This is a genomic window from Pseudoalteromonas luteoviolacea (assembly GCF_018100925.1).
In the GTDB taxonomy this organism is placed as follows: domain Bacteria; phylum Pseudomonadota; class Gammaproteobacteria; order Enterobacterales; family Alteromonadaceae; genus Pseudoalteromonas; species Pseudoalteromonas obscura.
Genome location: NZ_JAGJEH010000008.1, coordinates 57,672 through 115,041 on the forward strand (window position 1 = coordinate 57,672; position 57,370 = coordinate 115,041).

A 57,370-nucleotide genomic window follows, 5' to 3' on the forward strand; every position below is an offset into this window, starting at 1 on the left:
CGGTGATTTCGACAATGACCTCTTGAGGTTTTAAACGGTTAAGCTCCAAAATTAGCGCAAGCTTATCTGGGCAGCTGGTATCATTAAGTTGAATGGGTGAAAGATTAAAGGCCAATTTGAACGGGTAATTTAATTCATTTCTGATGAGTTGAAACTCGGTTGCCGCTTTTTCAAAAAGTTGAAACGTAAGCAGGTTTATCAAATCAAGATCCTCTGCAACGCCAATAAAGCGTTTTGGCAACATGACCTGACCATGCTCTTTTGACACAATACGAGCGAGTACCTCAATACTTTTAATTTGTTTGGTACCGCGGTGCACCTTGGGTTGATAAAAAGGTGTGATCTCATGCTGGCTAATTGCCTCTAACAGCTTTTCTTCAGTGATGGGCTGTTCATACTCTTCTTCTGTTCCGACAAAGCTGTCTAATTTTTTTAAGTTTCTTTCAACGTCAATAAGCTGTACAGGCTTTGCGATATTGCCAATTAAGTGTGTACAGTGTTGGCGCGCCAAATTGGCCGCTAAATCAATGATGCGATTTTCCATCTCTGAAATGATAATGATCCCACCGGGATAATGTATTTCACCTAAATGGCGAATAAACTCCATACCATCCATTTCAGGCATGTTGAGATCGGTGAAGATGGCATCGTAAGGGTAGGGGGACTGACGTATTTTTTCTAGAGCTTTCGCTGCGCTGTCTACGGCGGTGACGTGCTCAATATCGAGTTCAGATAGAATGGCTTGCATCACTACAAGGATCGCGTGAGAATCATCTACAACAAGTATACGTCGGCTACGATTGTTCATAATTTCCTGTCCCTAGGGCTGACTGTCTCTATGTGCTCGTTAAAGTTAGACTGCTCTAATCTCTTTAATATCATTTATTAAATGACAAAAACATTTCAAAGAGGTCGAAAGACTCGGCTGAATTCGACATCCTAAGCGTAGTACAACTTGGTAAGAATTCACTCATTGTCTCTTCAATAGAGACTATGAATTGAGGATAATAGTGAAAATTTCGCAAAGTAGTGAATACGATGACAAGAATTGAGCTTCCTATCGGTGGCATGGCTATATCGATTATGGTAAGTCAGCATACGGTGGTACAGGTGTACAAAGAGCAGCAGTCAGTCCCCATTGAGGAGCACAGTGAACATCAGTTTAGTGTGGACTTAGGGACACATGTTTTGATGTTGGATACTACACAGTTACACACTAATGCGCTGGCGGTATCAATTGATCAATCACCGTGGCAATGGATTGAAGTACCTCATGCCATAGAAGAGCGACGGGGCAACTGGTTGGGCTTAGCGGCACTGGGTTTTAAGTTATTTAAAAGTGCCAAAGTAGTCAAAGCGGCATTGATTGGCGCATCTGTAGCCGGGTATGCGTGGCTTTTTTCTTGGCAATTTGCTTTGATGTTGGTGGCTTGTCTTGTGGTACATGAATATGGGCATGTGCGCGCTATGAAATACTTTGGATTGAAAACCAAAGGCTTTTATCTGATCCCTTTCGTTGGTGGCCTAGCTATGAGCGAAGATAAGATGACCACTCGTTGGCAGGATGTCATTATTTCTCTGATGGGACCCGCATTTGGTTTGTTTACATCGGTGCTGGGCGTGGTGCTCTATTATGCGACCGGTGCTGAAATATTCGCAGGTGTTGCGGTACTCAGTGCACTGTTAAATTTGTTTAACTTACTACCTATTTTGCCGCTGGATGGCGGGCATGTACTTAAAAGTATTAGTTTTTCAATGCGTTCTTGGGTAGGCTTGCTCGCTTGCCTTGCAGGGTTAGGGCTTGGGCTCTGGATCAGCTTCAGCTTTGGTTTGATGTTGTTGGCATTTTTCATCTTTATTGGCAGCATTGAAATTTTATTGGAGTGGCGTACTCGCCATCAAACCCATTTGCTGCCCTTAGACCGTTATGGACAGATTGTCTCCGCTGCATTGTATGCGCTTGTCGCTGTCGGGCATATTGCCGTGATGTGGCATTTTGCAGACTCAGACAATGTGATCCTGAGCCTGCCTGTGAAAATTTTGTCTAGCTAAACAAAGGTTAAGATAGCCGCAATGATAATGCCTGTTACTAGAAGTTGTAGCAGGCAAAATCCCATAATATCTCGTGCTTTTAGCCCTGCAATTGCGAGCACAGGCAAGGCCCAAAATGGTTGGATAAGGTTTGTCCACGCATCTCCCCAAGCGACCGCCATGGCTACACGGGCAATATCGGCTTCTAAGGCCTGGGCCGCCGGGATCACAATTGGTGCCTGCACAGCCCACTGCCCACCTCCGGAAGGCACAAAAATATTTACTAAGCCTGCACTCAGAAAGCTCCAAAAGGGCAGGCTTTGTGCGTCACTGATTGAGACGAATCCCGCTGAAATCTGCTCTGCAAGACCTGTTTGAACCATAATTGCCATGATCCCAGCATAAAATGGAAACTGGATCACTATACCAGCCCCCCCTTTAATTGCCTCTTGCAAAGAGTTGAGAATATGGGTGGCCGAACCATGAAACAGAATTGCTAAGAACAAAAAGAGTGCAATGATGATATTGAGGTTTAGTCCACCTCCGGTAGCAATAAAATAGTAGCCTAAGTAGCAACAGCCTAGTAAGCCTATAGCCCTGCCAAGCAACGGTGTGTGCTCTAACCTTTCTGCGGGCGTTAATATATTTACCGTCTTTTCTGGCTCTGATGTTTTCAGCTTCGTTTTATCAATTAAAACTTGCTCTTTTTCAGGTGGTAACATAGCGCGATTTAGCAGCGGTAGCACCACCAACATCGCACCGAGTAAGATTAAATTAAAGTATGAAAAAATGGTTTGTCCGGTGCTTAAAATACCAATTTGTGATTCGGCAAAGTGACCGTCTGATGCAATGGTTAGAGGCACTGAACCGGCAAGTCCTCCATGCCATACAATAAAGCCAGAATATGCGCTGGCGACCAGTACGCGGTAGTCTACATTGATGTGTCTTGCTAGAGCTTTGGCAAAGAGTGCGCCGACCACTAGGCCAAAGCCCCAGTTTAACCAGCTTGCGATCATCGAGATCAATGTGACTAATAAAATGGCTTGCTTTGGAGATTTGGCACAGCGTGCAAGTTTATTGAGCAGCTTGCCACAAAAGGGTGTATTTGCCAGCATAAAGCCTGCAATCAAAACAAGTAACATCTGCATCGCAAATGTCAGTAAATTCCACAATCCACTTCCCCAGATTTGTACGGTTTCAATTGGGGTGGTTGGTGTGAATAGGGTTGCCATAAACATAACAAACAAGGTTAGTATAATGACAAAAACAAAGGGATCTGGCAGATAGCGCTCGACAAGTCGACTCAGTGGCCGTGTAATGGTGTTTAGCATGGATAAAGTCCTGTTGTTATTATGTAGGCCTGCATGGCTTTTTGTCACATAGTGAAGTGTATATGAAACAATGTGCTAAACAATAGTGGTGATATTGAACAATATAACTAATAAAAGGACTAATAGTTAGTTAATTAGACTAATCTCAATTCTTTAATTTGAACTCTTTGTTTTTAACTTGTTGATACTTAACAATTTAAATGTTGGCATATATTGTGATTAGTATTAAATATAGTGAATGAAGCAAGGAGCTTCTGTACACTCTGTCAAAATTTGATGTTTTTGGAATAGACATACAACAAAGAGAGGTATTTATGGCAGGACAAGGTTCTGGCGGTAATGTTATTGCGGCAATATGTAATGTATTTTTTCCTGGTTTAGGGCAGTTAGTTCAAGGCCGTTTGTTGGCAGCCATTATATTTGCCATTATTACGGTTGGTGGTTATGCACTGTGGTTTTTAGTTGTGCCCGCTATCATTGCTGCCGTCGTACACCTTTGGGCAATCATTGACGCAGCAAAGTACTCTTCACGGGATTAGCCAGTATAGCCAGAGACTCATAGTAATAGGACTTAGTAGCGTGGACATCACCACGCTACTGGCCAGCGTAGCTTGAGCACATTGTTGCTGTCTCGCGACGAGGTATGCGTTTACGCCCAGTGGAGACGCCGCCATTAAAGTCAATACGGCGGTATGTTCTGCGGGCAACTCCATCCAATTTGCAAATCCCCATACCATTATCGGTAAAAGCACTAATTTCGCTGCGCTAAGGAGCAGAGCACTTTGCCATGCTTGTTTGATGGAATACTGGACTAAGCTGACCCCTAGCACAAAAAGTGCACCTGCAATGGCGGGTTTTGCCAACCAGTCTAATCCAGACTGCATTAAGGTAGGAATAGAAAGCTCAACAGCGTTGAAGACCAACCCTAAGCTGATACTTAGCACAATGGGGTTGATAAATAAGGGTTTCAGTGTAGTTATTAGAGATTGTTGCGCTGTACTTGAGAACAAAAAGCTCAACGCAAACAGCAATGCACTGTGAAAGGTAATAATCATAAATACCATTGCGCCTGCATCGTTGCCAAGGGCTGCGATGATCACCGGAAGGCCAACCAAAACCGTATTAGAATAGGTTCCGCCAAGTCCCCACATAGCTGCATCATTCAAAGCTTCTCGGTGAACGAGCCACTTTGTTGCAAGGATCAAAAAGTAGCATGTAGCTACGGGTAAATAGAAAGCTAGCATAATCTCAGTTGAAGCAACCTGAGACAGATCTGCACGGTACATGTTTAAGAACAAAAATACAGGAATAGCGAGATAAAAAATAAAGCGCCTAAGCCCTTCCAATTGATTGGTTGCAATAAAACCACTCTTACCGCACACAAACCCGGTGAGTACTAAAAAGATCAAAGGAAAAAGAATTTCAACGGGTGTCATAAGCTTACTGTTTGCGTGTTCAGGAGCAGTATTATACGAATTACACAAATATTTTCACGGGATTGATGAAGCTTATATTATCAACCGGATTACCCTTTTATAGTGAGTTAAGGATATAATTAGGGACTATCCAGAAGAAATGAAAGTAGTATGGAATATCAGTTTATTAGAGATCCGATCACAGGCTATCGTGTGCGTATGTCACAAGAGCATGCGCTGGTAGGTCGTTGGTTGAACGAAGAACTGGCAATTGCCGATGTGGAACAGTTTGTGCAACAAATGGATATGTTAGGCCAAGATCAGGAAGAAATACGCTTAGAAGGCAAAGAAGTACGTCTTACGCTATCAAAAGATGAAGCGTTATTCGAAGCGCACACGCTGTACCAGAACGAGGTTGACCTATCTCGCTATGAAGATGATTTTTTAGAATTAGATGAAGATGGTTTAATGGCAGTGTGTGGGTTTGAAGATTTTCGAGCCCTGATGCTCGACTGGCAAGCATTTACTCAGGGCCGCAGGTAATCATCGTTTAAGCGGTTGCCTGTTGAGGCGGTGCGCCGTATAAACGCTCGGCTCTTTGAAATAGCACCCAAGAGGTGAGAATATATTTATCATTAGAGCGCGGCATGTTGCCTCTGTGAGTATGGGTGAAATAACTTGGGGCGATCACCATACTGCCCTGCTTTGGTGCTAGCTTTTTGTTTTGATAGAAAAACTCAGTTTCTCCGCCTTCTTCAACATCATTGAGGTAAAACATAAATAACAACACGCGGTGTAGCGCTTCATTGTGATGAAGTTGAGGGTATACCTCACTGTGCCAGTAAGGATAGCCGCCTTTATTTACTGGATACTTTTGCGCTTGAATGGGGCCGAGTCTAAACAATTGCTGAGTTAATACGTGAAGTTGGGGCTTACCTACTTCTTCAAAGTTTTCTACAGTTAGGTTTACTGGTTCACCTGTTTGCGGATGGTAGACATTGAGACCAAACGCCCCTAGCATCATAAAAAAGTGCTCTTCGATGTATTGAAATAGATACTTTGATGTGGCTTGTTCAATTTCTCGCAATTGATTCTTGTATTCAGGATGATTGTTGAGATATAAATCTTGGCTGACTTTTTTGCTAAGATCGACGCCACCAGAAGTTTGCCCTTGAGCTAAATGTGGACTTTTATCAAAGGTTTGCATAAATTTGTTGCAAAACTCTGCACTGAGTGCATTGTCATAAACGCGAATAAAATCAGTCATCTCAATCCTCAAAGGTTGTTAGAATTATTATGCTTACAGAAAAAATCATGCCACGTTTTAGTGAAACTGACGTGCTAGGCCATATAAACAATACCGTACTCCCCGTTTGGTTTGAAGCGGCAAGGGCACCTATTTTCAAAATTTTTACACCAGATTTAAATCCACGCAACTGGAAATTGATTGTCGCTAAGGTGGAAGTCACTTTTAAAGGAGAACTGTTTTACGGTCAGGAAGTGGAACTCAAGACCATGATTGAAAAAGTGGGCAATAGCTCCTTTGTTATTTTACAGCAAGCCTGGCAGCACGCAGAGTGCTGCGCTGAGGGGCGAACTACCATGGTACGTTATGACTTTGCAGCGAAAGCATCGCAATCTCTTGATGAACGTGAGCGAACTGCATTGTCAGAGTATCTCGTAAAGTAGCAATAAAGCGCTGTATATACAGCGCCATCTAGTATTGGTTATTTGGTCATTACCCGAGTCTTAAATTGATGGCCAAGCGCTGCGGATATGCAGGGAAGCACATCGTATTTATAGCTCGATAAGGTATTGGAGTCATCGAGTTTGGTGATTTGTAAAATCTCATAATCATTCAATTCAATCACTCGTGTTCCTTGTGCATGTTCGCAACGAGAGCGTGAGTCAGCTTCATACTCATAAATAAAATGTGCCAATATGCGTTTTAAGTGGGTTTCGTACTTAACCGTATTTTCGCTGACTGTAGAAATTCTCATTTTAAAGTCTTCAAAGTCAGGATCTTGCTCTGTCGATACCGTTTGTTGATCTGCGGGCTCAAGTTTTAATACATTCACTGTGCTAGTTTGCGGTCCTTCATTATTTGCAGTTGTCACATTGATAGGTTGATTGGCGATAATCTCAAACCACCCTTTGAAAAACTGATTCACGCCACCAGACAAGCCTGTGTGCGATAACAGATTGGCTACTTGTACCAGAATAAATAAGCTAAAGATAAAACGTAACAGCCCAGTGGTCACTGGGAATTTGTAATCTATGGGTTGCCAAATACGGTGTAAGCCAAATGGCCTAAGTAATATCAGCATTAATAAATATAACGGCTGAATGATTTGTAAGAGCAGCAACAGCACAATGGTGGTAAGAAAAAACCAAGTTGGCAGCGATAGAAGTACGCTGAGGTTATGGCTATATGGTAAAGGATCTGAACTGACACCTGTAATGTCATTGATCATGCCTGCGGCTTGTACCAATGCATAGTTAGCGATAAAGGCATAAAAGAGTAAAATAATTGCTTTACCGGGCAAACTTTCCCAAAACACTAGAAATTTTGGCCAAAATTCATAGGTCATGGCACACAGAACAAGTACTGCAACCAAATTCACCCAGCCGGTACTGTCTTGATTTGCAAATACTATTGCGTAGATGCTAATAAAAAAAGCTGAAAAGTAAAGTCGTTGTGGTGTGTTGAGTGAATGCCAAAAGCGTTCGAATGGTGCGCTTACTTTTATCGCGGCCTGCTTCATTGTAACCCAAGCGGGGTGGTTCATTGTTATTATCATCCCTACTGTTAAAACCAAGTTGCAGCGGCGAGTACGCGCCGCTGCACCTCAGTATTTATAACATAGGCTTAAGGTAACGACCAGTATGGGATTGAGGGTGCTCTGCGACTTCTTCAGGTGTACCAGACACCAAAATCTGGCCACCGCCTGAGCCTCCTTCTGGACCAAGGTCGACAATCCAATCGGCGGTTTTAATGACATCCAAATTGTGCTCGATAACGACAACGGTGTTGCCATGATCTCGCAGTCGATGCAGTACTATTAGTAGCTGTTGGATATCGTGGAAGTGTAGGCCTGTGGTTGGTTCATCCAAAATGTAGAGTGTTTTACCTGTATCTCGTTTGGATAACTCACGTGCTAATTTGACTCGTTGTGCCTCCCCCCCAGAGAGTGTTGTAGCAGCTTGGCCGAGTCGGATATATGACAAACCAACGTCCATAAGTGTTTGTAGTTTGCGATTGATAGCAGGAATTTTATCGAAAAACTCTCTGGCATCTTCAACGGTCATCTCCAATACTTCATGGATATTCTTACCTTTGTATAAGACTTCAAGGGTTTCTCTATTATAGCGTTTACCTGTACATACATCACAGGGAACATAGACGTCAGGTAAAAAGTGCATCTCTACTTTGAGTACTCCGTCACCCTGACAAGCCTCACAGCGACCACCTTTAACGTTAAAACTAAAGCGGCCGACTTTATAACCACGAGAGCGGGCTTCTTGAGTACCTGCAAATAACTCTCGGATGGCGGTAAAGATACCTGTGTAAGTTGCGGGGTTGGAACGCGGTGTTCTGCCGATTGGACTTTGATCAATATCGATAACTTTATCAAAATGATCCAGGCCTTGAATGTCCTTATGCGGTGCAGGTTCCGAGACTGTAGCGCCGTTTAAAGCACGGTGCGCCAGCTTATATAGCGTATCGTTGATCAGGGTTGATTTACCTGAACCTGATACGCCTGTAATGCATGTCATCAAGCCAAACGGAATCTTTAAGTCGACATTTTTTAAGTTGTTGCCAGTCGCCCCAAACAACTCCAACCATTTCTCATTTGTCTGGTGTCTCTCTTTTGGTACTGCGATTTCTTTACTGCCTGCCAAATATTGCCCGGTTAGAGAATCTGGGTTTGCAATAATGTCTTCTCGGCTCCCTTCTGCCACCACATGACCACCATGAACGCCTGCCCCTGGGCCTATATCAATGATGTGATCCGCGGCGCGTATTGCGTCTTCATCATGTTCAACGACAATAACGGTATTTCCGAGATCGCGTAAATGTGTCAGCGTGCTAAGCAGTCGATCGTTATCCCTTTGGTGCAGGCCAATTGACGGTTCATCAAGTACATACATAACGCCTACCAGCCCGGCTCCAATTTGGCTGGCCAGCCTGATCCGCTGAGCTTCACCACCCGATAAAGTGTCAGCACTGCGTTCGAGTGATAAGTAGTTGAGTCCTACATTGATTAAAAATGACAGTCTATCGCGAATTTCTTTTAGTACTTTTTCAGCGATTTGCGCTTTTTGGCCCGTGAGGGTCAACGACTCAAAAAACTGACATGCTTCACCAATACTCATCGTTGTAACTACTGGTAGATTCGTGTCGCCAATAAAGACGTGTCTGGCTTCTTCTCTGAGGCGCGAACCGTTGCAGCTTGGGCATGCTTGACTGGTTTGGTATTTTGCGAGCTCCTCACGTACTGAAGTAGATTCGGTTTCGTGATAGCGGCGGTTCATATTATTTAACACGCCTTCAAACTCGTGATTTCGGGTGATCAGATCACCTCTATCATTGCGATAGTTAAAGGCAATTTTGGTTTTGCCTGAGCCCTCTAAGACGACTTTTTGCGCGGCTTTGGGCAACTCGCCAAAGGGTAGCTCTAAATCAAATTCGTAGTGCTCTGCGACAGAGCTTAGCATCTGAAAGTAATAAAAACTGCGTTTGTCCCACCCTTTAATTGCACCGCCAGCAAGACTCAGCTCAGGATTCTGTACAACTCGATTTGGATCGAAATACTGTCTTACACCTAGGCCATCACAGCTTTGGCAAGCACCAGCTGGGTTGTTAAACGAAAACAGCCGAGGCTCTAACTCAGCCATTGCGTATCCGCAAGTTGGACAGGCAAAATTGGCTGAAAAAATAATGTCTTCAGCATCTGGGTCATCCATACTGGCAATTTGTGCAATACCATCCGCCAAATCCAGTGCAGTTTCAAATGATTCAGCTAATCGTTGTTGCAAGCCATCTTTGACTTTAAACCGGTCGACCACAACCTCTATCGTATGCTTTTTGTGCAGCTCTAATGTTGGAGGGTCTGACAGATCACATACTTCTCCATCGATCCGTGCACGTATGAAGCCTTGACTTGCCAATTGCTCCAGTAACTTAACATGCTCACCTTTACGGTTTTTGACTACTGGGGCGAGTAACATGAGCTTACTGCCTTCAGGTTGAGCGAGGGCAGTATCAACCATTTGGCTAATAGTTTGTGCTTTTAGCGGGAGATCGTGAGTTGGGCAGCGGGGTTCTCCAACGCGGGCGAATAACAGCCTCAAATAATCATAGATTTCAGTAATGGTACCAACTGTTGAGCGCGGGTTATGCGATGTTGATTTTTGCTCGATAGAAATTGCAGGGGATAGCCCCTCAATATGGTCAACGTCAGGCTTCTCCATCAGAGATAAAAACTGTCTGGCATAAGCGGAAAGAGATTCTACATAGCGCCTTTGCCCTTCAGCGTACAGCGTGTCGAAAGCGAGCGATGATTTCCCTGAACCAGATAGTCCTGTAATGACGATTAATTTGTCTCTTGGGATGGTCAAAGAGATGTCTTTGAGGTTATGCGTTCGCGCACCTCTTACTTCTATTTTATCCATAGTGGCCTTTTGTGAATCTCATGTGCTTGCAACCAAATTTGGGTGTGTATATCACATTCGCTTATTTTTTAATATTTCACCGCTGCGCTGAGATATGTATACCTTATATGACACTATTTGAAGCTAAGTGATCATTCAATGGGTATGCAAACTAAATTATGGGTAGCTGTATACTCATACAGTATACATAAAAGCTGTGGTTATTCTACCTTTGCTACGTGCTAAGCGCTGTGACGGCTCACTTAAATGAGGTAGATTGCAAAACGAGTTGGATTAAGCCCTGCATGGTATCGCATTGCAAAGACAAAATTAAGCTTTTGTAAAAATAAACAACTAAACTTGTTTTTGAGTATTGGCAACAGAGTTGTGTGTGTGCGCTTTTTGCTTTTGAGTCTATTTTTTCTGTCGCCAGTGTGGGCGTGTGAGATGACGGTGCGATTTGAAAATTACGCCGCACAATCGCGCTTGGATGAAGAAAAGGGTTGGCATGGTATGGATGTAGACTTTGCTAAGGCATTACTTGATGAGGCTGGGTGTAGCTATAAATTTGTGAGTATTCCTTGGGGACGCTCTTTGAAAATGCTTGAAGCAGGTAATATTGATTTGGTGCTGAGTGTAACGCAAACAGAAGAGCGCACCAAGTTTGCCCACTTTGTCGGTCCACAACGGATGGAAACCATCGTATTTGCTATGAATGCAGAGCGTTCATTTGATGTGGAAACGATGGAAGACTTATTTTCACTTCCTGTACCAGTGGCTATTCAACAAGGGGCATTTTATGGCCCTAGCTTCACACAGCGGTATGAAAAACAGTTAAACAAAGGCACTCAATTTATTTTTGTTCCCGACAACCAAACTAAGCTAAGTTTACTAAAACATGGGCGCATTGCTGGCTTTTTGGAGGAAAAATTCAATATCATTTTTCAGTCAACCAATCACCCTGATTTTATGACCATCAAAATCGCGCCTTTAATTATCAATCAATCTCCTGTCTACTATGCATTTAGCAAAAAAAGTGTTTCTGAGAAGCAGTTAAAGCAGCTGAGCGAAGCCTTTAGCTCATTAAATAAATCGGGACGTTTAAGCGAGATATTAAAAAAATATCAGTTAGACTGAGTTTTTGCTAAACTAGCTCGCGATTTTTTACTGTTTGACTTTACATTGCTTTATGTCCAATCAATCTTTGAACCAAATTGAAAAACGCGCCGCATTTTCTTTAGCGGGTGTCTTTGCATTTCGCATGCTCGGGTTATTCATGCTCATGCCTGTGTTGGCGATTTATAGTGATTCTTTCGAAGATGTTTCACCACTTTGGATTGGTTTGGCCATAGGTGCGTATGGTTTGACCCAAGCGCTATTACAAATACCAATGGGGTGGCTATCGGATAAGTACGGGCGTAAACCTATTATTATAGGTGGGCTAGTTGTTTTTGCTGTCGGCTCCGTGATTGCGGCAACGGCTGAGTCTATATATTGGGTAACCGCAGGTAGAGCTCTTCAAGGCATGGGGGCGATTGCCAGTGCGTTACTTGCTTTGGCATCTGATTTAAGCCGTGATGAGCAGCGGCCAAAGGTGATGGCCGTGATCGGAATGTGTATCGGGTTAAGCTTTGCGGTAGCGATGTTAGTGGGTCCTATGGTAGCTGCTTCTTTCGGCATTGCTGGGGTATTTTGGTTAACTGCGATTTTAGCTTTAGTGGGCATCTTGATTGTGTTATTTGTGGTGCCAAATGCAGTGCACAAAGCACCTAAAGGCGATACGGTGGCTTCCTTGTCAGATATCAAGAACCTTATTAAACACCCACAACTGCTGCGTCTTGACCTTGGGGTGTTAATGCTACATTTAACGCTAACAACCCTATTCGTGGTGTTACCAGCCAAATTGATCGACGATGGTCTGGATGCGCAGTCTCATTGGCAAATATATATTCCAGTACTCATATTAGCTTTTGTATTGATGGCGCCAATGATGATTGTTGCGATCAAGAAGCAAAAAGAAAAGCAGGTCTTTTTAGGGGCGATTGCCATGTTAAGCATTAGTACTTTTCTGCTTATCTGGCTATCTCATTCCCTGTGGGGCATTGCACTGGCTATGACTTTGTACTTCATCGCATTTAACTTTCTAGAAGCAACAATGCCTGCATTGGTATCGAGAATATCGCCTGCCACACAAAAAGGTTCAGCTATGGGGGTATTTTCTTCCGGGCAATTCTTGGGAGCCTTTTTAGGCGGTGTACTTGGTGGGTATCTCGCGCAAAACTACGAAACGCAATCTGTATTTGCCGCTGCGGCAGGAATTGGGGTAATATGGCTGGTTATTGCATGGCGCATGCAAGTCCCTCCACGTAGTAAGGCGCTGAGCTTTGTAACGGAAATCGATAAACCTCAGCATGCACAAACACTTGCTGATAAACTGGTTACATTACCGGGCGTGTTAGAGGCGACTGTTGTCAGTGAAGAAAATCGCGCTTATCTAAAAGTGGACGAAAGTAAATTTGATTTAAACCAAGCTAAGCAAATTTTATATCCTGCGTAACGGGTACTTGGTTGCGATGAGAAGTCGAATTCGAAGCGCAATCGTTATACAATCGTGTTGTAGAATATAACTAAGCAATGCTTGTAATTGTGTGAGGAGAGGGTGCCATGGCACGCGGTGTGAATAAAGTAATCTTGGTGGGTAACTTAGGCCAAGATCCTGAAGTACGATATATGCCCAACGGTAATGGTGTGGCGAATATTAGTATTGCTACCACTGATAGTTGGAAAGACAAAAATACAGGCCAGATGCAAGAGCGTACTGAATGGCATAGAGTGGTGTTGTTTGGAAAATTAGCTGAAGTGGCTGGCGAATACTTACGCAAGGGCTCTCAGGTTTATATTGAAGGCCGTTTGCAAACACGTAAGTGGACTGATCAGAGTGGTCAAGACAAATACACCACAGAGATTGTTGTTGATATGGGTGGCCAAATGCAAATGTTAGGCGGTCGCAACGAGCAGGGTGGTCAATACCAGTCTGGTGGTAATCAAGGTGGCTATGGTCAGCAGCAAGGTGGTTTTGCGCCTCAGCAAAACAACCAACAGCAATATGGTCAGCAGCCTGCGGCTCAGCAAGGTGGCTTTGCTCCTCAGCAACAAGCACCTCAACAAAGTGCACCTCAACCACAAAATAACAACTTTGGTGGCCAGTCTCAAAGTGCACCAGCGCAAGGTGGTCAGCCTCAGGGCGGTTTTGCACCTCAGCAGCAAGGCAGTGCTTCCAATCCAATGGAGCCACCAATCGATTTTGATGACGATATTCCGTTCTAAACGCTATCTGAGATAGATTGTCGAATCAGCATAAAAAGCCTCGTTTGATACGAGGCTTTTTTGTTTTTGGCTTTTAAGGTGCAGTGTCGTTCCAAGCCACTAAAAATAATGCATGCAAGATCAGCAGCTTTTAGGATTCTTATTCAGGTCTCCTTGAGTTTTGTATTAGATTGAACAAAACTTTAATCAGAATCATTAATGGCAGCTTTATCATGTTTCACTTTGCGCTTACAGAACACTCAATTAAACGTGAGTACGTGTTTTTGGGGGCGTGGTGTGGGTTATTCATCGTATTAAACTTGGCGATAGTCCAGTTCACTGGCACTTGGATAGCAGAAGAAGCAAATCGCCTAAATGTCCAATTGGCATACTATATTGTACCAGTTCCAGCTCAAGAGTTGAGTGTGTTGGCCCAGCAATTTGGGTTTAGCATTTTCCCCAGCAATGATGCTTTAACAGCTTGGCTTTCAAGCCCTTATCATTTTAAAGTTGGTGAGCACTCAATGAGCCTCTATCCAAGTAATATGATCAACTGGGCTGTTACGTGCTGCTTGTGGCTCAATGCAGTATTAGTGAGTGCAGGTGTATTGGGGTGGATTGCTATGTCGAAGCGGGCTAAATCCCCTGATCGTAGGCGAAAACTGATTGGCGATAAAGCGTTGAGTGCCAGCCCAGATGTGATGCATGTTGCTACAGAGCAGCAAGTAACCATGTTTGCGATGTTTAAGTGGCGTTGTGAATTACCCAAACATATCGAGCCACAAAGCCACTTTAGCGTGACATTGGCCAAGTGTTTCAATAAATATAAGTACTGTTCGGCCAAGTACTTATCATCAGGTACACTCACCGTCACACTCAGCGTATTAAATAAAGATGAAGTAGAGCAAACAGTCAAACGTTTGCATGAAGTGGTTTATCAAGCTTTGCTTGCCTTCAGGGGGGATTTATCACGCAGTGCGGTAAAATGTGGCGCATGTTTTTACAGCGAAGGAGCAGATCAAACACAAGTATATCAAATTGCGAGATCGTCCCTCAGTGTCGCGCAAAATCACGTTTGGCAGCATATCCACATGTTACCGTTAAATCACACCTTAGCCGAAAGCCTGCTGGATGCTGAAATCAACATTATGGAAGATATTAGAGCCGGTCGATTTGTATTATTTTGCCAGCCCCTGTTTGATTTTAAATCACAGGATGTGATCCAAAGTGAAGCGCTTTTGCGTGTGCGACATAAAACTTTAGGGCTGATAACCGCTGGTCAATTTATCCATAAAATACATCATAATGAACATTTAATTGAACTCGATAAGGCCATAGTTGTACAGGCGTTAAAAGTGCTTGCAAAAGAGCCGAGAGGGTTTTCTGTGAGTGTAAATTTACACGTAGTAAATTGGTCCAATAGTGATTTTTTAAACTGGTTGATCGTGACGCTGAAGGCGTCGGGGCGAGCGAGCGAAGTGACTTTGGAATTAATGATTAATGATTATTACCAACACAAAGCTTATTTTGAGCAGTTTTTTAGTTCGCTGGCATCGCTGGGAACGAATGTGGTATTGGATCATGTTATTAAACCCCTAGACATAGTGCAGCTCCATACATTGCATAATGTGGTGGGGATCAAACTTGCCTTTGAGTTAATTCATGAAATTAACAGTTGTGCCAAACGCAGAGCAGTAGTCAAACAAATCGTTAATCAAGCGAAAAAGTTACAGATCCCAGTTTATGCAGTGGGGGTTGAAACACAGGATGAGTTTAATTGTATTAAGCGACTGGGTGTAGATGGAGCACAAGGCTATTTCTTCAGTGCTCCATTGTTAGAGTTGGAAAACAGTTTAAATTAATTGTCGATAACGCAGACCATCAAGCCCCTGCAAACCGCCTGTATGTATGGCTACGATGGTACTGCCTCGAGGGAAGTAATCTTGTTGAATGAGTTGCCATAGGCCATAGAACATTTTGCCGCTATAAATGGGTTCTAGAGGGAGGTGATACTGGTGATTCATGTGTTGACAAAACTGCCACAAAGCAGCTGAAAACTTGCCGTAGCCGCCATCGTGGAATTGCGAAAGTATCTGCCAGTTTGTTTTTGTTGCGGCGCAGGGGTTCAATTTAGTGACTTCTGCATTGAGATAGTGAGCGCCTTTTAGTACTGCAAATCCTAACACTTGTGTAGCTTCATCGACGCCGCTTAGCAGCCCCGCGAGAGTTCCGCCACTACCTACTGCGCAGCAAAGGTAGTCGCTTTTCGGGAGCGATTGTGCCAGCTCTTGACAACCTTGTAAGGCGAATTTGTTACTGCCACCTTCGGGAATGATATATGCCATTGGAAACTGACTCTGGAGCTGTGCTAGGTAGTCTGACTCATGACGTCGGCGATACTCGATGCGGGTGACTGGGTGCAAATTAACGCCACAGGCTTTTGCAAAGCGAAGAGTTGGGTTTTGTGGGTCTATGTGTGGACCTCTGACGATGAAATGTGCGGGAATCTGAAATAACTTACTCGCCATAGCCGTGGCATATAAATGGTTGGAAAATGCGCCACCAAATGTAACGAGCGACTGGCATTGCTGACGTTTAAGCTCTAGGAGGTTGTATTTCAGTTTTCTCCATTTGTTTCCTTGAACTGTAGGGTGAAGCAGGTCGTCTCTTTTTATAATTAAGTCGATTTTTTTCTCTACCAATAGTGGATGATTAATGGTCTGAAGAGGCGATTCAGCGTGGCTTGAGGTCAACATATGATTTTCGATTTATCTATAAATAGGCGCTTTGTGGTTATTATTTCATGAAAATGTGCTCAGAACACTGGTAAGGACGTGACTATTAGTTGTAAACTCAGATATTAATTGTGCAAGGCTTGTGTTTTACTTCGTAAGTACATAGCATTAAGCATTAAAACATTAAAAATAACAAAGACCAAAACAACTGCCGCTGTTGGGAATGGAATATATGCGAATTGCTCCTTTATCTCTTTTTGTCTCTGCCGCCTTATTGTCTGTAAGTGTTTGGGCACAAGATACTGCGACTGTGACAGCTATCGAGTCAGAGCGCTCCGAAAAACAAGCTGAGTTAGACAGATATACTCAGGTATTAGACAAACACGTGGCTGAAGAAGCCCGTTTACAATCACAACTTGAACTGTTGAGGAATAACTCGACAGAGTTGGACAAAGAAAAAAATCAGGCACTTGATGCCATGAATGACTTGTATCGTCGCCTTATCGACGATCCTTCTATCGATATTTCCTCTGCGCAGACGAGATATCAGCAATCAGTGGCTGATCATAAGTCTAACAAAGAAGATATTGCGATGCAGTTAGCGGCCATAGCATCGCACCGTAAAGATATTGAGCAAATTCGCGTTAGCAAGCACACCTTAGTTAACACGCTTGCTAGCTTAAAAGACCAGTTGAGCACAGCGCGCGTCGAGCGACTTCGTAATGAGTTCACTCGAGAAGGGACATTGGAAGTTGAGCATACTATAAACTGTAAGCGCACCGAGACGCTGGCAGCGTGTGAACAGAGGGGCCAACAGCTAGGATTGCAAAAAGCGACTAAACGCTTTATCGATCAAATCTTTGCCAATTTAACCGAGCAGCGTATTGTCGAACCCAAAAGGCATCTTGCAGGTGCACAAGTGCAGGTTGTCAGCAGCCATGTAATCGGCAGTGCATTTAGCGGTCAAGGTAATTACAGTGTTAATTTGAGTGTCACAATGCGTGGTGACGTGAATAATAGCCGCCTGTGTGGCTTATTGACGCTTGATAACCGTTTTTGTAGTGAATATGGCACGCCGCTGTCAGTTGGGTACCAAGCAAGTTATCCAACAACGTTTAGTGACAGCCAGCTAACATTCAAAGATGAATTAGATAAACCTGAAAAAAGTATTCCTAGTGTTACTACATTGCAGCCAAAGGCTGAAATCAAATCACAAATCATTCAACAATCACCACAAGACAGACAAGTTGATCTGACATTGCGTTCAAATGTCTATGATGATGAAGTTTTTATTGATGGCGTCAGCTATGGCTCGACCAAGCTAGTTGTGAGTGTACCACTTGGCTCATACGATATTGAAATTCGCAAACTCGGTTATGAGTCATATACGGCAAGAGTAGATGTTCGACGTGCTCGAACGATTAACGCAAAGCTAATAAAAAAGCCTGAGTCGATTGCTGCACCGACACCCAAAAGAGAGCAAGTTGAGCGCCAAGCAGTGGTACAAAAATCGGTGACTCCTAACTTGATAGAAAACAAAGAGGTCATTATCCCTGCGGGATCTTTCCAAATGGGAGATTTGACGGGAAATGGACTAGCTAACGAGCGCCCTGTTGTTGAAAAAGTGCTAAGCCACTCGTATGCAATGCAAAGCAATGAAGTGACGGTTGCCGAATTTCGACAGTTTGTCACCAGTTCTGGATTTCAAACCGAAGCTGAAAAAGGCGCTGGATGTGCACACTACAAAAATGGTGAGCCGATTTGGGAAAGTGAATACAACTGGAGCAACCCGGGTTTTGAGCAGGCAGATAATTTCCCTGTTGTCTGCGTGACATACGAAGATGCAAAGGCTTATGCCAATTGGTTGTCAGCAGAACAGGGGATCCAATATCGTCTACCCAATGAAGTTGAGTGGGAATATGCCGCTAGAGCCGGCACAAGTTCAGAGTATCCATGGGGAAATGAAATTGGTCGGGGCTTAGCCAACTGTGGTTGGTGTGGTAGTGAGTGGTCAAATAAAAGCCCAGCTCCTGTAGGTGAATTTTCACCAAATAACTATGGTTTATATGATACCGTTGGCAACGTGTGGGAGTGGACGCAAAAGCGAGCTTCACAAGAGGATGTAACGGTACGCGGTGGCGCATGGAATTTTGCTCCTAGCTTGGCTCGAGTGTCGACCCGCCTTGCACTAGCGCCTGATTTTAGAGCCAACTACATTGGTTTTAGATTGGTTCGAGAAAGATAACTAAAACGTGCCCTGAAATAAGGGCACGTTCAGTCAAAGTGCAGTTTGCACTTTGTAGACTTAAATATTTCAGCCTTAGCGTACAGTTGCTTTGGCTTGGTTAAAAGAATTCTTTAAGGTTACCCAGCCTCATGTTTAAAAAGCTACGTGGATTATTTTCAAATGACCTGTCTATTGATTTAGGCACGGCTAATACACTGATTTATGTAAAAGAAGAAGGTATCGTACTAAACGAGCCCTCGGTGGTGGCAATTCGTCAGGAGAGAGCTGGCGGGCCAAAAAGTGTTGCTTCAGTAGGTACTGCAGCAAAACAAATGCTAGGAAGAACACCTGGGAATATTAAAGCTATCAGACCAATGAAAGATGGCGTTATTGCCGATTTCTATGTTACTGAAAAGATGCTCCAACACTTTATAAAACAGGTTCACAATAATAACTTTATGCGCCCAAGCCCTCGCGTTTTGATTTGTGTACCATGTGGCGCAACACAAGTTGAAAAACGTGCAATACGTGAGTCTGCAATGGGGGCTGGTGCACGAGAAGTATATTTGATTGAAGAGCCTATGGCGGCGGCTATTGGAGCTGGCCTACCAGTATCTGAGGCAACAGGTTCTATGGTTGTTGACATTGGTGGTGGTACTACTGAGGTTGCAATTATCTCGCTCAATGGTGTGGTTTATTCGTCTTCAGTGCGCATAGGTGGTGATAAATTTGATGAAGCCATTATTAATTATGTCAGACGTAATTTCGGCAGCCTGATCGGTGAAGCTACTGCTGAACATATTAAGCATGAAATCGGCTCTGCATTTAAGAGCGAAACACCAATTGAAATAGAGGTACGCGGTCGTAACCTTGCTGAAGGTGTACCGCGCTCGTTTACACTGAACTCCCATGAAATCTTAGAAGCGTTACAAGAGCCTCTAATGGGTATTGTAAGTGCTGTTATGGTTGCCTTAGAGCAATCGCCACCTGAACTGGCTTCAGATATTTCTGCTCATGGTATGGTGTTAACTGGTGGTGGTGCTTTACTGAAAGATCTAGATCGTCTATTAATGGAAGAAACGGGTATCCCAGTTGTCGTTGCAGATGATCCTCTCACTTGTGTAGCGCGAGGCGGAGGTAAAGCCCTAGAGATGATAGACATGCATGGTGGCGACGTATTTAGCTACGACTGATGAATTTACTGTTTGGCCGAAGCATATCTTTACAACTGCGACTTACTGTCGCAGTTGTGCTTAGTATTGTCCTGATCATAGGCGATAGATACACCTCTGGCGGTACGTTTGTCAGAACGACGTTAAATACATTAGTAAGCCCTGTCTTATATGCGGCAAATATACCCTATGAGTTATTTAACGTCGGGGCACAGAGCTTGCATACTCGCGATAGATTACTCGATGAAAATGAAGTACTCAGGGCTAAGCAATTATTGCAAAGTGAGCAACTCCAACAGTATCAGTTCCTACTTAAAGAAAATAATGAGCTAAGGGCACTGCTAGGGGCATCTGCGCGACAATCCCATAATCGCCAAATTGCGCAAGTACTTTCTGTACGTTCCAATCGTTATAACCACCAAGTAGTCATTAATAAGGGCACTATTGATGGAGTCTCAGAAGGGCAGGCTGTTATTGATGAGTTAGGGCTAGTAGGTCAATTGACACATGTAGGCACGACAACATCTCGTGTTTTACTCATGACAGATACAACCCATGCGACACCGGTAAGAATACTGAGAAATGATGTCAGCATGGTGGTTGAAGGGATTGGTAAAATTAACCTAGTCCAATTGGCACATGTTTCCCATAGTTTGGATATTCGAATTGGTGATATTTTGGTCACTTCAGGTCTCGGTAGCCGTTTTCCTGAGGGGTATCCTGTCGCCGTCGTTACAGAAATAGATAGAGATGAGGGGCTACCTTTTGCCAAAGTTTATGCTGAACCGATTGCACAGCTAGATAGGATAAGATTGCTGGTAATTTTGGGAGAGAACTCCATAGAGGTCAGTGATGAGCCGTAGTTTTTCTTTTATTACTTTTAGTGTTTTTCTGGCACTTATCATGGCTTTAATGCCATTACCTTTCTCATTAGAACCTTTTAGGCCTGATTGGGTCTTACTGGTATTGATGTATTGGTCCATCGCGTTACCACACAGGGTGAATATAGGCTGGGCTTGGTGTACCGGACTGATCATGGATTTGGCAGTGGGCTCGCCACTGGGTATAAATTCATTGACCTATTCTGTATGTATTTATATTACGGTCAGTAATTTCCAGAAATTAAGAAATTTCTCGCTGTGGCAACAAGCTATGTTAATTGGCTTGTTTTTAGCGCTCTACCACTTACTGCAGTTTTGGTTAAATCATTTCTTATTAGATATTTATTTTAACCCTGCATATTTATGGCCAGCATTGATTGGCATGTTATGTTGGCCTTGGATATTTCTATTGCTGAGAAAATACCGTAGACACTTTAGGATCCGTTAATGGCAGTAAAATTATATTTGGCTTCGGCTTCTCCACGTCGAAAAGCACTGTTGAGCCAATTGGGGTACTCCTTTGAACAATTTTCTGTTGATGCAGATGAGAGTGCGCACCCCAACGAACAACCGCACGCCTTGGTTGAGCGCCTTGCGCGTTTGAAGGCACAAAGTGGGGTGGAGGTTGGAGATGAAGAACGTCCCGTATTAGGTAGTGATACTGTTGTTGTGGCCGATGGGAAAGCCTTGGGCAAGCCAGAAAATAAAGCCGATTTTATGTCAATGATGACTATGCTTTCAGGTAAAACTCATCAAGTGATGACTGCAATTGCGGTGGCAGATAAGCATGCTGTAATGAGCAAAACGGTGATAACTGACGTAACATTTAAAGAGCTTTCAGCAGCAGAAATCGAACAGTACTGGTCAAGCGGTGAACCTTTAGATAAAGCTGGCGGTTATGGTATTCAGGGCTTAGGTGGTCGGTTTGTAACGCAGTTGAGTGGTAGTTATTTTGCTGTAGTGGGACTACCTTTGTATGAAACAGATGAACTAATTCAATTATTTATGGCGGAACGAGATGAGTAGCGAATTATTGATCAATGTGACACCAAGCGAAAGTCGAGTCGCACTAATTGAAAATGGTGTATTGCAGGAAGTTCAAGTAGAGCGTGTTGGCAATTTAGGGATTGTCGGCAATATATATTTGGGCAAAGTGAGCCGGGTTTTACCAGGTATGCAGGCTGCTTTTGTAGATATTGGCTTAGAAAAAGCCGCATTTTTGCATGCTTCTGATATTGTCAGTAGTGCATCTATTGAAGAAGCTGTTGAAGAGCAGCCGATAAAAAAAGTACAAGATATTAGAGAACTGGTTAAGCAGGGCCAGTTTATTATGGTTCAGGTAGTCAAAGATCCTATAGGCACCAAAGGGGCGCGTTTGACCACAGACATAACCATACCATCTCGCTATCTGGTATTTATGCCCGATGCTACCCATGTCGGAGTTAGCCAAAGAATTGAAACCGAAGAAGAGCGCGACCGCTTAAAACGTATTGTCGCACAGTACAACGACGAGAACGGCGGGTTTATTGTCCGCACGGCTGCTGAAGGTGCAGCTGAAGCCGAATTGAAGCACGATGCTGAATTTTTAAAAAAGCTCTGGCAAAAAATAGTCAGCAAACGCAGAAAAACCAGCAAAGCGAGCATACTGCACGAAGATTTAACACTCGCATTTCGTACGTTACGCGATTATGTCGGTGAAGATATGGAGCGCATAAGAGTGGATTCAAAGCTCACATATCAACAGCTAAAGTCTTTTACAGAAGAGTTTGTCCCGCAACTTTCAGAAACACTTGAGTATTATCCGGGTGAGCGCCCTATCTTTGACTTGTTTGATGTAGAAGCTGAAATTCAAAAAGCATTGCATCGCAAAGTGGAGCTAAAATCTGGTGGGTACTTGATCATTGACCAGACAGAGGCAATGACAACTGTAGATGTTAATACTGGTGCGTTTGTAGGCCATAGAAACCTCGAAGAAACGATCTTTAATACCAATGTTGAAGCGACTTCCGCAATCGCCCGTCAGCTTAGGTTAAGGAACCTTGGCGGTATTATTATTATTGACTTTATCGATATGATTTCCGATGAACACAAGCGGCGTGTATTGCATTCATTAGAAGCGGCGCTGGCAAAAGATCGTGCTAAAGCGAATATTAATGGTTTATCTGCACTCGGTCTTGTGGAAATGACGCGCAAGCGCACCAGAGAAAGCTTAGAGCATATTTTATGTGATGTTTGTCCATCGTGCTCAGGCAGAGGCTCACTCAAAACTGTTGAAACAGTATGTTATGAGATATTACGTGAAATAGTGCGGGTAAATAGGGCCTATGATGCTGACAAGTTTATGGTGTATGCATCTGCGGCTGTGAGTGAGGCGCTGGTGAATGATGAGTATCATAATTTGGCGGAGCTTGAGCTGTTCATCGGAAAGCAAGTGAGTATCCAAACTGAGAACTTGTACAGCCAAGAGCAGTTTGATGTGGTAATGATGTAGGCAATTATGCACCCCAAAACAATCTGCTTTTTTTGTATCAGAAAAGCGTGGCAAATCTTTGCTGTGACTTTGGTTATGATCGCGGTATTGGTTTCGCTGTTAAAATTAAGCCTGCCGTATGCCAATGATTACAAAAATAGCATTGAATCTTTGATTTACAGGCAACTTAATGTTGAATTGAGTATCGGCTCTATCAGCGCTAGCTGGCAAGGAACAGGGCCTGCCTTACTGCTCGAAAATGTCAGTTTTGAAGACAATCTAAACGCACCTATTTCACTGCACATTGACAACACGAGTTTGCAAGTCAATGTCGTGCAATCTCTTAGGCAATGGCAGTTGGTGTCAAACTATTTCGTGTTAGATGGTTTCAAAGCTAATATTCACCTTGATAGACTTGATTTGCAGGGGGATTCTGGAGATTTTGAGCAGCAAGCACTGATTGAAGGGCTGTTTTTGGGGGAAACCGGACACTTTGCAGTACAAAATAGTGAAGTAAATTTATTTAAAGCAAACAAACCACACCACAGCGTACTTATTCAAGATATGGTGTGGCAGAACAGCGCCAGTGCACATCACGGTGAAGGCCGCTTAATATTCCCAAGCCTTTCACAGGGAAGCTTAAATACACGAGTCAAACTCACAGGGGAGACTCTGCAAAGCATCGAAGGTGATATTTACCTGCAAGCCAGTGACCTGAATGTTTTAGACTTAATCGACGAGCATTTCAATACTAACCATCGCGCGTTAAGTGCAAGTATTAACGGGCAATTGTGGGCCAGCCTAGAGTTAGGTAGATTAAAAGATATTTTGGTCCAATTTGAACCGAGTTACATCACTTGGTTATCTGATAATGAGCCCAACAAACTGGGTTTAGATAGCGGTCAATTCTATCTAGAGCCGTCAGATCAAGGTTGGTCACTTTCAAGTTCGGAATTTATATTTCGTAGCGCCGAGCAAGTATACCAGCCAGCGCACTTTCAAGGGGTATGGTCTGTCGATCAAGGCACTCTTTGGCTTCAGCAACTTAACTTAGAGCCGTTCGCGCATGCCCTTGCTCTGACCCACTACAACTGGGCTAAGGAAGTTGGTAAAAGTGACTTTCAGGGAACTTTAAGCAAAGCAAAGCTGCAATGGGAGACTCATACAGGTTTAAGTATTTGGAGCTCCTTAAAGGATGTGGGTTGGCAAGAAACTGATGCCGCACCAGGACTGGAAGGACTTAATCTGGAGTTCAATTGGCAAGCGCAGCGTGGTGTTGTAAGTGTTAGTGCGCATCAACGCCAGCTTATCACTGGCCCGCGTTTTGTTGCGCCGATTGACATCGATGAGCTCAACGGTGATATCCACTTTTGGCAGGACAGTAATGCCAAGTGGCACGTTGATTCCGATAATTTATGGCTAAGTAATTCGCAACTTGCGGTAGCGTTAGAGTTTCATACTCGGCTATTTGAGCAGCCTGAATTGGATTTATACGCAGAGGCCTACGGCAAAGACGCGTCTATTGCTGGACGATATTTTCCATTGGAACTTATGCATAGCAATTTGGTTGAATACCTTGAACAGGGCATCATTGCAGGTAAGCATGTTAATGCTCAAGTGCTTTTTTCAGGGCCTTTGACTGAGTTTCCTTTTCGTGGTCAACAGGGGCAATTTGAAGTGCTTGCGCTTATTGATGATGCTGAGTTTTTATTTGCACCTGATTGGCCTAGTGTAAAAAATGCGGGCGTAGAATTGCATTTTCACAATGAACGTATGGATATTACGGCCGACTCAGGGCAATTAGCAAATCAGTCAATCACTGGTGAAGTAGTGGTAAGTCTCCCAGATCTTGAGCAAGCCGACAATCTTTATGTCAATATAAAACAACAAACAGAGGCCGCAAGCTTACTATCATTCTTTGCTGCTACGCCAATAGCAGATCCACTCGTCAATGTATTTGAAATTGTGCAAGGCTCAGGTCAAGTATCCGGCAATATTGAACTTGATATAGATCTTAATAACCTCGATGTTATCGCTAAAGGAGTTGTTGACCTCAATGACATTGGTGTTTTCCTGAGTAAACCGGGTATGCAATTAAACAATGTGTTTGGGGAGCTAACTTTTCATGATGATGAAATAGCACTCCTTAATGCCAAAGCAACTTGGCTTAGTATGCCGATGGATTTTTCTGTGAATGGCAGTGGCGATCAAGACAGTTATGAAGTGAGTGTATCGACTAACTTATTGGCATCTAGTGAGCATTTACTTCCCTATGGGCATGGTTTAATGGATGGTTTCTTGGCAGGCGAAGCTGCATTGGAAACCCAGTTAACGCTGAATTTTGCTGAGCGAGGTTTTAACTATTTAGCGAGTTTTAGCTCCGATTTAAGTGATGTGTCTGTCATGTTACCCGCGCCCTATAGCCAAGAGGCAGGCACTAAAGGGAAGCTAATTGGCGAAGTGAGAGGCGATGATATTTCTAACCTGATCACTGCAAATGTAAATGATTTACTCTATTTCAATGGCATTTTAGATAACCAAAGTGGTCAGTTCAGCAAAGCGCATTTGATTGTGAGTGAGCAAAATCGTGGTTTAGAGCAGTCTGGGTTCAATGTAACCATCGACCATGCTCAGTTGCAACTAGATGAGTGGTTTGCCTTTTTAGACAGGATAATAGAAAAAAGCGAAAAGTCAGACAGTGATGCTGAAAGTCTGTTACCTGCACTCAATGAAATCCGAGCTAACCTCAGTGAGCTAACTATCGGAGATGTGTTGTTTAACGACTTCGAAATGGTAATGCGTCCGAATGAGCAAGGTTTGTCAATGCGCTTAAATGGCAAGGAGCTCAGGGCACAAGTACAATTTCCAACACAGCCAACTTTGCCGATAAGAGTACAGGCAGATTATTTAAGGCTCAATTCAAAACAACCCTCTCAAACAGAGCAAATAGACCAAGCTAGTTCACCACAAGATGACAGCTGGCTGGCCAATATTCCGGCAATAGAGTTTGGTTGTGATGATTGTCGTGTGAATCAGTATCAATTGGATAGAGTGACCTTGTCCATGCTTGGTAATGGTGAGCAACTAACGATCAGCAATCTTAACATTGATAAGGGCGCACATTCGTTGACAGCTAATGGCAGCTGGAGCGATGGTCGCTCACAACTAAGTGGTAATTTAAGTAGCGCTGACTTTGGTGACTTGATGGAAGAGTTTGATATCACCTCTACTGTTAAGGACTCTCAAGCAAATATTGACTTTGATTTAAACTGGCAAGCCGCACCGTATGATTTTCAGTGGGCAACATTAGGTGGAGATATTAAATGGCGATTAGGAGAGGGACATTTAACTGACATCAGTGATCAAGGTGCGCGTGTTTTTTCATTGCTTAGTCTAGATTCCTTGGTGCGCAAATTGAAACTCGACTTTAGAGATGTGTTTGCAAAAGGGTTTTTCTACAATCAAATGGAAGGCAGCTTGCAGTTGAATAACGGTATTGCTTATACCCAAGACACTAAAATGGATGGTGTACCTGCCGACCTTAGCATTTCAGGTTACGCAAATTTAAAAACGCATGAAATCAACTATGATTTGGCGATTGCGCCACAAGTTACTTCAAGCCTACCAGTTATTGTGGGGTGGATGGTTAATCCAGTGACTGGCCTTGCTGCACTGGCAATTGATAAAGTTATCCATTCTGCTCGTGTGATCTCTGAAATTAATTTTAAAGTAACCGGCACAATGCAAGAGCCCGTAGTCACCGAAGTGGACCGCAAGAGCAGAGAAGTTACTCTTCCTGGTGTAAAGCCTCCTGCTTCAACTGAGCCTGCAGTGCCGAGCGATACAAAACAGCCAGATAAGGAAAACCCAGAAGGGTCTAAAAAGGATGCTGATACTACCGCGCCTTTACAGGTTCCTGTCAAGCAACAAAACCCTTCACAAACATCCGACACGGAGCAAAAACGTAAGCAGCTTGGCAATGGAGTACCTGAAGCACCAGCATTTATGTCAGCTGACAGCGAAGTACAACAAAGTATCAAGACTGACGAGGGCCGTTTGTCGAGTGGTAAAATAAAAACACCGTACATCTTTGACTTAAAGTGATATGAATTTTATGACTGTAAATGATGCCAATGTGGTTGTGATCCCAATGTGTTCAGGCATGAATCCTGAAGAGAACTTTAGCTATGTCGCACAACAGTTAGAAGCACTCACCATAGAGGGGCGAACCTTAGTGTGTCTACCCGAAGCTTGGTTGGCATTTTGCAAAAGTGGTTCAGATACTTACGAGATCGCAAGTAACAGCGAGTATTGGATAGAGAAAATCTCGCAGCTATGTAAACGCAATAAGATATGGCTGAGTGCGGGGACTATTCCTATCTCGTGCACTTCTGAAAAATACTATGCAGCTAGCTGTCTGTTTAATGAACAAGGGGAACTTGTTGCTCAGTATAATAAAATCCATTTATTTGATGCTGATGTACGCGATAAATCGAAGCAGTATCGAGAATCTCAACACACAGAAGCTGGGAATGAAGTTGTAGTTGTAGATAGTCCCTTTGGTAGACTAGGCTTAAGTGTGTGCTATGACATGCGCTTTACAGGATTATATCAAGTTCAGCGCGAGCAGGGCGCCTCTATATTGCTGATCCCCAGCGCATTTACTACCGTGACGGGTAAAGCACATTGGTTGCCGTTATTGCAAGCTAGAGCCATCGAAACACAAAGCTTTGTTATTGCCGCAGCGCAAGTTGGGGAGCACCAAAATGGACGAGCAACATATGGTCACAGTGTCATAATTTCTCCTTGGGGAGAGATACAAGATAATAGTGAATTATCTTTGAAGCCAATACAAAGACGGTTAAATTTAGCCGAGCTGGACAATATCAGGCTGTCTATGCCTGTGTTCAAGCACAATCGATTTAAGAGCAATATTATATGAATCAAGTTGAAAAAAGCTTGTTAGCTGATAGCCAGTTAACTAGAGAGCAGCTAGAGCAAACACTCAGCTACATTCACCAGTACAATGTGGATTATTCCGATCTGTACTTTCAATCTAGCTATCATGAAACTTGGGTACTTGAAGATGGCAAGATAAAAGAGGGAAGCTATAACATTGAGCGTGGTGTCGGTGTGCGAGCAGTTAGTGGAGAGCAGACTGGGTTTAGTTATTCTGATGCCATCAATCTAGAAGCCATTAATCAAGCTGCTGAGGCGGCGAGGTCGATTGCTCAGCAAGGAAAATCGCAAAGTGTGCAAGTGTTTACTGATATCCAGGCACCTGTTCAATTTCAGCCAGTTCAACCGTTATTGAGTATGAGTGATGAAGAGAAAATATCATTGCTTAGAGAAGTCGATAGTGCAATTAGAGATTTGGCTCCGGATGCACAGCAAGTCGTTTGTTCTATCGCAGCAGTATATGAAGAAGTATTGATAGCGGCAAGTGATGGTACATTTGCCACTGATATTCGTCCTTTAGTTCGTTTAAATTGCTCTGTGTTATTGGAAAATAATGGCCGCAGAGAGCGAGGGAGTGCCGGTGGTGGTGCGCGTTTGGATTATGGTTACTTTAAAGAACTTGAAAACGGTAAACCACGTTGGATGAGTTACGTCGAAGAAGCGGTAAGACAAGCACAGGTCAACCTGACAGCTATTGATGCTCCCGCTGGTACCATGCCTGTAGTATTGGGCGCCGGTTGGCCTGGAGTGCTATTACATGAAGCTGTAGGACATGGCTTGGAAGGTGATTTTAACCGCAAAGGGGCTTCTGCCTTTAGTGGTCGAGTCGGTGAGCAAGTGGCGTCATCGCTGTGCACGGTCGTAGACGACGGTACAATGGCTAACCGACGTGGTTCTTTAAATATAGATGATGAAGGTACACCTGCAGGTTATAATATATTGATTGAAAAGGGTGTTTTGAAAGGTTACATGCAGGATAAGACCAATGCCCGATTGATGGATGCAAAGCCTACTGGTAATGCTCGCAGAGAATCATTTGCGCATTTACCTATGCCTCGAATGACAAATACTTATATGTTGCCGGGGGAGAGCACACAGCAAGACATCATCAGCTCGGTGAAAAAGGGGATTTTTGCGAGAAACTTCGGTGGAGGCCAAGTTGACATCACTTCAGGGAAGTTCGTATTTTCTGCTTCAGAAGCGTATTTGATTGAAGATGGTAAAGTAACTCAGCCGATTAAAGGCGCGACGTTGATCGGCAATGGTCCAGAAGCCATGCAGCAGATCTCCATGGTTGGAAACGATTTAGAGCTCGACAGAGGCGTAGGTGTTTGTGGTAAAGACGGTCAAAGTGTGCCAGTTGGTGTCGGCCAGCCAAGCCTTAAAATTGATCAGCTTACGGTAGGTGGTACTGCTTAACATCAGTATGAGGGGAAGAAGCTCCCCTCATAATATCAACTAGGGCAAGATGGCTTCTTTTAAGTATTGAAACAGTTCTTTGTACCCTTTCGCAGGTTTTTCTGCTTTTAGTTCCTTGTTCGCTTGACGGACGAGTTGACGCAGCTTTTGTCGCTCCATGCTTGGGTGTTGTTCAAGCAGTTCATTAATTTTGCTATCACCACGCTCGAGTACTTCATCGCGAACTCGTTCAACTTGGCCGAGTAATACTTCCGCTTGGTTGTTTTTGTTTAATAACATATCTAAGGCGGACTGAAGCTGCTCTACATTGTCAGTAGTTCTTAGTACTTTCGCGATGTAATTCATGTGGCGGCGATAGGCATCGTGTTTACCACGAATTTTGTCAGCGAGCGCCATGGCTTCAATGAGCTCGTTGCTCAGTGGCAGCTTTTCGCGTTGTTTTTTCCCCAGCTCTGCTATATCAATGCCAAGTTGTTGATATTGTTGAGCATCCCTTTTTAATTCGCTCTTGGATACATAGATGATTTCTTCATCTTCAATGTTGTGATCTGGTTTTTTTGCCATAATCTAAGGCCATAAAATATTACAATTATATTGATTATACCAAGAAGCGACAAAAAATATCGCTCATACTGCTGCCTTTAGTGATCTATCCCAGCGAAAATGCCACTCCTGTGTTAGGATTGTAATGTTTACAAGTATTTGGAAAATCAACATGAATGATAACCAAGCTGGATCTATATACCAGCAAATCGACGAAGTAAAAGATGCTGTCTCCGAAGTGCTGGAGCTTGCATCCCAGTTGGGTGCAACTTCTGCTGAAGCGGCGATGAGTCGCACTTCAGGGCTATCGGTTAGTACACGAATGGGTGAGGTCGATACGATTGAGTTTAATCAAGACGGCAGCTTGGGGATCAGTGTTTATGTTGGTAATCATAAGGGTTCTGCTTCCACTGCGGATCTAAGTAAGCAAGCATTGCGCTCTGTTGTGAAAAAAGCCATAGAAATAGCTAAGTACACGGCCGATGATGATTGCAATGGTTTAGCTGATAAGGATCTGATGGCGCGTTCTATGCCTGAATTGGACCTCTATCACCCTTGGTCTTTATCTCCGCAAGAAGCTATTGAGCACTGTATAGAAGCGGAAAAATCAGCGCTTGAATTTGATAGTCGCATTGTAAATTCTGACGGTGCGAGTATCGCTTCTCACCAAGGGTTGCGCGTGTATGGAAATAGTCATGGATTTCTCGCAGGTTTCCCTCGTACACGCCACACATTGAGCACTATGGTTATTGGTCAAGAAGGCGATGTGATGCAAAGGGATTCAGCATTCAGTATCGCGAGAAAACACGAACTGTTAAAAGCGCCCAATACAGTTGGTATCGAAGCCGCACAGTCTACAATTGCCAAACTTAATAGCCAGAAGCTATCCACGATGAAAGTGCCAGTGGTATTTCGTGCTGACATTGCAAATAGTTTATTTGGTCACTTGGTTTCTGCGATTGGCGGAGGTGCGCTGTATCGTAAATCGAGCTTTTTACTAGATACACTCGGTAAGCAAATTTTTAATCCATGCGTTTCTATTGCTGAACGACCGCATTTATTGCAAGGTCTGGCGTCAAGCTCGTTTGACAGTGAAGGGGTGTATACGCAGGATAGAGAGATAGTCGTCGACGGTACATTACAAACTTATTTAATGGCAAGCTATGCGGCAAGAAAGATGGGCATGAAGGCGACAGGGCATGCGGGTGGCATTCACAACTGGTTAATTCAAAAAACACATGATGACCTGAGCGCTGTGCTAAAAGAGATGGGCACAGGTTTGTTAGTCACAGAGCTAATGGGGCAAGGGGTTAACACGGTAACCGGTGATTACTCTCGCGGCGCTGCGGGTTTTTGGGTAGAAAATGGCGAAATTCAATACCCTGTAAGTGAAATTACCATAGCGGGTAATCTCAAAGACATGTTCCATAATATTCAAGCAATTGGTGGAGATGTCGAGTTGAGAGGTGCCGTTCAAACTGGTTCGGTGCTGATAGAAAGTATGCAAATCGCCGGAGAATAAATAGATAAAACTATACGATGTCTTGCTCTAAGTCAGGCTTAGAGCAAGAACCATGTTGCAGTGCCAAGAAACGCAAATATGCCAACAATATCTGTGACTGTGGTCAGGACTACGCTTCCAGCCAACGCTGGGTCTATCTTCATACGCTTTAATATTAAGGGGATACTCGCTCCCGCGATCCCAGCGGCAACCAAATTCATGAACATGGCAAAAGCAATCACTGCACCAAGCTTAAAGTCCCATTGCCAAAGGGCAACCACTCCTGCGATTAACAAAGACCACAGCACGCCATTGAGCGCGCCGATCGCCAGCTCTTTACCAAGTAAAAACCTTTGGTTAGTTTGATTGACATGACCTAAGGCAATACCACGGATAACCAAGGTTAAGGTCTGGCTACCTGCAACTCCCCCCATGCTGGGTACTATGCCATTGAGTACTGCTAAAATAGGTAAAATGTCGAGCGTACTTTCAAAAAAGCTGGCGACAAAGGCTGCAAGTAGTGCTGTCAGTAAATTGATCCCAAGCCAAATTGAGCGCCTTTGGCTACTTTTCATTACTGGTGCAAAGGTATCTTCTTCATCCTCTAGACCAGCCATACTCATTAAACTATGTTCGGCATCTTCTCTAATTACATCGACGATATCATCAATGGTGATCCTGCCTAATAACTGCGTTTGATCATCGACTACTGGTGCCGAAATCCAATTGTGGCGCTCAAATAGCTGTGCAACTTCACTTTCGGGCATTGTCACAGGGATCGTTTCTCTTTCCTCGTTCATCAGCTCTTGTACGAGCTTGTCAGGAGGGTTGGTCAATAAAATACCAATGGATAAAGAGCCCAAAAAGCGGTTTTCTTTGTCGACGACATAAAGATCGTCGGTACCTTGTGGTAACTCTTCTTTTAAGCGCAAATAGCGCAGCACCACATCTAAACTCACATCAGGTCGTATGGTGATGGTATCACCATTCATCAATGCACCAGCAGAGTCTTCATTGTAAGACAGTGCGAGCGTGGCCCGTGCTCTGTCTTGGCTATCCATCGCACTGATAACATCTTGATAGACAGGGACAGGCAAGCTTCGCAGAACCTCACCCAAGTCATCATCGTCCATATCTTCGGTGGCTGCCGCGATTAATTCGGGCTCCATTTTGGCGATTATGCTAAGTCGAACGTCTTCTGAGAGCTCTTCAAGTACATCCCCTTGAATATCGGGGTCAACTAACTGCCATAAGGCCGTTCTTATTTTATGAGGCGATGACTCGAGTAGTAGTGCTGTATCACATGGCGGGATCTCTGCCAATGTCTGTCTGACTTGAACAAACTGTCCACTGTTTATTGCTTTTGTTACTTGCTGTAATTGTTCCAGTGTATAGTCTTGTTCAAAAACGTCAGGCATAGGCTTCCAAATTTCAATTTAAGAATAAGTGATAGTGTGTTTTGATTAGTCATCTAGGACAACTAATGTTACCCCTTTAGGGTAATGACAGTGATTAACCTTGTGGTCAATACTGCTCTCACATTCCAAAGGCATGGCACTCAAAACAAATAGATTTGGGAGAGCCTATCTGCGTCGCGCCATATTACTGTAAAAGTGAAAATAATATAATGATTATAGCTGCTTAAATTAAAAGTATTGTATTACAGTTTATTTGCATTAACAGAGCTGTCGGGATAAAAGTAGTATCCTTATAGTTCACTTGAAGCTAGATCTTATTCAGATTCATGGAACTTATCTTCAATGAGATTTCCAATTGCAAGCAAAGCGTCTTGCGCATCGGGACCTGTGCAGGTTACTTTCACTTCTTTTCCCTGGCTGCTCTCTAGTAGCAATAGAGCCAATACGCTGTCTCCTGGCGCGCTTTTATCGCCTTGGTGTAGCGTAACTTGAGCGTTAAATTGAGTAGACAACTGTGCTAGAACTGTTGCTGCTCGAGCATGTAGACCCAGCTTATTTTTTATAAGAAAAACGCCCTCGTATTCTCGCCTCATTACTCTTGTTCTCGGTGACGAATCTTGACATTGGAGTGAGTTCTTTGAAAACGCTCTCCCAGTGTTTGAGCCAAGTATACAGAGCGGTGTTGCCCACCAGTACAGCCGATGGCGATTGTTAAATAGCTACGATTATTACGCTCTAAGTGTGGTAACCAAGTTTGCATGAAGGTTTGAATTTGCCAAACAAACTTTTGAACTATGCTATGGCTTGATAAATAATCAATTACGGGCTGATCTAAGCCTGTTAAGGGTTTTAATTCTGGTTCCCAATGCGGGTTTGGTAAAAAACGTGCGTCGAAGACGTAATCAGCCTCTTTAGGGATGCCGTGCTTAAAGCCGAATGACTCGAACGTGATAATCAGCTGCTTGTCTTTTTGCCCGAGGATTTTTTCACGTACACTCTCTGCTAACTGATGAACACTGAGATCTGTGGTATCTATGGTGACATCGGCACGGCGGATTAACACATCAAGTAAGTTGCGTTCTTGTTTTATGGCCAAGTCTAGTGGTAAGTCGTTTAAAGACAGCGGGTGTAAGCGTCGAGTTTCTGAAAAGCGCTTTACCAGAGTTTGATCATCACAATCTAAATAAAAAACACGTGGATTCGCAAACCCAGGTAAATACTCTAAGATATCATGAAATTCTTGCTGCTCTTTAGGTAAGTTTCTTACATCAATGCTTACCGCAATTTTGTTGTAGCTGTCTGAGACACTGCGAACTAGAGCTGGCAGCAGGTTAACTGGAATATTATCAGCGCAGTAATAACCTAAGTCTTCTAAAACTCTTAACGCAACAGATTTACCTGAACCAGAGCGGCCACTGATAATTATGAGTTCCACGTTTAATTCCTATTATTTATCAAACTCAACAAGGACTTGATGAAGCTCGCTATCATTACTTGCTTGCCTAAGTCGTTTACAAAAAGCTTTGTTATTTAGTTTACCAGCGATACTAGCTAAGGTCTCTAAATGTTGTTTATTTTCACCGTCTGGTACGATGAGTGCAACAAAAATGTCTACATTACGATCGTCATAGGCATCAAAAGGAATGGCTTGTTGATTTACAAGTATGATGGCAACAATATTATTTAAACCTGGCAATCTACCATGTGGGATCGCTATCCCTTTACCTATCCCTGTACTGCCAAGCTTTTCGCGGCATAAAAGTGCCTCGAGAATCTCATGTTGATTGGCACTTGGAATTTTTTGCTGCGCCAACTCACTAATATATTGAAGTATTCTTTTTTTACTATTAAAAAGGACCGCAGCTTTGCTACAGTCCTCGGAAATGAGTGTGCTAAGTTTCATGATTTAGTGTCGAGTTAGCTTCTCTTTATGTTTAATCACTTGTCGGTCTAGCTTATCAATCAAACCATCAATTGCTGCATACATATCTTTATGTTCTGTAGAAGCGAACAATTCACCTCCGTTGACATGCAATGTGGCTTCTGCTTTTTGTATGAGTTTTTCGACATCTAAGATTACATGTACGTTGTTGATGTGATCAAAATGCCTTTCTAGCTTCGCAAACTTACTCGTTACGTAGTCTCTTAATGAATCGGTAATTTCTACATGGCGACCAGTTAAATTTAGTTGCATAAGCATTTTTCCTTCTTTTGTTACGCCTAAATCAAGCTCTTACGTTGATTAGACGGTGGAATAGCCAAAGACTCTCGGTATTTGGCAATAGTACGTCTTGCCACCTTAATACCTTGATCAGCTAATACATCTGCAATTTTGCTATCACTCAAAGGTTTAGCTGAGTTTTCAGCTGCAATTAGCTTTTTGATGAGTGCTCGGATTGCTGTGGAAGAGCATTCACCACCATTCTCGGTACTAACGTGGCTCGAGAAGAAGTATTTCAATTCGTAAATGCCACGAGGCGTGTGCATGTATTTTTGCGTTGTTACTCGAGATATTGTCGACTCGTGCATGTCAACCATTTCAGCAACATCATTGAGTACCATAGGTCTCATTGCCTCAGGGCCATGTTCAAAGAATGCCTGTTGTTGCTGCACAATGCAATTAGTAACTTTCAATAAAGTTTCATTTCTGCTTTCAAGGCTTTTAATAAACCACTTTGCTTCTTGTAAATGAGAGCGAATAAATTGACTGTCACTGCTTGATTTTACAGAGCGAGACATTGCAGCGTAATGATCGTTAACTCTTATTTTAGGCATAGAGTCAGGGTTTAGCTCTACAACCCAACGCCCCTTGACCTTTTTCACTGAGACATCAGGGATCACGTAATCGGCTTCTTCTTGCACTATACTTGCCGCGGGCTTAGGGTTTAAGCTGTGGATCAACGTCATCACTTCTTTTAGCTCACCTTCTTTGAGCTTTGTTTTCTTCATGATAGTACGATAATCACGATTCGCTAATAGATCGATATGTTCATCGATAACTAACTTGGTTTGTTCAAGCCAAGGGGTGTCTGCGGCAAATTGATTGAGTTGTACGATTAAGCATTCCTGAAGACTTCGAGCGGCGATGCCTACTGGATCAAAGAGTTGGATGCGTTTTAATACAGCTTCAACTTCATCGAGTTCGACGGGATCTTGATCATTGTCTAGATTCAAGCTTTCTAAAATGTCTTCACACGATACGGTTAAAATGCCAGAATCATCGACCCCCTCTACAATTGACAGTGCGATCAGTCTATCCGTCGCGCTAAATGGCGTGAGCTCAAGCTGCCACATCAAATATTCTTGCAAGCTTTCTGTTGTTTGCCCTTGGTAAACACTTTCATCCTCAGGCATAGGTCCTGATGAACTAACCGGTGCCGCACTGATGTATTCATCCCAAGTAACATCCATCGCCATCTCATCGCTGAGTGTCTCTTTATTTAGAGCTGTGTCAGTGTCTTGCTCATAATCACTGAGCTGCGGCTCAGGGAGCTCCTCAGAACTGGACTCCGCTTTTTCGCTTGTCTGTGATTGCTCTTGCGTTTTATCTAGACCGTTGTCAAAAGACTCTTGTTCGTTTTCTTCTACTTCCAATAAAGGATTGCTGTCCAGCGCTTCTTGAATTTCTTGCTGGAGGTCTAATGTGCTCAACTGCAGCAGGCGAATCGCCTGCTGCAGTTGTGGTGTCATTGTTAATTGCTGCCCCATGCGCAGCTGTAGCGATTGCCTCATGTATCTCTAACAATCCTTTCTGTTGTTACGCTTATTCTTAACTATAGCCTGAATTGTTCGCCTAAGTAGACATCTCGGACTGTTTGATCCGCTAAAACATGTTCAGGACTACCTGAAGCAATTAATTCACCATGGGAAACAATATAGGCTTTTTCACATACATCCAATGTTTCACGCACATTGTGATCTGTGATCAACACACCGATTCCACGGTTTTTTAAATGCTCAATAATTTTCTTTATATCTAACACTGAAATGGGATCAACGCCAGCAAAAGGCTCATCTAATAGAATAAATTTTGGATCTGCGGCTAAAGCGCGAGCAATTTCGACTCGACGACGCTCTCCACCGGAAAGCGCCATTCCTAAACTAGAGCGAATATGTTGAATATTAAATTCGTCCAATAATTCGTTTAATATCGTTTCACGCTGAGCTTTATTTAGGTCTTTACGAGTTTCCAAAATAGCCATTAAATTTTGATAAACCGTCAACTTTCTGAATATCGATGACTCTTGTGGTAAATAGCCTATCCCCATACGTGCACGGCTGTGCATTGGCAGTAGGGTGATGTCTTGCTGATCAATGTGAATGCTGCCTTTGTCACTTGGCACTAAACCGACAATCATATAAAAAGTGGTGGTTTTACCTGCGCCATTAGGCCCTAGCAAACCCACAATGCTCCCAGCTTCAACACTTAGTTCGACATTTTTAACAACTTGTCTGCCTTTGTAGCTTTTGGCGAGTGCTGTGGCTTTTAGTGTGCTCACTGTTGCTCCTTGTTACCATCTTGTTTTTTGTCAACAGGGAGTAAGACTGTTCTTACGCGCTTACCTTCGTCATTGGCTTTTTGTGCGCTGATCAGCTGTTTTTCCATATCATAGAGTATTTCTTGAGCGGAAATCTTTTGGCCTGCTTGGCTGATCTCTGCGTTACCCTTGATTGTCAGCAGGCGATTTGCGACATCATAGCGCACTTCATTGGCGCTGGCTTTTAAGAGTGAGCCATCAGTTTGTCGTTCCTGAAAGATTGCGGGAGAGCCAGTCGCAACTAACAATTGTTTATTCTCGCCTAGCTCTTCTCGCCGGTGTACTTCAAGGCGATCTGCAAAGATCTTTCTCTGGCCATGAATAATTTCGACATTTTCTTCAAATACGCCGATGTTAGTCTGTAATTGTGCTTGCTGCTTGCCTGAACTGATAATGACTTGCTCTTGGTTACTATTAGCGAATACGCTATGTGGCAGTAGTCCAATAGCACAAGTAAATAGTAGGGTTGCACTTAGTTTATTGCTTATCATAAATCGTTTCGGTGTGGTTGATGAGTTCAATGACCTCAATATTGAGATCGGCGATAAGGCCTTTTCCAGTAATTGTTACACTTGGGCCTGTAATGACCACTGGCTGCTCTGAGCGCATCATCCGGTTGGTTATTTCGAGCCGGAGGTTGTCTGCGTCAATGTGCGTGATCATTGCTGTTTCATTCAAGTTGGTTGCTTTAACGTTACCTTCTAAAATTAAGGTATCGTTTTCGTATAAAGTGGCTTCGTTCGCTGCGAGTTGCCAGTTGTGCTGCCCATTATGTAAGACAAAAATAGGGGCCTCAAAATGACTAAACCCCAGCTCCTGATAGAGCTCCATTCTTTTTGCTGTAATTTGGTAGCTGAGCTGCCCATTTTCAGCAAAAGAAGTCTGTTTCAAATCAACAGCGACATAATCTGGCTTGGCAATCGTTTCTTCTTGTTGTTGAGATTGCTGCTCTGTTTGTATTAAAAAAGGATACCAAAGCCACAGCATGGTAGCGCCGAAAACTACGAGTAGTATGACTCGTAAATTAGTCATGTACTGCTCCCATTAGAGAGTAACTCGTTGCCCTGACTTAACATCAACAAGTCAGTTAGCTCCCGGACGGCGCCAAAACCTCCCGGCATCATAGTCGTGTAATGAGCTAAGTTTTTCACCAGTGGATGCGCGTCAGCAACCGCCACTGCAAAGCCAACTTGTTGCATGACTGGAATATCCGGTCCATCGTCACCAATATAGGCGATTTGCTCGTTAGTTAAATTGAGTTCGGCCTTTAACTTGTCATAAGCTTGCAGTTTGTTTTCTTGGCCTTGGAAAATATGATTAACGTTTAGGCTAGTCATTCGCTGCTTAACGATTTCTGAATGGCGACCTGTGATCACGGCTACTTCAACACCTGACTCAATGAGAGCTTTAACCCCAAAACCGTCTTTGGTATTAAATGCTTTTAGTTCTTCACCTTGATTTCCTAAGTAAATGCGACCGTCAGAAAATACGCCGTCAATATCACAAATTAGCAGTTTAACTGCTTTAGCTCTGTCATTTATTTGAGATGTGATGGGTTGATAAAGCTCACTAAACTGCATGTTATAATACTCCCGCGCGCAATAAATCTTGAGTGTTTAGTGCCCCAATAGGATGTTGGTTTTCATCGATCACAATGAGGCCATTAATTCGTTTCTTTTCCATAATATTGAGTGCTTCAGCTGCAAGCATATCTGGTGAAGCTGTAGTACAGCAAATCGTCATTACCGAATCAATAGTATCATTATGTAGATCAATTTTTTGCTCAATAACACGGCGTAAGTCACCGTCAGTAAATAGACCGCATAGTTGGCCTTGCTGGTTGACGATAGCGGTCATGCCGAGCCCTTTGGCTGACATTTCAAATAGCGCGTCTTTTATTGAGCTACCTGCCAGTGTTTTGGGTACCCCGTCACCTTTGTGCATAATCTCTTCTAACGTAAGGAGAAGGCGTTTTCCAAGACTGCCGCCGGGATGTGACAGTGCAAAATCATCTGCGGTAAAGCCTCTGGACTCGAGCAGTGCTACAGCCAGTGCATCTCCCATTACTAGTGTAGCTGTGGTGCTAGCTGTGGGCGCTAACCCTAACGGACAAGCTTCTTTAGAGACCTTGATGCAAAGATGGACATCAGCTTGCTGTGCCATGGTCGATTGCTCATTGCCTGTCATGCTGATTACATGTGCACCAATTCGCTTAATAACGGGGATGATACCGATTACTTCGCCGGTTTCGCCAGAGTTTGATATCAGCAAAACGACGTCATCTGATGTGATCATGCCCAAATCGCCGTGGCTCGCTTCTCCGGGGTGAACAAAGAAAGAGGGTGTACCTGTACTCGCTAATGTAGCGGCAACTTTATTACCGATGTGGCCAGATTTGCCCATACCGATAACAATGACGCGCCCTTTGCAGTTCAGCATAAGTTCGCAGGCGTTAGCAAAGCCAGTGTCTATGAATTGGTTTAACTCACTAATTGCTTGTTGTTCAATTTCCAATACTCGCTTTGCAGATTCAATAAATGACAGGTGCTTCATGCCAACTCCTAAATAATGGCGTACATATAGCCAATAAACGCAGCGAGTAACACGCCACCTTCTAGACGATTAATTTGTCGCTTGCCTCTGAGGTTTACACTCATCACAATGAGCGCGATCGTCGCACCCAGCATTACGTAGATATCTCGCTGTGCGATGTTCATATCGAGTGAAGCCGGGTTTAAAATACCAGCAATAGACAATACAGCGAGGATATTGAAAATATTCGAGCCAATGATGTTGCCCAATGCTAAGTCATCTTCATTCTTAAGCACACCTGCTACACATGCCGCGAGCTCAGGTAAGCTCGTACCAATAGCGATAATGGTCAGGCCGATAAGCAAGTCACTCATACCAAAGAACTTAGCAATATCAACAGCGGAGTCAACGAGTACGTCAGCACTGATTGGCAATACTATCATGCCAACTATCAACCAAAAAACAGCCTTGCCAGTAGGTACATTGTCAGGTACTTCATCACAAGCCTCAGATACTAAAGGGTCATCTTCTTGAGCGTGATTACTGTTCTTGGTGATATAAATGAGGCCGAGAATAAACGTTGCGAACCCGGCAAGTAAGACATAGCCCTCGGTAGCACTGAAATAATTGTCGCTAACGATGTACCATGCGCCCAGCGAGACAATAATTAAGAGCGGCATTTCGCGTCGTAATATTCCAGAACCGACAGCCAAAGGTCTGAGTAAAGCTGTAATGCCTAATACCAACAGGATATTGGCAATATTGGATCCAATGGCATTGCCGACAGCTGTGTCGGTTTTATCAGATAAAGCAGCTTGTGCTGCAACCATCATTTCGGGTGCAGATGAACCCATAGCAACAATTGTTAGGCCAACAATTAAGGTGGGTACACCCAGGTTTTTTGCTAAAGCGGCTGCACCAAAAACAAATCTATCTGCGCTCCAAACCAGTGCAACAAAACCTAAGATAAGAATGACAAAAGATAAAACCATGAAACCTATGCCGAGCAACTAAATACAGTGCGGTAAATATTATCAAATGCGTTGTCAAATGTATAAATAATCTGATCTTGATAGAGCAATACTGTAGATAGGTAAACGGATAAATTTACGTGATACGGCGATATTCAACGTTTTGTAACCATGTCCATTACAAAATTTTACCAATTTGCATTTTCCATCTTGGTGTAAAAAAACGTATTATTCACCAATTGGTGAAATCGATATATGGAGAGCGACTTGTCGCAGTCAATCGTTGAAGTCAAGGATGTAACCTTTTCTCGCGGTGATAGGGTCATATATAAAAATATGAGCTTTTCAGTGCCTAGAGGTAAAATTACAGCCATCATGGGGCCTAGTGGTATTGGTAAAACAACCATGTTGCGCTTGATAGGTGGTCAACTTCGCCCAGATAGTGGCGATATTACGTTTATGGGCTCAAGTGTGCCTGCTATGTCTCGTTCTGAGTTATATCAAGCACGAAAACAAATGAGCATGCTATTCCAAAGTGGCGCACTTTTTACCGACATGTCCGTTTTTGACAATGTTGCTTTTCCACTACGTGAACACACCCAGCTAAGCGAAGACTTAATTCGTCTTATTGTATTAATGAAGTTGCAAGCGGTTGGCTTACGCGGTGCGCGATCACTTATGCCAGCAGAGCTCTCAGGCGGTATGGCTAGACGAGCTGCACTAGCAAGGGCAATTGCGCTAGACCCTGAACTCATTATGTATGATGAGCCTTTTGCCGGGCAGGATCCAATCTCAATGGGCGTGCTGGTCAGAATGATTAAATCTCTGAATGAAGTGTTAGGGCTTTCATCACTCATCGTGACCCATGATGTCACAGAAGTACTCAGTATTGCTGATCATGTTGTTATTATCGCAGAGCAGGGGGTTATTGGCAGTGGCTCTCCGGAACAGATGCTGGCTCATAGCTCCCCGCTTGTGCAGCAATTCTTGCAGGGATTGTCGGATGGTCCTGTCCCGTTTCATTATAAAGCTGCGCCGTATGAACAGGAATTATTGGATGGAGGCGTATAAGCGTGGATTTTTTACAAAAGTTAGGACATAAAACGCTCAGCCGCTTTGCATCTATCGGTCGAGCAACACAAATGTTGCTAGGGGCACTGTTGAATGTTCCCAACCTTCGACAAGGTGCTCCTTTACTGATAAAGCAGCTTTACATGGTGGGTCACCAGTCTCTTTTGATCATCATGGTATCCGGTCTATTTATCGGAATGGTGCTAGCGCTTCAAGGCTACACGGTGTTAGTTGGTTATGGTGCTGAAGACAGTTTGGGGCCGTTGGTAGCTCTGAGCTTGTTGCGAGAACTTGGTCCTGTTGTGACAGCATTATTATTTGCCGGCCGTGCCGGTAGTGCTTTAACTGCCGAAATAGGCTTAATGAAAGCAACCGAGCAACTATCTAGTTTAGAAATGATGGCTGTAGACCCTTTGAAGCGAGTTGTAGCACCTCGTTTTTGGGCCGGTTTTATCAGTATGCCTTTACTGGCATTGATATTTTCCGCTGTGGCAATTATAGGCGCACATTTAGTCGGTGTTGATTGGTTAGGCGTCGATTCAGGAAGCTTTTGGTCAATTATGCAGTCTCAGGTTTCGCTGCAACAAGATATAATGAATGGTCTTATAAAAAGTTTTGTCTTTGCGTTAATCGTTACGTGGATCGCATTGTATAAAGGTTATGATTGTATCCCTACTTCAGAAGGGATAAGCAAGGCGACAACGGAAACCGTTGTGCATTCTTCACTGGCTGTTTTAGGCTTTGATTTTGTATTAACAGCAGTGATGTTTTCGAGTTAAGGGTTAGGAAAAAATGAATACACGGAAAATAGAAATTTTAGTTGGCTTATTTGTAGCCTTAGGTGTCGCTGCGTTTGTTATGCTTGCAATGAAAGTAGCTAATGCAGGGATCAGTGGTAATGGCGAAACATATAGACTGGAAGCCAAATTTGACAATATCGGCTCGTTAAAAACCCGCGCCCCAATTAAGGTCGGTGGTGTTGTCATTGGTCGTGTTGACGGCATTCAAATTCACCCAGAAGAATTTGTCCCAGTTGTGAGCATGAGCATTGATAAAACGTATGAATGTCAGTTCTCAGACACGACTTCGGTGTCCATTTTGACTTCGGGCATACTGGGGGAGCAGTACCTGGGTATTTCGCCTGTCATTGCTTCTGAATCTGCAAAGCAAACGTGTTTAGGGAATGAAGTTTCAGCACAGGATGAAGTAGATTTAGACGATCTCTTTGGTGTTGAAAGTCTAGCGCTTAAAGACGGCGATGCGATAACGGATACTAAGTCAGCACTCGTATTAGAAGAACTGATAGGTCAATTCTTGTTTAATCAAAGCAGCGAGTAAGCAGATATGTCGAAGAATCATTTTTTTGTTGTGAGCATTTTTATTCTCTCGTTGTTGGTATCGTTCGCCAATGCGATGCAGGTTGACTTGAAAGACCCGTATAAAATGGTTCAACAGGTTGCAGAAAATACGTTTCAACGAGTAGCGAAAGATCAAAATATTATTGCCAAAGATAAAGAACATTTAAGAGTGATCGTTGAGCAGGAGCTTTTACCTTATATTGACTATAAATATGCGGCTTACAGAGTCTTGGGTAGCTATATTCAAAAAGTGCGCACGATTAAAGATAAGGAAGAGAAAAAGCAAGCGGTACAAAACATCAAGGTATTCATTGAGGTGTTTAAATCGTATTTGGTTGCAACTTACGCGGGCGTATTTACACAGTACACAGATCAAAAAGTAGAGTTTGAAGCACCGCGTGCTATAGGCGACGCGAATGTGGCCACAGTAAAAACAAGGATCATTGAAGCTGGTAAACCTGATATCAAAATTGATTTTAAGGTACGTAAAAACAAAAAGGGCGAGTGGCGCGCATTTGATATGATGGCAGAAGGGATCAGTCTACTTGATGCGAAACAAAGTGAGTTACACGGTATATTGCGTCAACAGGGGATTGAACATGTGATCTCGCTGTTGGAAAAGAAAAGTCAGCTGCCGGTTCAGTTTAGAGGGGATGATGGAAATGCCTAATCTGCACTTTACCAAGGTTGCTGATGATACCGTCGCGGTTAAAGGTGAATTGACTCGTGACACACTGATAAATGAATCACTTCTTAATCAATTGTTAGAAAATGCGCAGTCAGAGCTGTATTTTGACCTTTGTGAGGTCTCAAGGGTTGACACCGCGGGTTTAGCTTGGTTAATTCACTCTTTAGGAAAATTGAAACAACAAGGCACGCGCCTTGAGTTAAAGAATAGACCTGAGCAATTGCAAAATTTGATGGAATTGGGGCAGGTCACAACCTTATTTGAGTGAGTCCAATGGAAACGAATCAAGTCGAAACTGTTTTACAACAATCTTTGACCTTAGAAGAAGTGAAAGTAAAAGCGAATGGCAGTCACTACGAAGTGATTGCCGTTGGTGAGTGTTTTGATGGACTAAGACGCGTTAAAAGAGAGCAAATGGTATACGCCCCACTGATGGAAGTGATCAAAGATGGGACAATACATGCAGTAAGCATAAAAGCATTCACACCTACCGAGTGGCAGCGCGAGCAGAAGTTCATTTTGCCACAATAATTAGGAGCCACAATGGATCAATTTGTAATCCAAGGTGGCACCACTTTAAACGGTGAAGTCACTATATCTGGAGCCAAGAATGCGGCTCTCCCTATCTTATTTGCTGCATTACTTGCAGATGGCAAAAGTACTTTTAGTAACGTACCTCAGTTGCGTGATATTGTTACGACAGAAGCGCTACTGCGGACACTTGGAGCCGAAGTAAATTGGCGCGGAGAGCTACTGGAAGTAGATGGACGCTGTGTTGACAAAGTACTGGCTCCTTATGAGCTCGTCAAGCAAATGCGTGCGTCTGTTTTAGCCCTAGGGCCACTTTTGGCGCGTTTTGGTAAAGCACAGGTCTCACTGCCTGGAGGGTGTGCCATTGGTGCTCGTCCGGTTGATTTACATATCTCAGGCCTTGAAAAAATGGGCGCTCAAATTAGCGTAGAGAACGGTTATATCAATGCTCAAACGCCACAGGGGAAGCGCTTGCAAGGCGCGGAAGTTTTCATGGAGACCGTGTCTGTCGGTGCAACAGAAAACCTGCTAATGGCTGCTACTTTGGCTGAGGGGACCACTGTGTTAGAAAACGCAGCGCGCGAACCTGAGATCATCAACTTAGCACTGTGCTTGACAGCCATGGGTGCCAAGATTCAAGGAGCGGGCTCAAGCCGCATTGAAATACAAGGTGTTGAAAAGCTAGATGGCTGTGAGCATAAAATCCTACCCGATCGTATTGAAACAGGGACATTTTTAGTCGCTGCGGCAATGAGCAAAGGTGAAGTGTTATGTCGCAATACCGATCACGCTAGCCTCGAGCCAGTACTTGAAAAGCTTCGTCAAGCCAATGCCGCAGTTGAGGTCAATGGCGATAGCATTTTTGTTAGTATGAAAAACCGAGATCTGAAAGCTGTAAATATCAAGACCATGCCACACCCTGGTTTTCCGACAGATATGCAAGCACAATTTACGGCACTCAATGTGGTTGCAAATGGCAGTGCGACGATTACTGAAACAATTTTTGAGAATCGCTTTATGCATGTGCCAGAGCTTCAGCGAATGGGCGCTAATATTCGTCTAGAAGGGAATACTGCAATTTGTGATGAAACCACGCATTTATCGGGTGCACAAGTGATGGCAACGGATCTGCGTGCTTCAGCAAGCTTGATTTTAACGGGCATTGTCGCGCAAGGCGAAACTGTAGTTGATCGCATTTATCATGTTGATAGAGGCTATCAAAAAATAGAAGACAAGCTCAGTCGTCTTGGGGCAAATATTCGTCGCAAGCACAACTAACATTGCGCGCCAAGTGAAGAAACTCACCATAGTTGGATAAACCAATTATGGTGTCGTTTCATAGCTCGCGTTTTCTAGATAGAAGCGCTAGTAAATAGGGGTTTCGAGTTCGACGACCTCGACCATAAATACGAGGCGCTCTCCATTACGATTCACTTCAAACTCAAGCTCGGTACCTGGCTCTGTGTTGCCAATGGTACGCAGCGTTTTTTGCGGGTTGGTAATAGCATTTCCCGCAACTTTGGTGACAATGTCTCCATCTTTCATACCCGCTTGCCATACTGGACCTAGAGGGTCAAGCTCACTGATCCGCAATCCCATGATCGGAGTGTAGACATCGGTAATAACCTGCCCCTTGTTATCCACTGCTGTGCCTTTGAAGCCCAAATAGCCCCGAATAACGCGGCCATCTTCAATGATTTTAGTCATAACATCCTTGGCAAGCCGGTAGGGTACAGCAAAGGAGATACCTTCAATATCAATGTTGTACCGCGTGGTAAATTGAGCAGATGTAATACCCACTAAGGTGCCATTTGAGTTGACCAGAGCGCCACCTGAATTACCAACGTTGACCGCGGCATCGGTTTGCAACAGGCTATTATATTGGCTGTCCGTTAAAGTCTGTTTACCTGTTGCACTGATTATCCCTTGTGTGATGGTTTGCCCAAGGTTGAGCGGGTTGCCGATGGCCAGTACTACGTCCCCAATACGCGGAATTAAATTGTCATTCATTGGGATAACTGGCAGATGATCTTCATTTACTTTGATAACCGCGAGATCAGTAATGGTGTCAAATCCGATCAGCACACCATAATATTGTCTGCCATCGGGCAGTAAGACAATGATTTGATCTGCACTATTGATGACATGGTAGTTCGTCAATATGTAGCCATCCGAGCTCATTATCACACCTGACCCCAATTCTTGAATGCGATTTTGACGTTTAAATCGAGGCACTGAACTAAAGCTTTCAGAAAATATAGTGACAACAGCGGGCGCTGCTCGGCTAACACCATTGGCAAAACTCATTTGCTGAACAGTGTATGGCACGTTTAAATTGGCTGCTTTTTCTCTTAACTCAGGTTTTAACCAGAGGATAAAAAATGCAATACCGAGCCCTATCAAAGCGGGGACGAGAATAAATCTAATAAATTGAAGCACGGTTTATTGTTATACGTATTTAATTTTGTGATAAAGCTATCATGACACAAAACAACGCAGCGGCAAGAGCCGCTGCGCAATTCTAGCTGTTTTTTGTAGCTCTTTACTGAATTAGATAGAAAACAGAGTCTCTCCCACGTTTAATGCCCAATACAATGTTGCCTTGAATATCGTCAATCAGACTTTTCATTTCTCTGACTGTGGTTACTCGCTGGCGGTTAACTTGCATTATCACATCACCTTCTTGTAGCCCGACTCGAGCAGCTGGCGAACGCTCATCAATGCTGACAACTACAATACCTTGGTTGCCATTGCGCTCATTACTTTCAAGTACCGCACCTCGTAAGCTTGGATGGATCCGGTCAGCCTGAGCTTGTCGTTCATTTTGACCTTGTAATTTAACATCTAAGGTACGTTTTTTACCGTCGCGGTAAATGCCCACTTCAATTTCACGGCCTTCTCCAAGGGTCGCGATTTTTCCGCGCAACTCTTCAATACTTTCGACTTTGTCGCCATCAACACTGGTAATAACATCATTTGCTTTAACACCTGCTTCAGCAGCCGCTGAATCAGGGGTGACCTCTTGAATATAAACCCCTTGTTTGACATCAAACCCTTGGGCTTCAGCAAGGCCTGCATTGAGTGTGCGACCTACAATACCAAGAGAACCACGCCTTACTTGACCATACTCGATGATTTGATCGACCAGATTTTTCATCATGTTGGACGGGATGGCAAAGCCTATTCCAACATTGCCGCCTGAAGCGCCAAGGATCGCGGTGTTGATACCAATCAGTTCACCTTTTAAGTTGACTAATGCGCCGCCCGAATTCCCCTGATTGATTGCTGCATCGGTTTGAATAAAATCTTCATAACCCTCTATGTTTAGGCCACTGCGACCAAGTGCGCTGACGATACCTGATGTTACTGTGTGGCTAAGGCCAAACGGGTTACCGATGGCAACTGAAAAATCACCGACACGGAGTTTGTCTGAATCAGCGAGCTTTACTTCGGTGAGATCTTCGTTGTCAATCTGAAGTAACGCAATATCAGATTCTTTGTCAGCACCGATTAATTTAGCTTTAAATTCTCGGCCATCCTTGAGCGTTACAATAATATTGTCCGCTTCGTCAACCACATGGTTATTGGTGACAACATAGCCTTCATCGGCATCAATTATCACCCCTGAGCCTAAGCCGCTAAAAGGACGTTTTTGTGTTCGAGGTGCAGGGTTGCCGAAGAAAAAATCGAACGGGTCAACGCGGCGGCGTACTTCTTTGGCGCCTGAAACTTGGATGCTCACAACACCAGGTGTTACGCGCTCTAACATTGGCGCAAGCGTCGGCATTTGTTGACCATCGACCGCAACGGGTAGCCTAGCTTCTGCGCTTTGTGGAAGCAAAAGTAAGCTGGAAGAGAAAAGCGCTGCGGATAATAAAGTTAATTTTAATTTCATAGTCTGGAAATTCTCCTAAATAACAGCGTTAAACACATCACTTTTACTGCTTATTAAACAGCAGTTTATAATACCTTTTAAGCGGTATGATGTGAGTCAGAATTAAAGAGCGGGTAGCACCCGCTCTGTTATTCGGTGGTTATTTCTAAAGACTATGAGGTCGAAAAAAAGTTCATCAAGAAGTTTTTAATTGCTCGCTTTTTGCGCGATCATCGTTAAATAAACCGCTTTCTCCTTCGGCATAATCAACGGGTTGTTGATGGTGAGTTGACTCACTATTGCGCCTTTTTTCAGGTCTTGCGCGCAATGATGCTTGAAGTTGTTCAGTGGTCTCTTTAGAGAAAAACGGCTCATTTGAGTGGCTGCGCTTTTCCTCGAGTAAAAGCTGGTTGGTGTCTTCTACATGCTGAAGTAGTTGGCTGTAATTGTCCTGCATTTTGCCAACTAACTTTTTAGTATTTGCTAAGTGGTCTGCGACATCCTGCCTATATTGTTCCAAATTTTGCTCAGCTTGCTGTGCTTGCTGTTCTAATTCTTCATGTTTGAACTGCTTTTTGGTAAAGAGTGAACCTAAGAAAAATGCACTGATCGCCACGATGATCAATAAGCCCAACCATGCAATTGTTGTCATATTTACTCCTGTGTAAGGTGAGTGTCACCTAATTACTTTTACTAAAATGCTATCTATCGATAGGTTAAATATACGCTGAGATTGGATGCGTGTTAATATATTGGGCAAATAAAACTGCTCTGTTCAATAAAAAAATATGATGACGCCGTGGGAAAAGTATCAACAAGATCTTACAAGAGATGATTTTCAGTACGACAGTGCGCAAGAGAATGCCGTAAAGCATTTACAGCGTTTATATGACGATTTGATATCTCAACCGCCTGAACCAAAAGGTTTCTTTGCTAAACTTTTTGGCAAAAAGCAAATAGAGCCAGTAAAAGGGCTCTATTTTTGGGGAGGAGTAGGTCGTGGTAAAACGTATTTGGTCGACACTTTTTATGAAGCTTTACCCAGTGACAGAAAAATGCGTGTGCACTTTCACCGCTTTATGCATCGCGTTCACGATGAATTAAAAAAACTCAAAGAGGTTAAAAACCCACTCAACGTTGTAGCCGACATATTTAAGTCAGAGACGGACATCATTTGCTTCGATGAGTTTTTTGTCCAAGATATTACCGATGCAATGTTATTAGGTGGCTTGATGGAGGCGTTGTTTGAACGTGGGATAGTCCTTGTTGCAACGTCCAATATTGTGCCCGATGAGTTGTATCGTAATGGTTTGCAGCGGGCGCGATTTTTGCCAGCTATAGCGCTTGTTAAAGCCAATACAGAAATTGTGAATGTGGATTCTGGTATTGATTATCGATTACGGACGTTGGAATCCGCGGAAATTTTCCATAGTCCGCTTGATGCACAGGCCGATGACAATTTATTTGAGTACTTTGATAAGTTGTCACCAGAACCAGGCGTGCTTGACGCTGAAATTGAAATCGAAGGGCGCATGATTAAAACGCGCAAGGTGTCAGATTGCATTGCCATGTTTGATTTTACGCAGTTATGTGAAACGGCACGTTCACAGGTGGATTATATGGAGATTAGCCGTTTATATAACACGGTTATCTTGTCGAATGTAAAACAAATGGGCCAGTCAAACGACGATGCTGCACGGCGTTTTATTGCCTTGGTCGATGAGTTCTACGAGCGCAATGTGACTTTGATCATTTCTTCGGAAGCACCTATTGATGACATTTATACACAAGGCACATTAAACTTTGAATTCAGGCGTTGTATCAGTCGTTTACAAGAGATGCAATCCCTTGAATACCTGTCACGAGAACACTTAGCTTAATTAAATAACATTTCTAGTGGAAAAATCAGCCACACGCTGGTTTTTCCCAGTTACCCTTGCTATAATCCGCGGCCTGCCACGTTGCGTTCTATAGCCCTCGTCGGCTTAGCCACCGACTTGAGCGGCAAAAAAGTCTTAAACTCGAAGGGGTTGAAGCACCATTAGTAGAGCGGTAGTCCTTTGACTACCAGTGGTTTTAACTGAAAACTTTGGATTTTATAAATGAAAACGTTTGTTGCTAAACCAGAAACTGTAAAACGTGACTGGTACGTAGTTGACGCTGAAGGTAAAACTTTAGGTCGTATTGCTACTGAAATCGCTGCTCGCCTTCGCGGTAAGCACAAGGCTGAGTACACTCCACATGTTGACACTGGTGATTACATCATCGTTATCAACGCTGAAAAAGTTACTGTAACTGGTAACAAAGCTCAGCAGAAAATGTACTACGCTCACTCTGGTTATCCAGGTGGTCTTAAGTCTGTTAACTTCGAAAAACTTCAAGCTAAAAAGCCTGAAATGATCATCGAAAAAGCAGTTAAAGGCATGTTACCTCGCGGTCCTCTAGGTCGTGAAATGTTCCGTAAACTTAAAGTTTACGCTGGTAACGAGCACAACCATGCGGCACAACAGCCTCAGGTTCTAGACATTTAAGGAGCACTATCATGGCAAATCAATACTACGGTACAGGTCGTCGTAAAAGTTCAAGTGCTCGCGTATTCTTACGCCCAGGCACTGGCAACATCGTAATTAATCAACGTTCTATCGAAGAATACTTCGGTCGTGAAACTTCTCGCATGGTTGTTCGTCAGCCACTAGAGCTAGTTGAACTAACTGAGAAGTTTGACCTTTACATCACTGTTGCAGGTGGTGGTATGACTGGTCAAGCTGGCGCAATCCGCCACGGTATCACTCGTGCTCTTATGGAGTTTGACGAGTCACTACGTCCTACTCTACGTAAAGCTGGCTTCGTTACTCGTGACGCTCGTCGCGTTGAACGTAAGAAAGTTGGTCTTAAGAAAGCACGTAAGAAGACACAGTTCTCAAAACGTTAATTTATTACGTTTCAGAATTTGCAAAAACCCAGCCTTGTGCTGGGTTTTTTGTTTTAAACACTATTGTGGTGTTTTAACTATTGGTACAATTGCGATTAACCGCGTTTCATTCACTTGTGGGTGCGATTGTAACGAGAGGTGAACAGCCACAATTTGTTGGGTGCCTTCGATTTAAAAAGTTCCGTTTAAGCGAGCCAAAGACGAATTTTGTGGTTTTATATTTTTAAAATAACGACAAAAATTAAAGGAATTGTCATGAAATACCTTCTTAGTATTTTTATTTTAGTATCTACATTTGCAGTTCAAGCAGAGGTGACCTGTAAGGGCAAAATTATTAAATTGGTGAAGTGGACAGACAAGAATCAAGCTGCGATTTATTTAGATAATACAAACACCCGCTGGATTTTATTACCTGACGATCAAACTTCATTGTCCATGGCATTGACCGCATATGCAGCGGGAAAAGAGGTTGCACTATATTGGCGAGATCGTGATGTAACCAGTTGTTCAGCTGGCTGGGAGCACTATCGCAAATTGAATGGCTACTTTTTAATTCAATAGTGATACTCAAGCGTAAAAGCAAAGCGGTTTATTCCGCTTTGTCTGTCCTCTAAAAATTCCTGCTGTACTATTTTAAACTTTCTAAAATGCCTAAATGTTATTTTTAGGTTGACCAATTTATCACCATTTCTCTGCTACACTTGCAGGGCAAGTAAATTATTCGCGATATAGTCTGATTAATTTTTCATTCATTTGAAAAGAGGTTGATCTTGGTCAGGGAATCATTGCGAAAGACGTCATATCATAACCTGTCGTTTCTAGTCTTGGCTGTTTATTGAAGCGCTTAGCACTTTATATGGTCATCATTAGAATAGTAATAACCTTGTTAAATAAATGGTTTTTACTAATGATCGCGTCTATTTTGAAATATCTTAAAATTAACCTGCTGTAACTGATGTTCTCAATATAGCAAGTGTTGAGGATCATAGTGGAGATAAGTGGATGAGCAATGCGCCTGTTGACAACAGCCGACGCCGTTTTTTAACTATCGCTACCTCTGTCGTAGGTGGTGTTGGTGCGGTTGGAGCTGCTGTTCCTTTTATTGCGTCTTGGAATCCAAGTGAGCGTGCTAAATCTGCAGGGGCTCCTGTAGAAGTGGACATAAGCAAACTTGAGCCTGGACAACTAATTCGTGTTGAGTGGCGAGGGAAACCTGTGTGGGTTATCTATCGTACACCAAAAATGCTAGAACAAATGAAACAACACGAAGATCAACTTCGTGACCCCAACTCCAACGAGGCACAACAGTTGGACTCGGCCAAAAACAGCTACCGCTCAAAACGAGAGGAGATTTTTGTTGCAGTTGGGATCTGTACCCACTTGGGTTGTTCTCCAACGTTTATGAATGGTGGATTCGGCGAGAAAGTGGAAGGTACGGCAGATGGCTTTTTCTGTCCATGCCATGGTTCTAAATTCGACATGGCTGGACGTGTTTTCCAAAATGTTCCAGCGCCGTTGAATTTGGAAGTACCACCATACACCTTCCTTGATGACACCACAATTCTTGTGGGCGAAGAAGAAGAGGTGGCATAATGGCAACTAAATATGAAGAACAAAGCCCGGCTGTAGATGCGCCGAGCAAGCAATCTAGCGATGGTGTTGTCAGCTCTGTGGTAGGCTGGATCAACGATCGCATTCCTATGACGCGTGTGTGGAATATGCACATTGCGCAGTACCCAGCTCCGAAAAACTTCAATTTTTGGTATTTATTTGGTTCATTAGCGATTTTGGTTTTGGTTAACCAAATTGTTACGGGGATTTGGTTGACAATGAACTTTGTACCTTCAGCTGAAGGTGCATTTGCTTCCGTTGAATATATCATGCGGGACGTAGAATACGGTTGGCTATTGAGGTATCTCCACTCCACAGGTGCTTCTGCATTCTTTGTAGTCGTATACTTGCATATGTTCCGTGGCATGATTTATGGATCTTATCAAAAGCCAAGAGAGTTGTTATGGCTCTTTGGCATGTTGATATTTCTTGCCTTGATGGCTGAAGCCTTTATGGGTTATCTATTGCCTTGGGGTCAGATGTCATTTTGGGGTGCACAGGTTATCATTTCGCTGTTCGGTGCGATCCCGTTTGTCGGTGAAGATCTTACTCTTTGGATCCGCGGTGATTACGTGATTTCTGGTGCAACGCTAAATCGCTTTTTTGCACTGCATGTTATTGCGTTGCCACTGGTGCTGGTAATATTGGTTTTCCTTCATATTGTTGCGCTGCATGAGGTGGGCTCTAACAACCCTGATGGTGTAGAGATCAAGCGCAAAAAAGGGTCTGTTGCTGAAGAAGACAAACCTAAGTTTGAATTTCATGAATATTACACTAGTAAAAAAGACATTGTTGATGCTATTCCATTCCACCCTTATTACACCGTAAAGGACGTCTTGGGTGTTGCTGGTTTCCTTATTTTGTTCTGTTGGGTGGTGTTCTTCATGCCTGAAATGAATGGTTTCTTCTTAGAAGCGCCAAACTTCGAAGCGGCAAATCCACTTAAAACACCAGAACATATCTTCCCTGTTTGGTATTTTACGCCTTTCTATGCGATTTTACGTGCTATTCCTGATAAACTATTTGGCGTAGTGGCGATGGGCGCCTCCATTGTTATGCTGGCATTATTGCCGTGGCTAGATAGAGGTAAGGTGCGCTCCATTCGTTATCGCAGTATTTGGCACAAGTTAAATATCGCACAGTTTGTAGTGACCTTCTTAATTTTGGGTTGGGCAGGAGCTACACCACAGACGGTATTTTCGACAATCTTGTCGCAAATTTGTACTGTGACGTATTTCATGTTCTTTGTACTGTTATATTTCTATTCAAAGAATGAAGCGACGAAGCCACTACCGACGAGGTTGACGAAATGATGAAAAAGCTATTAATCGGTTTATTCGCATTGTTGCCAACCTTTGCAATGGCAGCAGGTCCATCTGTTCCGCTTATGGACGCTAATATTGATTTGAGGGACAATGCATCTTTGCAGCGTGGCGCTAAACTATTTATGAATTACTGTTTAGGTTGTCACCAGATGCAATATCAACGTTATGAGCGCACCTTTCGTGACATTGGTATCCCTGTTGAAATAGGTAAAGAGACATTAATCTTTGATGACTCTAAAGTAGGTTCGCACATCCTTAACTCAATGTCTCAGGATGATGCTGCCAAATGGTTTGGTGCGGCACCGCCAGATTTAACGTTGATATCTCGAGTTAAATCACCAAATTATATCTATACCTACTTGAAGTCATTTTATAAAGATGAGTCTCGTCCTTTTGGTGTGAATAATGTTGTATTTCCACTAGTGGGAATGCCTCACGTTCTACAAGAACTTCAGGGCTTACCAACGGCGATAACAGAAGATGTCGTTGAAAATGGTGAGACTGTAACCAAAATTGTGGGTGTCGAAACTGACGGCTCCGGTGAGATGAGTGATGACGAATACGATCAAGCAGCAAGGGATCTCACTAACTTTTTAGCGTATGTGGGTGAGCCTTCTCGATTAGAATCAGAAGCAATAGGTATCAAAGTGCTTGGATTCTTGGTAATCTTCTTCATCTTAGCTTTCTTATTGAAGAAAGAGTACTGGAGAGACGTTCATTAATTTGAACACTCAATGGTGATTATAGGTAATAGGGGCGCATGCCCCTATTGCTGTTTAAAGTGATTTGATTACTTTGTGATTAATTTATGGAGGTAGGCATGGCCGTAGCTGCCAATAAGCGCCCAGTTATGACTCTTTTTTCTGGTGCAAACTGTATGTATAGCCATCAGGTTCGTATCGTTTTAGCAGAAAAAGGTGTAAGTGTTGATATTCATCTGGCTGAAAAGGATAACTTGCCAGAAGCGCTACACGAAATTAACCCATATGGTACAGTTCCGACGCTGATCGATCGTGAACTTGGCTTGTATCAAGCAAATATCATTATGGAATATTTGGATGAGCGTTTCCCGCATCCACCGTTGATGCCAGTTTATCCAGTTATGCGTGGCCGCAGCCGCTTGATGATGCACCGTATCGAAAATGATTGGTACAGCCTTGCTGATAAAATTCTATCAGGAAACGATGCTGACAACGCGCGCAAAGAGTTAACTGAAGCTCTACTTGCTGTGGCACCTATCTTTGGCGAAGCACCTTACTTTATGAGTGAAGAGTTTAGCTTGGTAGACTGCTTTATGGCACCACTACTATGGCGTTTGCCTCAATTGGGTATTGAGCTTAATGGCAGTGGCGCAAGTGAATTGAAAGATTATATGCTTCGTTTGTTCGAACGTGAGTCTTTCCAGGCGTCTTTGACTGATATTGAGCGCGAGATCCGCAGCTAATGACATCAAACCGACCTTATTTACTAAGGGCGTTCTATGAGTGGATAGTGGACAACCAGTGCACACCACATATAGTAGTCAATGCCAACTATCCTCATGTTCAAGTACCAGTCCAGTTTGTACAGGATGGACAAATTGTGCTTAACGTGAGCCCTAGCGCGGCAAACAACTTCACGATGGATAACGACGCACTGAGCTTCAGTGCGCGTTTTTCTGGACAACCAATGCAGGTATATGTACCTGTTGATGCGATCCTAGCTATCTACGCGAGAGAAAACGGTGAAGGCACTATTTTCTCTGAGGCAAGTATTGAAGAGGATTACGAAGAACAAGCGTATGACTCTGATGATGACGTAGATCAAGAAGTTGAAACACAGTCTGAGGATACTGAAGAGAAACCTTCGGGCACAGACAAGCCTAAAAAAGGCGCGCATTTACGCGTTATCAAATAGAAAAAAACCTGCAGTTGCAGGTTTTTTTATATGTGGGCACTTATAAATATTCGAATGCCTTAACAACCTTTTCAACTCCGTGAATATTCCGTGCAATTTCAACAGCCTTTTCGGCTTCAGCTGGAGCGACCATTCCCATCAAAAAGACTTCAGCATTTTCGGTGACAACTTTGATATTACTACCATTGACATTGTCATCAGCAAGCAATTGTGTTTTTACTTTTGATGTCAGCCAAGTATCGTGTCCTTTTGTTGCAAGGCCGATATTGCTACCAATTCGGATCTGATTAAATAATTTTTTTACACCAATAATAGACTGTACCGCTTTGTTTGCTTCAGTACGCATTTCTACATTGGCAACTTGCCCCGTTAGTAACACAGTACCATTCACGCTCACTACATTAATGTTGGCATGTTTTGCCAGTCTTTGGATTTGTTTGAGCGCGATTGTGGCTTTAATTTCAATGCTATTGTCGTCTATTTGGGAGCCAATTGTACGTCTGTCATTGGCTGCCGATACTGCGCTTGCCGTTCCTGCAACAACAGCGGCAGCACACCCTTGAAGCAAAGACAATATCGAGATTAACAAGATGGTTCTTAACATCATAATTAGGCATCCTGTGGGAATAAAATGTTGTCGATGAGCTGACTGAGACAATGTATAGTAAACATATGAGATTCTAAAATTCGACTAGGTCGTTTGCTGGGCACTCTAATTTCTACATCATTAGGCCCCAATAACCCAGTTAGTTCACCACCATCATTGCCCGTTAATGCAATTACCTTTAGGTCTTTGGTTAAAGCTGACTCTACTGCGCTAATAACTTCTTTTTCATTACCATTGAGTGCAATAGCGAAAAGTAAATCACCTTCTTGCGCAACAGCCCTGATCTGGCGAGCATACAGCTCTGTGAGTGTATTAGTGTGCTGGCTACTCAAATTGATGTTGGATTGACTCAATGTCAATGCTGGTAAGCAAG

At 43.4% G+C, this 57,370-nt stretch carries 59 protein-coding genes (2 of these 59 only partly in view); 34 read left to right on the forward strand and 25 right to left on the reverse strand.

Annotated features, from left to right (window positions below; translation table 11 throughout):
* Positions 1–808: the 5' portion of an EAL domain-containing response regulator gene (locus tag J8M00_RS17625; RefSeq protein ID WP_211011851.1), read on the reverse strand. Its footprint begins 401 nt before the window's first position; 808 of the gene's 1,209 nt are visible here — the first part of the coding sequence; the start codon lies at positions 806–808; the stop codon falls past the left edge of the window.
* Positions 809–1,038: 230 nt separating this feature from the next.
* On the opposite strand from J8M00_RS17625, the gene J8M00_RS17630 reads away from it, so the two are divergent.
* Positions 1,039–2,052, forward strand: a complete 1,014-nt coding sequence (locus tag J8M00_RS17630) for a site-2 protease family protein (RefSeq protein ID WP_211011852.1) — start codon at positions 1,039–1,041, stop codon at positions 2,050–2,052.
* Here the strand turns inward: J8M00_RS17630 and J8M00_RS17635 are convergent.
* Positions 2,049–3,362, reverse strand: coding sequence for a short-chain fatty acid transporter (locus J8M00_RS17635; protein WP_211011853.1), 1,314 nt, complete (start codon positions 3,360–3,362; stop codon positions 2,049–2,051). The two genes, J8M00_RS17630 and J8M00_RS17635, sit on opposite strands and share 4 nt — an antisense overlap.
* A 314-nt stretch (positions 3,363–3,676) precedes the next feature.
* Between J8M00_RS17635 and J8M00_RS17640 the strand changes: the two genes are divergently transcribed.
* Positions 3,677–3,901: a hypothetical protein gene (locus J8M00_RS17640; protein WP_023397272.1), complete on the forward strand. Its 225-nt coding sequence runs from the start codon at positions 3,677–3,679 to the stop codon at positions 3,899–3,901.
* Here the strand turns inward: J8M00_RS17640 and J8M00_RS17645 are convergent.
* A complete protein-coding gene (locus tag J8M00_RS17645) occupies positions 3,890–4,798 on the reverse strand; it encodes an AEC family transporter (RefSeq protein ID WP_211011854.1) in 909 nt (302 codons plus the stop codon). The two genes, J8M00_RS17640 and J8M00_RS17645, sit on opposite strands and share 12 nt — an antisense overlap.
* Before the next feature lie 150 nt (positions 4,799–4,948).
* Between J8M00_RS17645 and J8M00_RS17650 the strand changes: the two genes are divergently transcribed.
* Positions 4,949–5,320: a YacL family protein gene (locus J8M00_RS17650; RefSeq protein WP_211011855.1), complete on the forward strand. Its 372-nt coding sequence runs from the start codon at positions 4,949–4,951 to the stop codon at positions 5,318–5,320.
* Positions 5,321–5,327: 7 nt separating this feature from the next.
* Here the strand turns inward: J8M00_RS17650 and J8M00_RS17655 are convergent, their stop codons facing one another.
* On the reverse strand, positions 5,328–6,044 hold the full coding sequence (locus J8M00_RS17655; RefSeq protein WP_211011856.1) for a 2OG-Fe(II) oxygenase: 717 nt from the start codon (positions 6,042–6,044) through the stop codon (positions 5,328–5,330).
* Positions 6,045–6,073: 29 nt separating this feature from the next.
* Here J8M00_RS17655 and J8M00_RS17660 point away from each other — a divergent pair, with 29 nt between their 5' ends.
* Complete coding sequence (locus J8M00_RS17660; RefSeq protein WP_211011857.1) at positions 6,074–6,466, forward strand: acyl-CoA thioesterase; 393 nt, start codon at positions 6,074–6,076, stop codon at positions 6,464–6,466.
* Between the two features lie 38 nt (positions 6,467–6,504).
* On the opposite strand, the gene J8M00_RS17665 is transcribed toward J8M00_RS17660, so the two are convergent.
* Both J8M00_RS17665 and uvrA read right to left on the reverse strand, forming a co-directional pair.
* Complete coding sequence (locus J8M00_RS17665; protein ID WP_211011858.1) at positions 6,505–7,566, reverse strand: hypothetical protein; 1,062 nt, start codon at positions 7,564–7,566, stop codon at positions 6,505–6,507.
* Between the two features lie 67 nt (positions 7,567–7,633).
* On the reverse strand, positions 7,634–10,453 hold the full coding sequence (gene uvrA, locus J8M00_RS17670; RefSeq protein WP_211011859.1) for an excinuclease ABC subunit UvrA: 2,820 nt from the start codon (positions 10,451–10,453) through the stop codon (positions 7,634–7,636).
* Between the two features lie 426 nt (positions 10,454–10,879).
* Here uvrA and J8M00_RS17675 point away from each other — a divergent pair, with 426 nt between their 5' ends.
* The 4 genes from J8M00_RS17675 to J8M00_RS17690 all read left to right on the forward strand — a co-directional run bounded on the left by J8M00_RS17675 (position 10,880) and on the right by J8M00_RS17690 (position 15,600).
* A complete protein-coding gene (locus tag J8M00_RS17675) occupies positions 10,880–11,569 on the forward strand; it encodes a substrate-binding periplasmic protein (RefSeq protein ID WP_211011860.1) in 690 nt (229 codons plus the stop codon).
* A 52-nt stretch (positions 11,570–11,621) separates the two neighbouring features.
* Positions 11,622–12,989 carry an MFS transporter gene (locus J8M00_RS17680; RefSeq protein WP_211011861.1) on the forward strand — a complete coding sequence of 456 codons (1,368 nt, stop codon included), beginning with the start codon at positions 11,622–11,624 and terminating at the stop codon, positions 12,987–12,989.
* Positions 12,990–13,096: 107 nt separating this feature from the next.
* The gene (ssb, locus tag J8M00_RS17685) at positions 13,097–13,759 is read left to right on the forward strand and encodes a single-stranded DNA-binding protein (protein WP_211011862.1); all 663 of its coding nucleotides are present in this window, start codon (positions 13,097–13,099) and stop codon (positions 13,757–13,759) included.
* 212 nt (positions 13,760–13,971) lie between these two features.
* Positions 13,972–15,600, forward strand: coding sequence for an EAL domain-containing protein (locus J8M00_RS17690; RefSeq protein ID WP_211011863.1), 1,629 nt, complete (start codon positions 13,972–13,974; stop codon positions 15,598–15,600).
* Here J8M00_RS17690 and J8M00_RS17695 read toward each other — a convergent pair.
* Entirely contained in the window at positions 15,592–16,494 is a 903-nt protein-coding gene (locus J8M00_RS17695) for a 1-aminocyclopropane-1-carboxylate deaminase/D-cysteine desulfhydrase (RefSeq protein WP_211011864.1), read from the reverse strand. The genes J8M00_RS17690 and J8M00_RS17695 overlap by 9 nt on opposite strands.
* 211 nt (positions 16,495–16,705) lie before the next feature.
* Here J8M00_RS17695 and J8M00_RS17700 point away from each other — a divergent pair, with 211 nt between their 5' ends.
* From J8M00_RS17700 to tldD, 9 genes are all read left to right on the forward strand, one after another.
* Positions 16,706–18,718 (forward strand): SUMF1/EgtB/PvdO family nonheme iron enzyme, encoded by a 2,013-nt coding sequence (locus tag J8M00_RS17700; RefSeq protein ID WP_211011865.1) that lies wholly within the window; start codon positions 16,706–16,708, stop codon positions 18,716–18,718.
* A 131-nt stretch (positions 18,719–18,849) separates the two neighbouring features.
* Positions 18,850–19,893 carry a rod shape-determining protein gene (locus J8M00_RS17705; protein WP_010376642.1) on the forward strand — a complete coding sequence of 348 codons (1,044 nt, stop codon included), beginning with the start codon at positions 18,850–18,852 and terminating at the stop codon, positions 19,891–19,893.
* Positions 19,893–20,735: a rod shape-determining protein MreC gene (gene mreC / locus J8M00_RS17710; RefSeq protein WP_211011866.1), complete on the forward strand. Its 843-nt coding sequence runs from the start codon at positions 19,893–19,895 to the stop codon at positions 20,733–20,735. The genes J8M00_RS17705 and mreC overlap by 1 nt, the downstream gene beginning before the upstream one ends.
* Positions 20,725–21,201 (forward strand): rod shape-determining protein MreD, encoded by a 477-nt coding sequence (mreD, locus tag J8M00_RS17715; RefSeq protein WP_023397256.1) that lies wholly within the window; start codon positions 20,725–20,727, stop codon positions 21,199–21,201. Before mreC ends, mreD begins: the two co-directional genes overlap by 11 nt.
* Positions 21,201–21,779, forward strand: coding sequence for a Maf family protein (locus J8M00_RS17720; RefSeq protein ID WP_211011867.1), 579 nt, complete (start codon positions 21,201–21,203; stop codon positions 21,777–21,779). The genes mreD and J8M00_RS17720 overlap by 1 nt, the downstream gene beginning before the upstream one ends.
* Positions 21,772–23,244 carry a ribonuclease G gene (gene rng, locus J8M00_RS17725; RefSeq protein ID WP_211011868.1) on the forward strand — a complete coding sequence of 491 codons (1,473 nt, stop codon included), beginning with the start codon at positions 21,772–21,774 and terminating at the stop codon, positions 23,242–23,244. Before J8M00_RS17720 ends, rng begins: the two co-directional genes overlap by 8 nt.
* A gap of 6 nt (positions 23,245–23,250) precedes the next feature.
* Positions 23,251–27,327 carry a YhdP family protein gene (locus J8M00_RS17730; RefSeq protein ID WP_211011869.1) on the forward strand — a complete coding sequence of 1,359 codons (4,077 nt, stop codon included), beginning with the start codon at positions 23,251–23,253 and terminating at the stop codon, positions 27,325–27,327.
* 10 nt (positions 27,328–27,337) lie between these two features.
* Positions 27,338–28,165, forward strand: coding sequence for a carbon-nitrogen hydrolase family protein (locus tag J8M00_RS17735; RefSeq protein WP_211011870.1), 828 nt, complete (start codon positions 27,338–27,340; stop codon positions 28,163–28,165).
* Positions 28,162–29,601, forward strand: coding sequence for a metalloprotease TldD (gene tldD / locus J8M00_RS17740; RefSeq protein ID WP_211011871.1), 1,440 nt, complete (start codon positions 28,162–28,164; stop codon positions 29,599–29,601). Before J8M00_RS17735 ends, tldD begins: the two co-directional genes overlap by 4 nt.
* 39 nt (positions 29,602–29,640) lie before the next feature.
* On the opposite strand, the gene yjgA is transcribed toward tldD, so the two are convergent.
* The gene (gene yjgA, locus J8M00_RS17745) at positions 29,641–30,165 is read right to left on the reverse strand and encodes a ribosome biogenesis factor YjgA (protein ID WP_211011872.1); all 525 of its coding nucleotides are present in this window, start codon (positions 30,163–30,165) and stop codon (positions 29,641–29,643) included.
* A gap of 151 nt (positions 30,166–30,316) precedes the next feature.
* Here yjgA and pmbA point away from each other — a divergent pair, with 151 nt between their 5' ends.
* Positions 30,317–31,666 (forward strand): metalloprotease PmbA, encoded by a 1,350-nt coding sequence (gene pmbA / locus J8M00_RS17750; RefSeq protein ID WP_211012106.1) that lies wholly within the window; start codon positions 30,317–30,319, stop codon positions 31,664–31,666.
* Positions 31,667–31,704: 38 nt separating this feature from the next.
* Here pmbA and mgtE read toward each other — a convergent pair whose 3' ends face one another.
* The 12 genes from mgtE to J8M00_RS17810 all read right to left on the reverse strand — a co-directional run bounded on the left by mgtE (position 31,705) and on the right by J8M00_RS17810 (position 41,125).
* Positions 31,705–33,063 carry a magnesium transporter gene (mgtE, locus tag J8M00_RS17755; RefSeq protein ID WP_211011873.1) on the reverse strand — a complete coding sequence of 453 codons (1,359 nt, stop codon included), beginning with the start codon at positions 33,061–33,063 and terminating at the stop codon, positions 31,705–31,707.
* Between the two features lie 314 nt (positions 33,064–33,377).
* The gene (locus J8M00_RS17760; RefSeq protein WP_211011874.1) at positions 33,378–33,656 is read right to left on the reverse strand and encodes an HPr family phosphocarrier protein; all 279 of its coding nucleotides are present in this window, start codon (positions 33,654–33,656) and stop codon (positions 33,378–33,380) included.
* Positions 33,656–34,498 carry an RNase adapter RapZ gene (gene rapZ / locus J8M00_RS17765; RefSeq protein WP_211011875.1) on the reverse strand — a complete coding sequence of 281 codons (843 nt, stop codon included), beginning with the start codon at positions 34,496–34,498 and terminating at the stop codon, positions 33,656–33,658. The genes J8M00_RS17760 and rapZ overlap by 1 nt, the downstream gene beginning before the upstream one ends.
* Before the next feature lie 12 nt (positions 34,499–34,510).
* Entirely contained in the window at positions 34,511–34,966 is a 456-nt protein-coding gene (gene ptsN / locus J8M00_RS17770) for a PTS IIA-like nitrogen regulatory protein PtsN (RefSeq protein WP_211011876.1), read from the reverse strand.
* Between the two features lie 3 nt (positions 34,967–34,969).
* Positions 34,970–35,257: a ribosome hibernation promoting factor gene (gene hpf, locus J8M00_RS17775; RefSeq protein ID WP_023397244.1), complete on the reverse strand. Its 288-nt coding sequence runs from the start codon at positions 35,255–35,257 to the stop codon at positions 34,970–34,972.
* A 26-nt stretch (positions 35,258–35,283) separates the two neighbouring features.
* Positions 35,284–36,795, reverse strand: a complete 1,512-nt coding sequence (locus J8M00_RS17780; protein ID WP_211011877.1) for an RNA polymerase factor sigma-54 — start codon at positions 36,793–36,795, stop codon at positions 35,284–35,286.
* Positions 36,796–36,836: 41 nt separating this feature from the next.
* Positions 36,837–37,562, reverse strand: a complete 726-nt coding sequence (lptB, locus tag J8M00_RS17785) for an LPS export ABC transporter ATP-binding protein (protein WP_023397242.1) — start codon at positions 37,560–37,562, stop codon at positions 36,837–36,839.
* Complete coding sequence (gene lptA, locus J8M00_RS17790) at positions 37,559–38,089, reverse strand: lipopolysaccharide transport periplasmic protein LptA (RefSeq protein WP_284138406.1); 531 nt, start codon at positions 38,087–38,089, stop codon at positions 37,559–37,561. The genes lptB and lptA overlap by 4 nt, the downstream gene beginning before the upstream one ends.
* Positions 38,079–38,633: an LPS export ABC transporter periplasmic protein LptC gene (gene lptC, locus J8M00_RS17795; RefSeq protein WP_211011879.1), complete on the reverse strand. Its 555-nt coding sequence runs from the start codon at positions 38,631–38,633 to the stop codon at positions 38,079–38,081. The genes lptA and lptC overlap by 11 nt, the downstream gene beginning before the upstream one ends.
* Positions 38,630–39,181: a 3-deoxy-manno-octulosonate-8-phosphatase KdsC gene (gene kdsC, locus J8M00_RS17800; RefSeq protein WP_211011880.1), complete on the reverse strand. Its 552-nt coding sequence runs from the start codon at positions 39,179–39,181 to the stop codon at positions 38,630–38,632. The genes lptC and kdsC overlap by 4 nt, the downstream gene beginning before the upstream one ends.
* A 1-nt stretch (position 39,182) precedes the next feature.
* On the reverse strand, positions 39,183–40,154 hold the full coding sequence (locus tag J8M00_RS17805; RefSeq protein ID WP_211011881.1) for a KpsF/GutQ family sugar-phosphate isomerase: 972 nt from the start codon (positions 40,152–40,154) through the stop codon (positions 39,183–39,185).
* An 8-nt stretch (positions 40,155–40,162) separates the two neighbouring features.
* Positions 40,163–41,125 carry a calcium/sodium antiporter gene (locus J8M00_RS17810; protein ID WP_211011882.1) on the reverse strand — a complete coding sequence of 321 codons (963 nt, stop codon included), beginning with the start codon at positions 41,123–41,125 and terminating at the stop codon, positions 40,163–40,165.
* A gap of 234 nt (positions 41,126–41,359) precedes the next feature.
* Here J8M00_RS17810 and J8M00_RS17815 point away from each other — a divergent pair, with 234 nt between their 5' ends.
* The 7 genes from J8M00_RS17815 to murA are packed head-to-tail and all read left to right on the forward strand — an operon-like array spanning position 41,360 to position 46,030.
* A complete protein-coding gene (locus J8M00_RS17815; protein ID WP_211011883.1) occupies positions 41,360–42,175 on the forward strand; it encodes an ATP-binding cassette domain-containing protein in 816 nt (271 codons plus the stop codon).
* Between the two features lie 2 nt (positions 42,176–42,177).
* Positions 42,178–42,954: a lipid asymmetry maintenance ABC transporter permease subunit MlaE gene (gene mlaE / locus J8M00_RS17820; RefSeq protein ID WP_211011884.1), complete on the forward strand. Its 777-nt coding sequence runs from the start codon at positions 42,178–42,180 to the stop codon at positions 42,952–42,954.
* Between the two features lie 13 nt (positions 42,955–42,967).
* Positions 42,968–43,513: an outer membrane lipid asymmetry maintenance protein MlaD gene (mlaD, locus tag J8M00_RS17825; protein WP_211011885.1), complete on the forward strand. Its 546-nt coding sequence runs from the start codon at positions 42,968–42,970 to the stop codon at positions 43,511–43,513.
* Positions 43,514–43,519: 6 nt separating this feature from the next.
* On the forward strand, positions 43,520–44,203 hold the full coding sequence (locus J8M00_RS17830) for an MlaC/ttg2D family ABC transporter substrate-binding protein (RefSeq protein WP_211011886.1): 684 nt from the start codon (positions 43,520–43,522) through the stop codon (positions 44,201–44,203).
* Entirely contained in the window at positions 44,196–44,489 is a 294-nt protein-coding gene (locus J8M00_RS17835) for an STAS domain-containing protein (RefSeq protein ID WP_036974894.1), read from the forward strand. Before J8M00_RS17830 ends, J8M00_RS17835 begins: the two co-directional genes overlap by 8 nt.
* A 5-nt stretch (positions 44,490–44,494) precedes the next feature.
* Positions 44,495–44,752 (forward strand): BolA family protein, encoded by a 258-nt coding sequence (locus J8M00_RS17840; RefSeq protein ID WP_039608173.1) that lies wholly within the window; start codon positions 44,495–44,497, stop codon positions 44,750–44,752.
* A 12-nt stretch (positions 44,753–44,764) separates the two neighbouring features.
* Positions 44,765–46,030, forward strand: coding sequence for a UDP-N-acetylglucosamine 1-carboxyvinyltransferase (gene murA / locus J8M00_RS17845; protein ID WP_211011887.1), 1,266 nt, complete (start codon positions 44,765–44,767; stop codon positions 46,028–46,030).
* A gap of 87 nt (positions 46,031–46,117) precedes the next feature.
* Here murA and J8M00_RS17850 read toward each other — a convergent pair whose 3' ends face one another.
* The 3 genes from J8M00_RS17850 to J8M00_RS17860 all read right to left on the reverse strand — a co-directional run bounded on the left by J8M00_RS17850 (position 46,118) and on the right by J8M00_RS17860 (position 49,278).
* Positions 46,118–47,059, reverse strand: a complete 942-nt coding sequence (locus J8M00_RS17850) for a trypsin-like peptidase domain-containing protein (protein WP_247687453.1) — start codon at positions 47,057–47,059, stop codon at positions 46,118–46,120.
* Positions 47,060–47,294: 235 nt separating this feature from the next.
* A complete protein-coding gene (locus tag J8M00_RS17855; protein WP_211011889.1) occupies positions 47,295–48,647 on the reverse strand; it encodes a DegQ family serine endoprotease in 1,353 nt (450 codons plus the stop codon).
* A gap of 175 nt (positions 48,648–48,822) precedes the next feature.
* Positions 48,823–49,278 (reverse strand): ZapG family protein, encoded by a 456-nt coding sequence (locus tag J8M00_RS17860; protein ID WP_211011890.1) that lies wholly within the window; start codon positions 49,276–49,278, stop codon positions 48,823–48,825.
* 139 nt (positions 49,279–49,417) lie between these two features.
* On the opposite strand from J8M00_RS17860, the gene zapE reads away from it, so the two are divergent.
* From zapE to J8M00_RS17905, 9 genes are all read left to right on the forward strand, one after another.
* Entirely contained in the window at positions 49,418–50,506 is a 1,089-nt protein-coding gene (gene zapE / locus J8M00_RS17865; RefSeq protein ID WP_211012107.1) for a cell division protein ZapE, read from the forward strand.
* 222 nt (positions 50,507–50,728) lie between these two features.
* The gene (gene rplM / locus J8M00_RS17870) at positions 50,729–51,157 is read left to right on the forward strand and encodes a 50S ribosomal protein L13 (protein ID WP_023397225.1); all 429 of its coding nucleotides are present in this window, start codon (positions 50,729–50,731) and stop codon (positions 51,155–51,157) included.
* Positions 51,158–51,165: 8 nt separating this feature from the next.
* A complete protein-coding gene (gene rpsI, locus J8M00_RS17875; protein ID WP_145925054.1) occupies positions 51,166–51,558 on the forward strand; it encodes a 30S ribosomal protein S9 in 393 nt (130 codons plus the stop codon).
* A 255-nt stretch (positions 51,559–51,813) separates the two neighbouring features.
* Complete coding sequence (locus tag J8M00_RS17880; RefSeq protein WP_211011891.1) at positions 51,814–52,119, forward strand: hypothetical protein; 306 nt, start codon at positions 51,814–51,816, stop codon at positions 52,117–52,119.
* Between the two features lie 441 nt (positions 52,120–52,560).
* On the forward strand, positions 52,561–53,151 hold the full coding sequence (gene petA, locus J8M00_RS17885) for a ubiquinol-cytochrome c reductase iron-sulfur subunit (protein ID WP_023397222.1): 591 nt from the start codon (positions 52,561–52,563) through the stop codon (positions 53,149–53,151).
* A 107-nt stretch (positions 53,152–53,258) separates the two neighbouring features.
* A complete protein-coding gene (locus J8M00_RS17890) occupies positions 53,259–54,482 on the forward strand; it encodes a cytochrome b (protein WP_211012108.1) in 1,224 nt (407 codons plus the stop codon).
* Entirely contained in the window at positions 54,479–55,216 is a 738-nt protein-coding gene (locus J8M00_RS17895) for a cytochrome c1 (RefSeq protein WP_023397220.1), read from the forward strand. Before J8M00_RS17890 ends, J8M00_RS17895 begins: the two co-directional genes overlap by 4 nt.
* 98 nt (positions 55,217–55,314) lie before the next feature.
* Positions 55,315–55,938: a stringent starvation protein SspA gene (gene sspA / locus J8M00_RS17900; RefSeq protein ID WP_023397219.1), complete on the forward strand. Its 624-nt coding sequence runs from the start codon at positions 55,315–55,317 to the stop codon at positions 55,936–55,938.
* Positions 55,938–56,390 (forward strand): ClpXP protease specificity-enhancing factor, encoded by a 453-nt coding sequence (locus J8M00_RS17905; protein ID WP_211011892.1) that lies wholly within the window; start codon positions 55,938–55,940, stop codon positions 56,388–56,390. Before sspA ends, J8M00_RS17905 begins: the two co-directional genes overlap by 1 nt.
* A gap of 40 nt (positions 56,391–56,430) precedes the next feature.
* Here the strand turns inward: J8M00_RS17905 and dolP are convergent, their stop codons facing one another.
* Positions 56,431–56,997, reverse strand: a complete 567-nt coding sequence (gene dolP / locus J8M00_RS17910; protein ID WP_211011893.1) for a division/outer membrane stress-associated lipid-binding lipoprotein — start codon at positions 56,995–56,997, stop codon at positions 56,431–56,433.
* A gap of 2 nt (positions 56,998–56,999) precedes the next feature.
* A protein-coding gene (locus J8M00_RS17915) for an SIS domain-containing protein (protein WP_211011894.1) crosses the window boundary here: on the reverse strand, positions 57,000–57,370 show its 3' portion. 214 nt of this gene lie beyond the right edge of the window; 371 of the gene's 585 nt are visible here — the last part of the coding sequence; its start codon lies beyond the right edge, outside the window — the gene reads right to left on this strand; it ends in the stop codon at positions 57,000–57,002.

Coding starts and splice junctions, on each gene's coding strand:
- J8M00_RS17630 (WP_211011852.1), top strand. CDS start 1,039: ATGACAAGAATTGAGCTTCCTATCGGTGGCATGGCTATATCGATTATG.
- J8M00_RS17635 (WP_211011853.1), bottom strand. CDS start 3,362: ATGCTAAACACCATTACACGGCCACTGAGTCGACTTGTCGAGCGCTAT.
- J8M00_RS17640 (WP_023397272.1), top strand. CDS start 3,677: ATGGCAGGACAAGGTTCTGGCGGTAATGTTATTGCGGCAATATGTAAT.
- J8M00_RS17645 (WP_211011854.1), bottom strand. CDS start 4,798: ATGACACCCGTTGAAATTCTTTTTCCTTTGATCTTTTTAGTACTCACC.
- J8M00_RS17650 (WP_211011855.1), top strand. CDS start 4,949: ATGGAATATCAGTTTATTAGAGATCCGATCACAGGCTATCGTGTGCGT.
- J8M00_RS17655 (WP_211011856.1), bottom strand. CDS start 6,044: ATGACTGATTTTATTCGCGTTTATGACAATGCACTCAGTGCAGAGTTT.
- J8M00_RS17660 (WP_211011857.1), top strand. CDS start 6,074: ATGCTTACAGAAAAAATCATGCCACGTTTTAGTGAAACTGACGTGCTA.
- J8M00_RS17665 (WP_211011858.1), bottom strand. CDS start 7,566: ATGAACCACCCCGCTTGGGTTACAATGAAGCAGGCCGCGATAAAAGTA.
- uvrA (WP_211011859.1), bottom strand. CDS start 10,453: ATGGATAAAATAGAAGTAAGAGGTGCGCGAACGCATAACCTCAAAGAC.
- J8M00_RS17675 (WP_211011860.1), top strand. CDS start 10,880: ATGACGGTGCGATTTGAAAATTACGCCGCACAATCGCGCTTGGATGAA.
- J8M00_RS17680 (WP_211011861.1), top strand. CDS start 11,622: ATGTCCAATCAATCTTTGAACCAAATTGAAAAACGCGCCGCATTTTCT.
- ssb (WP_211011862.1), top strand. CDS start 13,097: ATGGCACGCGGTGTGAATAAAGTAATCTTGGTGGGTAACTTAGGCCAA.
- J8M00_RS17690 (WP_211011863.1), top strand. CDS start 13,972: ATGTTTCACTTTGCGCTTACAGAACACTCAATTAAACGTGAGTACGTG.
- J8M00_RS17695 (WP_211011864.1), bottom strand. CDS start 16,494: ATGTTGACCTCAAGCCACGCTGAATCGCCTCTTCAGACCATTAATCAT.
- J8M00_RS17700 (WP_211011865.1), top strand. CDS start 16,706: ATGCGAATTGCTCCTTTATCTCTTTTTGTCTCTGCCGCCTTATTGTCT.
- J8M00_RS17705 (WP_010376642.1), top strand. CDS start 18,850: ATGTTTAAAAAGCTACGTGGATTATTTTCAAATGACCTGTCTATTGAT.
- mreC (WP_211011866.1), top strand. CDS start 19,893: ATGAATTTACTGTTTGGCCGAAGCATATCTTTACAACTGCGACTTACT.
- mreD (WP_023397256.1), top strand. CDS start 20,725: ATGAGCCGTAGTTTTTCTTTTATTACTTTTAGTGTTTTTCTGGCACTT.
- J8M00_RS17720 (WP_211011867.1), top strand. CDS start 21,201: ATGGCAGTAAAATTATATTTGGCTTCGGCTTCTCCACGTCGAAAAGCA.
- rng (WP_211011868.1), top strand. CDS start 21,772: ATGAGTAGCGAATTATTGATCAATGTGACACCAAGCGAAAGTCGAGTC.
- J8M00_RS17730 (WP_211011869.1), top strand. CDS start 23,251: ATGCACCCCAAAACAATCTGCTTTTTTTGTATCAGAAAAGCGTGGCAA.
- J8M00_RS17735 (WP_211011870.1), top strand. CDS start 27,338: ATGACTGTAAATGATGCCAATGTGGTTGTGATCCCAATGTGTTCAGGC.
- tldD (WP_211011871.1), top strand. CDS start 28,162: ATGAATCAAGTTGAAAAAAGCTTGTTAGCTGATAGCCAGTTAACTAGA.
- yjgA (WP_211011872.1), bottom strand. CDS start 30,165: ATGGCAAAAAAACCAGATCACAACATTGAAGATGAAGAAATCATCTAT.
- pmbA (WP_211012106.1), top strand. CDS start 30,317: ATGAATGATAACCAAGCTGGATCTATATACCAGCAAATCGACGAAGTA.
- mgtE (WP_211011873.1), bottom strand. CDS start 33,063: ATGCCTGACGTTTTTGAACAAGACTATACACTGGAACAATTACAGCAA.
- J8M00_RS17760 (WP_211011874.1), bottom strand. CDS start 33,656: ATGAGGCGAGAATACGAGGGCGTTTTTCTTATAAAAAATAAGCTGGGT.
- ptsN (WP_211011876.1), bottom strand. CDS start 34,966: ATGAAACTTAGCACACTCATTTCCGAGGACTGTAGCAAAGCTGCGGTC.
- hpf (WP_023397244.1), bottom strand. CDS start 35,257: ATGCAACTAAATTTAACTGGTCGCCATGTAGAAATTACCGATTCATTA.
- J8M00_RS17780 (WP_211011877.1), bottom strand. CDS start 36,795: ATGAGGCAATCGCTACAGCTGCGCATGGGGCAGCAATTAACAATGACA.
- lptC (WP_211011879.1), bottom strand. CDS start 38,633: ATGACTAATTTACGAGTCATACTACTCGTAGTTTTCGGCGCTACCATG.
- kdsC (WP_211011880.1), bottom strand. CDS start 39,181: ATGCAGTTTAGTGAGCTTTATCAACCCATCACATCTCAAATAAATGAC.
- J8M00_RS17805 (WP_211011881.1), bottom strand. CDS start 40,154: ATGAAGCACCTGTCATTTATTGAATCTGCAAAGCGAGTATTGGAAATT.
- J8M00_RS17810 (WP_211011882.1), bottom strand. CDS start 41,125: ATGGTTTTATCTTTTGTCATTCTTATCTTAGGTTTTGTTGCACTGGTT.
- J8M00_RS17815 (WP_211011883.1), top strand. CDS start 41,360: ATGGAGAGCGACTTGTCGCAGTCAATCGTTGAAGTCAAGGATGTAACC.
- mlaD (WP_211011885.1), top strand. CDS start 42,968: ATGAATACACGGAAAATAGAAATTTTAGTTGGCTTATTTGTAGCCTTA.
- J8M00_RS17830 (WP_211011886.1), top strand. CDS start 43,520: ATGTCGAAGAATCATTTTTTTGTTGTGAGCATTTTTATTCTCTCGTTG.
- J8M00_RS17835 (WP_036974894.1), top strand. CDS start 44,196: ATGCCTAATCTGCACTTTACCAAGGTTGCTGATGATACCGTCGCGGTT.
- J8M00_RS17840 (WP_039608173.1), top strand. CDS start 44,495: ATGGAAACGAATCAAGTCGAAACTGTTTTACAACAATCTTTGACCTTA.
- murA (WP_211011887.1), top strand. CDS start 44,765: ATGGATCAATTTGTAATCCAAGGTGGCACCACTTTAAACGGTGAAGTC.
- J8M00_RS17850 (WP_247687453.1), bottom strand. CDS start 47,059: ATGAGTTTTGCCAATGGTGTTAGCCGAGCAGCGCCCGCTGTTGTCACT.
- J8M00_RS17855 (WP_211011889.1), bottom strand. CDS start 48,647: ATGAAATTAAAATTAACTTTATTATCCGCAGCGCTTTTCTCTTCCAGC.
- J8M00_RS17860 (WP_211011890.1), bottom strand. CDS start 49,278: ATGACAACAATTGCATGGTTGGGCTTATTGATCATCGTGGCGATCAGT.
- zapE (WP_211012107.1), top strand. CDS start 49,418: ATGACGCCGTGGGAAAAGTATCAACAAGATCTTACAAGAGATGATTTT.
- rplM (WP_023397225.1), top strand. CDS start 50,729: ATGAAAACGTTTGTTGCTAAACCAGAAACTGTAAAACGTGACTGGTAC.
- J8M00_RS17880 (WP_211011891.1), top strand. CDS start 51,814: ATGAAATACCTTCTTAGTATTTTTATTTTAGTATCTACATTTGCAGTT.
- petA (WP_023397222.1), top strand. CDS start 52,561: ATGAGCAATGCGCCTGTTGACAACAGCCGACGCCGTTTTTTAACTATC.
- J8M00_RS17890 (WP_211012108.1), top strand. CDS start 53,259: ATGACGCGTGTGTGGAATATGCACATTGCGCAGTACCCAGCTCCGAAA.
- J8M00_RS17895 (WP_023397220.1), top strand. CDS start 54,479: ATGATGAAAAAGCTATTAATCGGTTTATTCGCATTGTTGCCAACCTTT.
- sspA (WP_023397219.1), top strand. CDS start 55,315: ATGGCCGTAGCTGCCAATAAGCGCCCAGTTATGACTCTTTTTTCTGGT.
- J8M00_RS17905 (WP_211011892.1), top strand. CDS start 55,938: ATGACATCAAACCGACCTTATTTACTAAGGGCGTTCTATGAGTGGATA.
- dolP (WP_211011893.1), bottom strand. CDS start 56,997: ATGATGTTAAGAACCATCTTGTTAATCTCGATATTGTCTTTGCTTCAA.